This window comes from Haloarcula japonica DSM 6131 (assembly GCF_000336635.1).
GTDB lineage: Archaea > Halobacteriota > Halobacteria > Halobacteriales > Haloarculaceae > Haloarcula > Haloarcula japonica.
The window spans coordinates 115344-172582 of record NZ_AOLY01000037.1 but is presented as its reverse complement, the minus strand read 5'-3'; the positions used below and the strand labels follow the sequence as shown (position 1 = coordinate 172582).

Annotated in this window: 54 protein-coding genes (2 of these 54 cut by a window edge); 27 read left to right on the top strand and 27 right to left on the bottom strand. The window is 60.5% G+C overall.

Features of this window, described 5'->3' with window-relative positions:
- The 4 genes from ligA to C444_RS12035 all read left to right on the top strand — a co-directional run.
- Window positions 1–1577, top strand: partial view of an ATP-dependent DNA ligase LigA gene (gene ligA, locus C444_RS12050; protein WP_004593136.1) — the 3' portion only. It extends 85 nt beyond the left edge of the window; only the last 1577 of its 1662 coding nucleotides appear in the window; its start codon lies beyond the left edge, outside the window; it ends in the stop codon at window positions 1575–1577.
- 62 nt (window positions 1578–1639) lie between these two features.
- A complete protein-coding gene (locus C444_RS12045; RefSeq protein WP_004593135.1) occupies window positions 1640–2386 on the top strand; it encodes an MBL fold metallo-hydrolase in 747 nt (248 codons plus the stop codon).
- A gap of 123 nt (window positions 2387–2509) precedes the next feature.
- On the top strand, window positions 2510–2950 hold the full coding sequence (locus C444_RS12040) for a hypothetical protein (RefSeq protein WP_004593134.1): 441 nt from the start codon (window positions 2510–2512) through the stop codon (window positions 2948–2950).
- Between the two features lie 135 nt (window positions 2951–3085).
- A complete protein-coding gene (locus tag C444_RS12035; protein ID WP_004593133.1) occupies window positions 3086–4369 on the top strand; it encodes an outer membrane protein assembly factor BamB family protein in 1284 nt (427 codons plus the stop codon).
- Between the two features lie 24 nt (window positions 4370–4393).
- Here C444_RS12035 and C444_RS12030 read toward each other — a convergent pair whose 3' ends face one another.
- Together C444_RS12030 and C444_RS12025 are read right to left on the bottom strand one after the other, a co-directional pair.
- Window positions 4394–5500 carry a DNA topoisomerase IV subunit A gene (locus tag C444_RS12030; protein WP_004593132.1) on the bottom strand — a complete coding sequence of 369 codons (1107 nt, stop codon included), beginning with the start codon at window positions 5498–5500 and terminating at the stop codon, window positions 4394–4396.
- Between the two features lies 1 nt (window position 5501).
- Window positions 5502–7892, bottom strand: a complete 2391-nt coding sequence (locus C444_RS12025; protein ID WP_004593131.1) for a DNA topoisomerase VI subunit B — start codon at window positions 7890–7892, stop codon at window positions 5502–5504.
- A 138-nt stretch (window positions 7893–8030) separates the two neighbouring features.
- Here C444_RS12025 and gyrB point away from each other — a divergent pair, with 138 nt between their 5' ends.
- The 3 genes from gyrB to C444_RS12010 all read left to right on the top strand — a co-directional run bounded on the left by gyrB (window position 8031) and on the right by C444_RS12010 (window position 13734).
- Window positions 8031–9959, top strand: coding sequence for a DNA topoisomerase (ATP-hydrolyzing) subunit B (gene gyrB, locus C444_RS12020; RefSeq protein WP_004593130.1), 1929 nt, complete (start codon window positions 8031–8033; stop codon window positions 9957–9959).
- Entirely contained in the window at window positions 9956–12400 is a 2445-nt protein-coding gene (gene gyrA, locus C444_RS12015) for a DNA gyrase subunit A (protein WP_004593129.1), read from the top strand. Before gyrB ends, gyrA begins: the two co-directional genes overlap by 4 nt.
- A gap of 287 nt (window positions 12401–12687) precedes the next feature.
- A complete protein-coding gene (locus tag C444_RS12010; RefSeq protein WP_004593128.1) occupies window positions 12688–13734 on the top strand; it encodes an FAD-binding oxidoreductase in 1047 nt (348 codons plus the stop codon).
- On the opposite strand, the gene rocF is transcribed toward C444_RS12010, so the two are convergent.
- Both rocF and C444_RS12000 read right to left on the bottom strand, forming a co-directional pair.
- A complete protein-coding gene (gene rocF / locus C444_RS12005; RefSeq protein WP_004593127.1) occupies window positions 13735–14649 on the bottom strand; it encodes an arginase in 915 nt (304 codons plus the stop codon).
- A gap of 63 nt (window positions 14650–14712) precedes the next feature.
- Window positions 14713–15630 carry an NAD-dependent epimerase/dehydratase family protein gene (locus tag C444_RS12000; protein WP_004593126.1) on the bottom strand — a complete coding sequence of 306 codons (918 nt, stop codon included), beginning with the start codon at window positions 15628–15630 and terminating at the stop codon, window positions 14713–14715.
- A gap of 110 nt (window positions 15631–15740) precedes the next feature.
- On the opposite strand from C444_RS12000, the gene C444_RS11995 reads away from it, so the two are divergent.
- Both C444_RS11995 and C444_RS11990 read left to right on the top strand, forming a co-directional pair.
- Window positions 15741–16274, top strand: coding sequence for an Rrf2 family transcriptional regulator (locus tag C444_RS11995; RefSeq protein WP_004593125.1), 534 nt, complete (start codon window positions 15741–15743; stop codon window positions 16272–16274).
- Window positions 16275–16529: 255 nt separating this feature from the next.
- A complete protein-coding gene (locus tag C444_RS11990) occupies window positions 16530–17678 on the top strand; it encodes an NAD(P)/FAD-dependent oxidoreductase (RefSeq protein ID WP_455549917.1) in 1149 nt (382 codons plus the stop codon).
- A 236-nt stretch (window positions 17679–17914) separates the two neighbouring features.
- Here the strand turns inward: C444_RS11990 and C444_RS11985 are convergent, their stop codons facing one another.
- The 6 genes from C444_RS11985 to C444_RS22345 all read right to left on the bottom strand — a co-directional run bounded on the left by C444_RS11985 (window position 17915) and on the right by C444_RS22345 (window position 22578).
- Window positions 17915–18739 (bottom strand): nucleoside phosphorylase, encoded by an 825-nt coding sequence (locus C444_RS11985; protein WP_004593123.1) that lies wholly within the window; start codon window positions 18737–18739, stop codon window positions 17915–17917.
- Window positions 18736–19122 (bottom strand): cytidine deaminase, encoded by a 387-nt coding sequence (gene cdd, locus C444_RS11980; protein ID WP_004593122.1) that lies wholly within the window; start codon window positions 19120–19122, stop codon window positions 18736–18738. The genes C444_RS11985 and cdd overlap by 4 nt, the downstream gene beginning before the upstream one ends.
- Window positions 19123–19186: 64 nt before the next feature.
- Window positions 19187–20554, bottom strand: coding sequence for a phosphopentomutase/phosphoglucosamine mutase (locus C444_RS11975; RefSeq protein WP_004593121.1), 1368 nt, complete (start codon window positions 20552–20554; stop codon window positions 19187–19189).
- A gap of 44 nt (window positions 20555–20598) precedes the next feature.
- On the bottom strand, window positions 20599–21399 hold the full coding sequence (locus tag C444_RS11970; protein ID WP_004593120.1) for an FkbM family methyltransferase: 801 nt from the start codon (window positions 21397–21399) through the stop codon (window positions 20599–20601).
- Window positions 21400–21592: 193 nt separating this feature from the next.
- Window positions 21593–22306: an archaeal proteasome endopeptidase complex subunit beta gene (gene psmB / locus C444_RS11965; protein ID WP_008309732.1), complete on the bottom strand. Its 714-nt coding sequence runs from the start codon at window positions 22304–22306 to the stop codon at window positions 21593–21595.
- A gap of 101 nt (window positions 22307–22407) precedes the next feature.
- Window positions 22408–22578 (bottom strand): hypothetical protein, encoded by a 171-nt coding sequence (locus C444_RS22345; protein ID WP_004593118.1) that lies wholly within the window; start codon window positions 22576–22578, stop codon window positions 22408–22410.
- Between the two features lie 273 nt (window positions 22579–22851).
- Between C444_RS22345 and C444_RS11960 the strand changes: the two genes are divergently transcribed.
- The 3 genes from C444_RS11960 (at window position 22852) to C444_RS11950 (ending at window position 24102) form a co-directional block, all read left to right on the top strand.
- Complete coding sequence (locus C444_RS11960) at window positions 22852–23223, top strand: DUF555 domain-containing protein (protein ID WP_004515717.1); 372 nt, start codon at window positions 22852–22854, stop codon at window positions 23221–23223.
- Between the two features lie 70 nt (window positions 23224–23293).
- Entirely contained in the window at window positions 23294–23836 is a 543-nt protein-coding gene (locus C444_RS11955) for a CBS domain-containing protein (protein WP_004593117.1), read from the top strand.
- An 86-nt stretch (window positions 23837–23922) separates the two neighbouring features.
- On the top strand, window positions 23923–24102 hold the full coding sequence (locus C444_RS11950) for a hypothetical protein (RefSeq protein ID WP_004593116.1): 180 nt from the start codon (window positions 23923–23925) through the stop codon (window positions 24100–24102).
- Window positions 24103–24139: 37 nt separating this feature from the next.
- Here C444_RS11950 and purM read toward each other — a convergent pair whose 3' ends face one another.
- The 3 genes from purM to C444_RS11935 are packed head-to-tail and all read right to left on the bottom strand — an operon-like array spanning window position 24140 to window position 27417.
- Window positions 24140–25150, bottom strand: a complete 1011-nt coding sequence (purM, locus tag C444_RS11945; RefSeq protein ID WP_004593115.1) for a phosphoribosylformylglycinamidine cyclo-ligase — start codon at window positions 25148–25150, stop codon at window positions 24140–24142.
- A 60-nt stretch (window positions 25151–25210) separates the two neighbouring features.
- Complete coding sequence (locus C444_RS11940; RefSeq protein WP_004593114.1) at window positions 25211–25885, bottom strand: site-2 protease family protein; 675 nt, start codon at window positions 25883–25885, stop codon at window positions 25211–25213.
- The gene (locus C444_RS11935; protein ID WP_004593113.1) at window positions 25885–27417 is read right to left on the bottom strand and encodes a TraB/GumN family protein; all 1533 of its coding nucleotides are present in this window, start codon (window positions 27415–27417) and stop codon (window positions 25885–25887) included. Before C444_RS11935 ends, C444_RS11940 begins: the two co-directional genes overlap by 1 nt.
- 247 nt (window positions 27418–27664) lie before the next feature.
- Here C444_RS11935 and C444_RS11930 point away from each other — a divergent pair, with 247 nt between their 5' ends.
- The 4 genes from C444_RS11930 (at window position 27665) to C444_RS11915 (ending at window position 29311) form a co-directional block, all read left to right on the top strand.
- Complete coding sequence (locus tag C444_RS11930) at window positions 27665–27940, top strand: PadR family transcriptional regulator (protein ID WP_004515723.1); 276 nt, start codon at window positions 27665–27667, stop codon at window positions 27938–27940.
- A gap of 57 nt (window positions 27941–27997) precedes the next feature.
- The gene (locus C444_RS11925; RefSeq protein ID WP_004593112.1) at window positions 27998–28441 is read left to right on the top strand and encodes an acyl-CoA thioesterase; all 444 of its coding nucleotides are present in this window, start codon (window positions 27998–28000) and stop codon (window positions 28439–28441) included.
- 106 nt (window positions 28442–28547) lie between these two features.
- Window positions 28548–29003, top strand: a complete 456-nt coding sequence (locus C444_RS11920; RefSeq protein WP_004593111.1) for a hypothetical protein — start codon at window positions 28548–28550, stop codon at window positions 29001–29003.
- A 128-nt stretch (window positions 29004–29131) separates the two neighbouring features.
- Window positions 29132–29311, top strand: a complete 180-nt coding sequence (locus C444_RS11915) for an HEWD family protein (protein ID WP_004593110.1) — start codon at window positions 29132–29134, stop codon at window positions 29309–29311.
- Between the two features lie 129 nt (window positions 29312–29440).
- On the opposite strand, the gene C444_RS11910 is transcribed toward C444_RS11915, so the two are convergent.
- Entirely contained in the window at window positions 29441–32263 is a 2823-nt protein-coding gene (locus C444_RS11910; RefSeq protein ID WP_004593109.1) for an oligosaccharyl transferase, archaeosortase A system-associated, read from the bottom strand.
- A 119-nt stretch (window positions 32264–32382) separates the two neighbouring features.
- On the opposite strand from C444_RS11910, the gene aglG reads away from it, so the two are divergent.
- Window positions 32383–33318: a glucosyl-dolichyl phosphate glucuronosyltransferase gene (gene aglG, locus C444_RS11905; protein WP_004593108.1), complete on the top strand. Its 936-nt coding sequence runs from the start codon at window positions 32383–32385 to the stop codon at window positions 33316–33318.
- A gap of 24 nt (window positions 33319–33342) precedes the next feature.
- Here aglG and C444_RS11900 read toward each other — a convergent pair whose 3' ends face one another.
- Genes C444_RS11900 through C444_RS11890 form a run of 3 tightly spaced genes read right to left on the bottom strand, consistent with a single transcriptional unit; the run spans window position 33343 to window position 36528 of the window.
- Window positions 33343–34446 carry a sulfatase-like hydrolase/transferase gene (locus tag C444_RS11900; RefSeq protein WP_004593107.1) on the bottom strand — a complete coding sequence of 368 codons (1104 nt, stop codon included), beginning with the start codon at window positions 34444–34446 and terminating at the stop codon, window positions 33343–33345.
- A 55-nt stretch (window positions 34447–34501) separates the two neighbouring features.
- Window positions 34502–35467, bottom strand: coding sequence for a lysylphosphatidylglycerol synthase transmembrane domain-containing protein (locus tag C444_RS11895; protein ID WP_004593106.1), 966 nt, complete (start codon window positions 35465–35467; stop codon window positions 34502–34504).
- 26 nt (window positions 35468–35493) lie between these two features.
- Window positions 35494–36528: a glycosyltransferase family 2 protein gene (locus C444_RS11890; protein WP_004593105.1), complete on the bottom strand. Its 1035-nt coding sequence runs from the start codon at window positions 36526–36528 to the stop codon at window positions 35494–35496.
- Between the two features lie 239 nt (window positions 36529–36767).
- Here C444_RS11890 and C444_RS11885 point away from each other — a divergent pair, with 239 nt between their 5' ends.
- Both C444_RS11885 and C444_RS22975 read left to right on the top strand, forming a co-directional pair.
- Complete coding sequence (locus tag C444_RS11885) at window positions 36768–38468, top strand: glycosyltransferase family 39 protein (RefSeq protein ID WP_049909456.1); 1701 nt, start codon at window positions 36768–36770, stop codon at window positions 38466–38468.
- Between the two features lie 93 nt (window positions 38469–38561).
- Complete coding sequence (locus C444_RS22975) at window positions 38562–39557, top strand: glycosyltransferase family 4 protein (RefSeq protein ID WP_167320812.1); 996 nt, start codon at window positions 38562–38564, stop codon at window positions 39555–39557.
- Window positions 39558–39690: 133 nt separating this feature from the next.
- Here C444_RS22975 and C444_RS11875 read toward each other — a convergent pair whose 3' ends face one another.
- Complete coding sequence (locus C444_RS11875; protein WP_004593102.1) at window positions 39691–41091, bottom strand: flippase; 1401 nt, start codon at window positions 41089–41091, stop codon at window positions 39691–39693.
- Window positions 41092–41275: 184 nt separating this feature from the next.
- Here C444_RS11875 and C444_RS11870 point away from each other — a divergent pair, with 184 nt between their 5' ends.
- From C444_RS11870 to C444_RS11860, 3 genes are all read left to right on the top strand, one after another.
- Window positions 41276–42223, top strand: coding sequence for an alkaline phosphatase family protein (locus C444_RS11870; protein WP_004593101.1), 948 nt, complete (start codon window positions 41276–41278; stop codon window positions 42221–42223).
- A gap of 89 nt (window positions 42224–42312) precedes the next feature.
- Window positions 42313–43494 (top strand): glycosyltransferase family 4 protein, encoded by a 1182-nt coding sequence (locus C444_RS11865; protein WP_049909455.1) that lies wholly within the window; start codon window positions 42313–42315, stop codon window positions 43492–43494.
- 68 nt (window positions 43495–43562) lie between these two features.
- Window positions 43563–44540 carry an alkaline phosphatase family protein gene (locus C444_RS11860; RefSeq protein ID WP_004593099.1) on the top strand — a complete coding sequence of 326 codons (978 nt, stop codon included), beginning with the start codon at window positions 43563–43565 and terminating at the stop codon, window positions 44538–44540.
- 79 nt (window positions 44541–44619) lie between these two features.
- Here the strand turns inward: C444_RS11860 and C444_RS11855 are convergent, their stop codons facing one another.
- Window positions 44620–45462: a TrmB family transcriptional regulator gene (locus C444_RS11855; RefSeq protein WP_004593097.1), complete on the bottom strand. Its 843-nt coding sequence runs from the start codon at window positions 45460–45462 to the stop codon at window positions 44620–44622.
- 330 nt (window positions 45463–45792) lie between these two features.
- On the opposite strand from C444_RS11855, the gene aglJ reads away from it, so the two are divergent.
- Complete coding sequence (gene aglJ / locus C444_RS11850; protein WP_049909453.1) at window positions 45793–46839, top strand: S-layer glycoprotein N-glycosyltransferase AglJ; 1047 nt, start codon at window positions 45793–45795, stop codon at window positions 46837–46839.
- Between the two features lies 1 nt (window position 46840).
- On the opposite strand, the gene C444_RS11845 is transcribed toward aglJ, so the two are convergent.
- Window positions 46841–47167 carry a DUF5789 family protein gene (locus C444_RS11845; protein WP_004593094.1) on the bottom strand — a complete coding sequence of 109 codons (327 nt, stop codon included), beginning with the start codon at window positions 47165–47167 and terminating at the stop codon, window positions 46841–46843.
- Window positions 47168–47213: 46 nt separating this feature from the next.
- Window positions 47214–47564, bottom strand: a complete 351-nt coding sequence (locus tag C444_RS11840) for a winged helix-turn-helix transcriptional regulator (protein WP_004593093.1) — start codon at window positions 47562–47564, stop codon at window positions 47214–47216.
- Window positions 47565–47700: 136 nt separating this feature from the next.
- On the opposite strand from C444_RS11840, the gene C444_RS11835 reads away from it, so the two are divergent.
- On the top strand, window positions 47701–48120 hold the full coding sequence (locus C444_RS11835; protein ID WP_004593092.1) for a DoxX family protein: 420 nt from the start codon (window positions 47701–47703) through the stop codon (window positions 48118–48120).
- A 105-nt stretch (window positions 48121–48225) separates the two neighbouring features.
- Window positions 48226–49881: a rhomboid family intramembrane serine protease gene (locus C444_RS11830; RefSeq protein WP_004593091.1), complete on the top strand. Its 1656-nt coding sequence runs from the start codon at window positions 48226–48228 to the stop codon at window positions 49879–49881.
- Here the strand turns inward: C444_RS11830 and C444_RS11825 are convergent.
- The 5 genes from C444_RS11825 to C444_RS11805 form a co-directional block, all read right to left on the bottom strand.
- Window positions 49878–50504: an METTL5 family protein gene (locus C444_RS11825; RefSeq protein ID WP_004593090.1), complete on the bottom strand. Its 627-nt coding sequence runs from the start codon at window positions 50502–50504 to the stop codon at window positions 49878–49880. The genes C444_RS11830 and C444_RS11825 overlap by 4 nt on opposite strands.
- A 50-nt stretch (window positions 50505–50554) precedes the next feature.
- Complete coding sequence (locus tag C444_RS11820; protein WP_004593089.1) at window positions 50555–52114, bottom strand: sensor histidine kinase; 1560 nt, start codon at window positions 52112–52114, stop codon at window positions 50555–50557.
- A gap of 96 nt (window positions 52115–52210) precedes the next feature.
- Window positions 52211–53284 (bottom strand): hybrid sensor histidine kinase/response regulator, encoded by a 1074-nt coding sequence (locus C444_RS11815; RefSeq protein WP_004593088.1) that lies wholly within the window; start codon window positions 53282–53284, stop codon window positions 52211–52213.
- 2 nt (window positions 53285–53286) lie between these two features.
- Window positions 53287–53733 (bottom strand): response regulator, encoded by a 447-nt coding sequence (locus C444_RS11810; RefSeq protein WP_004593087.1) that lies wholly within the window; start codon window positions 53731–53733, stop codon window positions 53287–53289.
- Entirely contained in the window at window positions 53726–55657 is a 1932-nt protein-coding gene (locus C444_RS11805; RefSeq protein ID WP_049909450.1) for a PAS domain-containing sensor histidine kinase, read from the bottom strand. Before C444_RS11805 ends, C444_RS11810 begins: the two co-directional genes overlap by 8 nt.
- 219 nt (window positions 55658–55876) lie before the next feature.
- Between C444_RS11805 and C444_RS11800 the strand changes: the two genes are divergently transcribed.
- Both C444_RS11800 and C444_RS11795 read left to right on the top strand, forming a co-directional pair.
- Window positions 55877–56458 (top strand): LemA family protein, encoded by a 582-nt coding sequence (locus C444_RS11800; RefSeq protein ID WP_004593085.1) that lies wholly within the window; start codon window positions 55877–55879, stop codon window positions 56456–56458.
- The gene (locus C444_RS11795; protein WP_004593084.1) at window positions 56458–57219 is read left to right on the top strand and encodes a hypothetical protein; all 762 of its coding nucleotides are present in this window, start codon (window positions 56458–56460) and stop codon (window positions 57217–57219) included. The genes C444_RS11800 and C444_RS11795 overlap by 1 nt, the downstream gene beginning before the upstream one ends.
- A gap of 13 nt (window positions 57220–57232) precedes the next feature.
- On the opposite strand, the gene C444_RS11790 is transcribed toward C444_RS11795, so the two are convergent.
- Window positions 57233–57239 carry the 3' portion of a zinc metalloprotease gene (locus C444_RS11790; RefSeq protein ID WP_004593083.1) on the bottom strand. 863 nt of this gene lie beyond the right edge of the window, so the window shows 7 of its 870 coding nt (coding positions 864–870); the start codon falls outside the window, past its right edge; the stop codon is at window positions 57233–57235.

Genomic DNA, 57239 nt, shown 5'->3' with positions numbered 1-57239 from the left:
TGTTCGCCGCTGCGGGGCCGGACCTCCAGACGCTCGCCCGCTTCGTGCAGGGCCGGGTGTTTCCGGCCTACGAGTCCCGCACGCTCGACATCGGGCCGCGGCTCTGCTACGAGGCGATTGCCCGGGCGGCCGGTCAGAACGTCAGCGCCGACGACGTGGAAGGGCGGCTGGCCGACATGGGCGAAATCGGTACCGTTGCGGCCAGCTACGACCTCGGCGGCCAGCAGGGCCTCGCCGCGTTCGGCGTTGGTGGCGGGAGCGACGCACTGACCGTCGCCGAACTCGACGAGACGCTCCGGGACCTGGCAGCTGTCGAGGGCAGTGGGAGCCAAGGGACGAAGGTGGACATCCTCTTTGGCCTGTTCTCGCGGTGCGCTTCGACGGAAGCCGGCTACCTCGCCCGGCTCGTCCTCTCGGAGATGCGCATCGGCGTCGGCGAGGGGACCGTCCGGGACGCCATCGCGGCCGCCTTCGACGTGCCGGTCGAGGGCGTCGAACGGGCCATTCAGGTGTCCAACGACTACGGTATGGTCGCCGAGGCGGCCCGCGATGAGGGCGAGGCAGGACTGAACACGATCACGCTCGAAATCGGGCGGCCCGTCCAGGCGATGCTGGCCCAGGCGGGCACAGTCGCCGGCGTACTAGAGGACTGGGACCGCGCCGCGGTCGAATGGAAGTACGACGGCGCTCGCGTGCAGGTCCACTTCGACGGCGAGGACGCCCGGCTGTTCTCCCGGAACATGGAGGAAGTCACCGACCCGCTCCCGGAGGTGGTCGACACCGTCGAATCGACGCTGGACGCGCCGGTGATCCTCGACGGCGAGGTGGTCGCGGTCGACGCGGACGGCGATCCGCTCCCGTTCCAGGAGGTGCTGCGCCGATTCCGCCGGAAACACGACGTAGCCGCGGCCCGCGAGGACGTGGCCGTCCGCCTGCACGCCTTCGACTGCCTCCACGCCGACGGCGACGACTTGCTCGACGCCCCGCTGGAGACGCGCCACGACCGCCTCGAATCGCTGTTCCCGGCCGACAGCGACGTCGTCTCGCGGATGTGGTTGTCAGCCAATCCCGACGAAATCGCGGACCTGGAGGGGGACGCCCTCGCCGCCGGGCAGGAGGGCATCATGCTGAAAGACCCGACCGCAGCCTACTCGCCCGGGAAGCGGGGCAAGCACTGGCGCAAGCGAAAGCCGGACGTAGAGACGCTGGACTGCGTCGTGACCGGCGCGGAGTGGGGCGAGGGCCGCCGGGCGAACGTGCTCGGCTCGTTTGAGCTTTCTGTCCGAACCGCCGACGGCTACGTCACCGTCGGTAACGTCGCCACGGGCATCACCGACGCGGAACTGGACGACCTGACCGAACGCTTCGAACCGCACATCCGGCGCGAGGACGGCCGCGACGTGGTGCTTGACCCGGCGGTCGTCTTCGAGGTCGGCTACGAGGAAATTCAGGCCTCCCAGTCCTACGACTCGGGGTATGCGCTGCGGTTCCCGCGATTTCTCTCGGTCCGTGAGGACAAGACCCTGGACGACGCCGACTCGCTGGAGCGCGTCGAGCGGCTGGCCGGGGACGGCTAATCAGGGCGCGTCGTGGCGGTCGGACCGACACGCGTAATGGCCCCCTCCGAGAACGCCTGTACATGACAGTCAGACACGACGGCATCACCGCGGAGTGGCTCGGCTACGCGACGCTGCGGCTGGAAGGCGAAGATACCGTAGTCTACTTCGACCCCGGCCGGTACGGCGTCCTCACGGGCGAGTGGGAACCGCATAAAGACGGTATCGGCCATCCGCCGACACAGGACTACGCCCCGAAAGACGGGGATATCGTCTGCGTGACCCACATCCACCACTACGACCCCGACGGTATCCGCCGTGTCGCAAGCGAGGACGCCACTGTCGTCGCGTTCGAGGGCATCAACGTCCACGCCACGGACCGCGACCTGGACCGCCTGGCCGATCTCGACTACGAGGTCCGCAAAGTGGGGATGGAGGCCGACGTACTGGTCGACGACGTCCCCATCTGGACGATGCCGGCGTACAACCACGAGGACGGCCCGAACGTCAACGACGACGGCAGCCCGATCCATCCGAAAGGCATCGGCTGTGGCTTCCTCGTCGCCCTTGACGACACGCGCGTGTTCTGGCCCGGCGACAGCGACGTACTGGACGGCCACGCCGAACTCGACGTGTCGCTGTTCGTCCCTTCTATCGCCAAGAACTACACGATGGACCGCCACGACGCCGCCGAACTGGCCGAGGAGATGGACCCAGACCTCGTGCTCCCGATGCACTACAACACGTTCGAGGCCCTGGGAGCGGACTCCGGTGCGTTCGCCGAAGATGTCGCGAAACGCGGCGTCCCGGTCGTCTTGGACGAGAACTGACCGCCGAAATAGCCCGAAACGGTGCTCCCGCATCTCATCTAGCAACCAAAATAGTATAGACCCGTTCGTCAAAACACCATCACGATGGACCGCCCGAGTGACCGAGGAGGAGGCGCACGTTCCGTGAGCGAACAAACGCCCTCGATCGGTCATCTACTGCTCGTCTGGCTCCTCGTCGGGCCGTCGATGTGGTCCCTCGGCACCGCGGTGGCCGATGCGATTCAGGCCGAACTGCCGCTGTCGACGATGGGGGTCGGCCTGCTGTTCGGAACGACCGTCGTCGTGTTGTTCTGGACCGCCGGTTTTCAGCCCTCACTCACGGCCAGTTTCGGCTATTTCATCACCGAACAGGCCATCGACCTAATCCTGCTTTTCGGTACCGTCTTTCTTTTCGTTCCGGTGTCCACACCGTGGGCCACAGTTGCACTCCAGTTCTGTTCTATTTGTCTCGCTGTGACGCTGGTGTTTACTCCCGTCGGGAAGCAGATACAGAACGTCCTCCGTCGACACATCCGTTCCGTGCTTAAACTACCGCCCCAGAAGCAGTCGGCTAACAACGATTGATAGGTCGCCACGCAGAATCGGGCGAAACGAAATCGGATTCGCTGCTACTCAGATAGTGGATCGATCATACGCCTACGACTACACTGATTTCACTCGGCAGAAAACACTTACCGAGTGACAGCAGTTAGACTGCCAATGCCCTCCTCTCGTCGGCGATACCTTCGTGGCTGTGCCGCGACCCTCGGACTGGCAACTGCTGGCTGTCTTGGTTCGAACGAGTCAACGGAACCGACACCGGAGAAAACCAGTACAGCGACGGAATCAGAGACTGGGACTGCCACCCCCACACAGACCGGGCAAACCGAACCGTTTGTCGCCTGGCAGCAGTCGCTCGACTCAGTAATTACTGCCCCACCGATTAGCACAGGAAGCCGTCTGTACGTCGGGACTGAGTCGGGAACGATCAAATCACTCGCAACCGTTGATGGGAGCCAGCAGTGGTCGTACGACGCAAACGACCCCATCCGCTCGCAACCGAAGCACGTCAGGAACACCGTATTCGTCATAAGCGGGAAAGAGGGGCTGTACGAGGACCACGTTGTCGTGGCACTCGACGCTGAAACCGGCGCGAAGCAGTGGACGTTCGCTCCCGGAGAGTGGTGGCTTGAGTTGCTTGGCGCGACCGAGGATATGGTGTACGTCGGGACGAACGCCGATACCCCGTCGAAGCAGGGCCAAACGCTCTACGCGCTCGCCGTTTCTGATGGGTCGGTACAATGGTCCGGCGAAGTCGGTGACCAATACGGGGCAGTTTTGGATAACGGGACGATATACGTGGCCTCGCGCGGCCGGTTCTACGCGTACGACACTGAGACCGGTGAGCAACGGTGGGCCACTGACGTTTCGGACTACTACTCCCAGACGATGGTTGCCACCGACGGCACCCTCTGTTACGCCGCTGATGTGGTCGAGACCCACGGTACGCTACTCGGCGTGGCCGCCGACACTGGCGAGACGCTCTGGACCCACGAAGAGGGGTCCATCGCATCGACGACGCTCCACGACGGGACGCTCTACGTTGGTGGGACACACGTCGCCGCGCTCGACCCGACGACTGGCGAGCAACGGTGGCGAACGGACCAGTCCGGGTACGTCAAACAGGCCCCGGTGCAGAACGGGACTCTCTATACGGGTGGCGACGTGGTTCGCGGTCACGACAGTAGTACCGGCGAACTAGACTGGACGTGGAGACCGGAGACGAATATTAAAGGGGTGGTGCCGGCGGCAGTCGTATCAGATACGCTGTACGCGGACTCGTGGTCGGATGGCGACCCACGGAACCGATTCAAGTTCGCGCTCGATACGAACGCTGAGACGAAACGGTGGGCGTTCGATGTCGAACGCGAGCTGACCGACCTGTCCGTCGACGAGAAACGAGCATACGCCGCCGCTGACGATACCGTGTACGCGCTGGAATAAGTGAGAAGGCCGTCGCCGCTGTGCCTACAGCACGCCCATCTCGTCTAGCCGTTCAGGCAGGTACGTCTCCGTCACGAAGTCTAGCCCCCGAGAAGCGAGCGCCTGCTGCTCAGCCTTCTTGTTGATGTCGAGCTGGAGTTCGATCTGTTCCTCCCAGAAGTCAGTCTGGAAGCGCGGGTCCTCCAGTTCGCTCTCCAAGGCGTTGACGTCGGAGTCCGCCAGCGGGTCCGTCGGCAGTTCGTACTCGACGATGTCTTCGGGGCGGATACCGATGAACTGTGCTTCGGGTGTCGCTAAGTACTCCGAGAGGTGTGCGCTCTTGATGGAACCATACGAAACCGACCCGAAAATGCGGTACGACCACGGGTCACCGTCAGTGAACACCGTGACCGGGAGGTCGAGTTCGTCGTGGAGGCGCTTGATGAGCCGCCGGGTCGCCCGCGCTGGCTGACCGCCGAGGTGGACGACCAGCGCGTCGTACTCGTCGTCGAAGCCGTTCTCGACGAGCCGGTCGCGCATGCCACCGGTCTCCACGCAGAGGACGAACTTCGCATCGTTGTCGAGGAACTCGATAGTGTCAGGGTTGTTCGGAATCTGGTAGCCACCCTGACCCACGTCGTCCTGACAGTGGATCTCGCGGTCGCCGCGGTTGGTCTGCTCGCGGAGGAGCAGCGGTCCCATCACCTTCGCGCCGGACTCCTCCGGGCGCATGTGGAAGTCCTCACGCTTGACGTCGGAGACGATCTCAAGGTCCTCGATGAGGTTGTTCGACTCGTCCTGCGTGTTGAACTGGGCCTCGTCGAGGTCCCAGGACTCCGAGAGGTAGTACAGTTCACGCAGGGTCGAAGAGCGGTCCTCCTCCAGTTGCTGGGAGAGGAAATCGATGGTGTAGACGGCCTTCAGTATCTTCTCGGCCCCCGAGACCGTCTTGGCCGACCGCGTGGAGTTGCGGTCGCCGTACACCCAGACCTGCTCGTCCTCGTCGAAAACGATGTTCGATTTGGTCCGGGTTGGGATGGTCATCGTCGGCACCTCGCCGTCGGCGAACTGGTCGTAGAAGTCCGCCGCGAGGTCGATGAGTTGCTCGCGCGCTTCCTCGGTGTCGGGTGTGGTGTCTGAGTCGGTGCTCATATCAGGCGTTCACCGTGAGTTTCTCCTCTTCGATGCCGTCGACCGAGACGGTGAACTCGGCCTCGCCGGCCACGCTGTATTCCAGGACGGCGGTCTCGCCGGCCCCGATGGTCGGCGACCACTTGACGAACCACTCGCCGTCCATCTCGACGACCGTCGCGCCGTTGGTGTCCTGCGGTTCGGCGGTGACGATGTCGGTCAGTTCAACGTCCGCGTTCGTGTCGTCGTTGTTCTCGATGCGGACTCGGACCGTGCCATCCTCGACTTCGCGCTCGACGAGGACGTTGTTCATGATGCGGGCCAGCGAGTCGTCGATATGTAGCTCGTCGTTGTCGGTGACTTCGGTGAGTTTCTCGGCCATCTCCGGCAGGATGGTCGCCAGCTTGTCCTGCTTCTCGCGGCGCTGTTGCATCGAGCGACGCTTATTCAGGTAACTTTTGAGCTCGCGGGCGGCCTCCCGGATGGCGAGTTCGATCTCGTCTTCCATCTCGGGGACGTTGGCGATGGCGTCCTTGGACTCGCTGGTGAAGGGCACGTTCGTCGAGGCGACGTGGACCATGATGACGGCCGGCCCCTTCGGAATGCCGGAGCCGCCGGGCTGGTCGAGGTTGTAGTTGCGCCAGCGGATGGACTTCACCACGTCCGTCGTCGCACAGGCCCCGCGCTGGTACACCAGTGGCACGCGGTTGGCGAACCGCATCACGTCGACGGTCCCCTCGCTTTCGAGTTCGCCGCCGTAGGCGATGCCGGCCTCGACGATGAACGGGTCGCCCCCGTGGACCGACGCGTCCCGCGTCGAGGCGGCGTAAAAGTCCGCATCGAACTCTTTCCGGAGTCCTTCCTCGACCAGTTCCGCGCTGATGGGGGAGAGACAGTCCGTCGGCGGCGCGATGATGTCCGTCTCGCGCATCGCCGACAGCAGTTCGCTCGCAGTATCGCGGTTGTCGGCGATGTCGGAGACCTTCGGCGGCTCTTCCGGGACACCCTCGGCGGCCGTCCAGAGCGCTTCGAGGACGTTTTCGCGGGCCGTCTCACCGAAGGTAGCGTCGTCTTGCTCTTCGGTCATGTCGGCCGCGCGGTCGATGTAGCCTTGGAGTTCGTCGCGGGTCAGCCGGTGGCGACCGCCGTCGTCGAACTTGTCACCCAGTCGGCTCGCCAGTCCCTCGATTGCGGCGTCGTCCTTGCGTTTCGTCGTCACGTCGTCGACGAGAGTGTAGAGGTCGCTCGATAGGGTGTCGCTGACGGCGTTCCAGGCGGCTTCGACGGCGTTCTCACGAACTGTCGCGCCGAACGTCGTGTCGCCGTCCGCTTCGGCGTCTTCTGCCGCGTCGTCGACGATGGATTCGACCTCGTGGTACGCGACCCGGTCGCAGTCATGGATAGCGTCGGAGACGGCGGCCGCAAACGTCGCAGTGGTCTCAGCCCCTTTGTTCGCCACGGCGTCCTCGACAGCCACCTCGATGTCGGCGTCTTCGTTGACCTTCGGCGGCTGCCAGGCCATGCCGCGGCCGTAGTGGCGGTCGTTGAAGTTCGCGATGACGCTGTCGGCGGTCTTCCCGCCGACGCGGGTGAACTCTTCCTGCATGAAGCCGGACACGGAGTACGAATCCGTCGCTTCGAGCATCTTCAGGAGTGTTCCCAGTTCGACGCCGTGCGGGTGTGGGCGGATCTCCTCCGTCTCGTCAGGGAGTTCGGCGCGCTCGGCTCGCTCGAACTTCAGGGACTCGTCCAGCCCCGGCTCGTCGAATTCGATGCGGGCGTGGGGGTTGACGACGGCGGTGTCCTGGATGTAGTCCCGCAACGTCGACCGGGCCCGCATGTTGGCCTCCATCTCCAGTTCGATTCGCGTCCCGTGGGGCCGTTCCCACGTCGTCGTCTCATCGACGCTGATCTCGGGTTCGTTGGTGTCCGTATCGACGATGAGTTCGAAGTACTGGGCCTCGTCCTGCCCCTTCGGCCGGGAGGTGATCTTCGCCGGCTTCCCGGAGGTGAGCTGCGAGTAGAGCACAGCCGCAGAAATCCCGATCCCCTGCTGTCCGCGGTTCTGCTCCCGAGCGTGGAATCGGGAGCCATAGAGGAGCTTCCCGAAGATTTTCGGTGCCTGTTCCTTCGTGATGCCGGGACCGTTGTCTTCGACGACCAGCTTGTAGTAGTCCCCGGACTCCTGGATTTCGACGTAGATATCGGGGAGAATACCGGCCTCCTCACAGGCGTCGAGCGCGTTGTCGACGGCTTCTTTGACGGCCGTGACGAGCGCTCGGGCCTCCGAGTCGAAGCCCAGCATGTGCTTGTTCTTCTCGAAGAACTCGGCGATGGAGATGGCCCGCTGGGATTCGGCCAACTCCTCGGCGATCCCCTCGCCCTCGCCGAGTCGCGACTGATACGAGGTCATTGTCGTGCGGTACGTACCCGCGTCGGGGTTAAAAGGTAATCGCCACCAGAGTGAAAGTGAAAACTATCGCCGAAACCGCGGCCCCGCGCGCGTGCGGGAACTTTATACGTTCCCCTGTATTAGCACGGGTAAGTTCCTATGTCAGGAGAGTCTGATGAGTACGGCGCAAAGTCGATCCAGACCCTCGAAGGGCTGGAAGCCGTCCAAAAGCGACCCGCGATGTATATCGGGTCGACGGACGCTCGCGGCCTCCACCACCTTGTCTACGAGGTGGTCGACAACGCGATCGACGAGGCGCTCGCCGGCCACTGTGACAACATCGACGTAACGATTCACGACGACGGCTCCGTCTCTGTCAGCGACGACGGACGGGGAATCCCCGTCGATACCCACGAAGAGCACGGCCGCCCGGCCGTCGAGGTCGTGATGACGATTCTCCACGCGGGTGGGAAATTCGACAACAAGTCTTACCAGGTCTCCGGGGGTCTCCACGGGGTCGGTGTGAGCGTCGTCAACGCGCTCTCGAAGTGGCTCGAAGTCGAAGTCAGGCGCGACGGCGCGCTCTGGAAGCAGCGCTTCGACCACGGCAAACCGGAGTACGACCTGAAGAAGGTCCGTGACCTCGAACCCGACGAAGAGACGGGGACGACGGTCCGGTTCTGGCCCGACGACGAGATCTTCGAGACCGGCGAGTTCAAGTTCTCGACACTGTCGTCCCGACTGCGTGAACTCGCTTTCCTCAACTCCGGCGTCGCCATCTCTATCCACGATGAGCGCGACGGCGAGACGGAGACGTTCGCCTACGACGGCGGCATCCGCGAGTTCGTCGAGTACCTGAACGAGACGAAGGACCCGCTCCACCGGGATATCATCTACTTCGAGGACGAAGAAGAAATCGCGGAGGGGCCGGTGCAGGTCGAGATTGCCATGCAGGGAACCGACGACCTGCAGGGTTCGATCCATGCCTTCGCCAACAACATCAACACACGCGAGGGCGGGACACACCTCACAGGGTTCAAAACATCGCTCACACGGGTCGTCAACGACTACGCGACCGACAATAATCTGCTGAAAGATCTGGACGACACACTCAAAGGCGACGATATCCGCGAAGGGCTGACGGCCGTCATTTCTGTCAAACATCCCGACCCGCAGTTCGAGGGGCAGACCAAGACAAAACTCGGCAACAGCGAAGTCCGCGGGATCGTCGAATCGGCGATGCACGACGGACTGGCGACCTTCTTCGAAGAGAACCCCGATACGGCCGAGGCCATCGTTGGGAAGGCCGTCGAGGCTGCGAAGGCGCGGAAGGCCGCACAGAAGGCCGAAGAGCTCACCCGCCGGAAGTCGGCGCTTGACTCGACCGCACTGCCCGGAAAGCTGGCCGACTGCCAGACGCGGGACCCCGAGGAAGCCGAACTGTTCATCGCCGAGGGTGACTCCGCGGGCGGCAGCGCCAAACAGGGCCGAAACCCGGATTTCCAGGCTATCCTCCCGATCAAGGGGAAGATTCTGAACGTCGAGAAACACCGGCTGGACCGGATTCTGGAGAACAACGAAATCCGGAATCTCATCACCGCGCTGGGGACCGGTATCGGCGACGAGTTCGATATCGACGACCTGCGGTATGAGAAGATCATCCTGATGACCGACGCCGACGTCGACGGGGCACACATCCGGACGCTCCTGCTGACGCTGTTCTACCGCCACATGAAGCCGCTGCTGGAAGCAGGCTACGTGTACGCCTCCCAACCGCCGCTGTACCGGATCCGCTACCGCGGAAACACGTACGATGCGATGACGGATGCAGAGCGCGACAGAATCATCGAGGAGAAGTGTGACGGAAATCCAACGCAGGTCCAGCGCTTCAAGGGCCTCGGTGAGATGAATCCCGAACAGCTCTGGGAGACGACGATGAACCCCGACAACCGGATTCTCAAACAGATCACCATCGAGGATGCCGCGGCCGCGGACAAGATGTTTAACATCCTGATGGGCGACGCCGTCGAACCGCGCAAGGAATTCATCAAGGAGCACTCGCCTGAAGCGGAGTGGGTCGACATATGAGTTCTGACGCTAACGACTCGAACGCCCCCGCAGAGCGGATCGAGCACGTCCGCATCGAGGACGAGATGGAGCAGTCCTACATCGACTACGCGATGTCGGTCATCGCGGGTCGAGCGCTCCCTGACGTTCGGGATGGCCTCAAACCCGTCCACCGGCGCATCCTCTATGCGATGCACGAGATGGGCGTCTCCTCGAATACCGCCCACCGGAAGTCCTCCTCGATTGTCGGGGACACGATGGGTGATTACCACCCGCACGGCGACTCGGCTATCTACGACACGCTCGTCCGGATGGCACAGGACTTCTCGATGCGGTATCCGCTGATCGACGGGCAGGGGAACTTCGGGTCGATGGACGGCGACCCGGCGGCCGCCATGCGGTACACGGAAGCCCGCATGGCCCCCATCGCCGAGGAACTGCTCGAAGATATCGAGAAAGACACCGTCGACTTCTCCAGTAACTACGACGACCGCCTGCAGGAACCCGACGTACTGCCGTCGAAAGTACCGAACCTCCTGTTGAACGGGTCGTCCGGGATTGCTGTCGGCATGTCGACCAACATCCCGCCGCACAACCTCGGCGAACTGGTCGACGCAACGGTCCACCTGCTCGAAAACCCCGACTGCACGGTCGAGGACCTGATGGAGCACGTCAAGGGACCGGACTTCCCGACCGGCGGCAACATCGTCGGCCGCGACGCCATCTACTCGGCGTACGCGACCGGCCGCGGCCGCCTGCGGGTCCGCGCCGAGTACGAGGTCGACCCGGATGAGGGTCGCATCGTCATCAGCGAACTCCCCTATCAGGAGAACAAGGCCCGCGTCGTCGAGCGTATTGCTGACGACGTAAACGAGGGGAAAATCGAGGGCATCTCGGACCTCCGCGACGAGTCCGACCGCAACGGCGTCCGTATCGTCATCGAACTCAAGCGCGGGGCGAACGTCGACGTGGTCGAGAACCGCCTGCTCGACCACCACCTCGAATCCACGTTCGGCGTCATCAACCTCGCGCTGGTTGATGGCCAGCCAAAGGTCCTCTCGCTGAAAGAGAGCCTCCAGCACTACATCGACCACCGCCGCGAGGTCGTCCGCCGGCGCTCCGAGTACGACCTCGCCGAAGCCGAGGACCGCGCCCACATCCTCGAAGGGCGGCTGAAGGCGCTCGAAAACGTCGAGGACGTGGTCGAACTCATCCGTAACAGCGAGGACCGCGACGCTGCCCGGTCGGGCCTGCAGGAGTCCTTCGAGTTCTCGGAGGATCAGGCCGCCCACATCGTCCGGATGCAGCTCGGCTCGCTCACTTCGATGGAATCGGCCGAAATCGAAGACGAGTACGAGGACGTGCAGAACACAATCGACTACCTCGAATCCGTCCTCAACAGCCGCGAAAAGCTCGACAGCGTCATCGCAGACGAACTCCAGGAAGTCAAAGACGACTACGACGACGACCGCCGGACGAGTATCATCGAGGATGAAGGCCAGGTCACCCATGAGGACCTCATCCCCGAAGAAGACTGCGTCGTTGTCATCACCGAGGACGACTACATCAAGCGGATGCCCGTCGAGAACTTCGATCCCCAGAACCGCGGCGGCAAGGGGATCATCGGGGCCGACCCCAAGGAGAACGACCGGGTTTCGAAGGTGTTCCGGGCCAACAGCCACGACTACCTGCTCTGTTTCACCAATCAGGGGCAGGTCTACCGGCTCAAGACCTACGAAATCCCGGAAATGTCCCGCACCGCACGGGGCAAATCCGCTATCAACCTCATCGACCTCGACGACGGCGAGGAACTGACCGCCGTCGTCTCGACCGACGAGTTCGGCGACGACGAGTGCATCACGATGGTGACCCGGAACGGCTACGTCAAGCGGACCTGCTGTTCGGAGTTCGAGAACATTCTCTCGACGGGGATCATCGCCGCCAAGCTCGAAGACGGCGACGAACTCATCGACGTGGACGTCACCGACGGCACCGGCGACCTCGTCATCGCCACGGAGGCCGGCATGACCATCCGCTTCAGCGAGAGCGAAGTCAGCGAGATGGGCCGTTCCGCACGCGGTGTCAACGGCATCAAACTGCAGGGCGACGACAAGGTTGCAGGGATGGTTGCCACTGACGACGACGACCCCCGGTCGCTGTTGACCGTCACGGAACACGGCTTCGGGAAGCGGACCAAACTCGACGAGTACCGCACGCAGTCCCGCTACGGCAAGGGACTCATAGACATCAAGACCGACGACCGCAACGGTCGCGTGTCGACCGCTAAAGCGGTCACCGACGAAGACCATCTGGTCATCATGTCCGAACAGGGCCAGATCATGCGCATCCGCGCCGGCGACGTGTCACAAGTCGGACGGAACACGAAGGGTGTGACAATCATGGGACTCGAAGATGACGACCGTGTGGCGAGTGTGACTGTTGTGCCGGCACAGACCGAGTAGTAGCCGCGAGCGAAGCGAGCGGCCTTTTTCGCCCACGTTTTTGCCGCGAGTGGTGGCCGCAGGCTACCCGAGCGGGAAAAAGGTGGAAGCGGGATGACCATTATGTGACTCGAAGACGGCGACCGTGTGGCGAGCGTAACGGTCGTGCCAGCGGAAACCGAATAGAACCGCGAGCGAAGCGAGCGGCCTTTTTCGCCCACGTTTTTGCCGCGAGCGGTGGCCTGTGGCCACCCGAGCGGAAAAAGGTGGTGGGCTAGACATACCCGTGTCGGCAACGTAGCCCGCCCATGGACCTGCCCCGGCACCTCTCACAGCACGACCGGGCGGCGCAGTTGCCGCTGGTCACCGAGGACGCGCGGGTGACGCTCGTCGAACCGATGGACCGCAACCGCAACAACGAGGTGTTAGCGGCTGTCCGTGACCTGATCGCACCCGTCGGAGACCGGTCGTGGGTGGCGGCCGTCCGGAACGGGTCGACGATTCGGTGGTCGGCGTTGCTTGACCGCGTTCGTGACGCGGGGGCGTCGGAACGGCGGCTTGCGCGGATCGAGACGCTGGCCGAGCGCTTCGACCGCCCCTATCCCTCGCTGCTGCGACTCCGTGTCAAGCCAGACGTAGATCTGGACTTCGCACCCGGCCAGTACGTCACGCTCAGACTCCGGAACACGCCGCGGGCGTACTCGCTGGCGAACTCCCCCAGTGAGGACGAACTGGAGTTCTGTATCCGACTGGTCCCGGGCGGGAAGCTCACCAGCGGGCTGTTCGAGCGCGTGGACGTAGGCGAGGCGGTCGTCGTTCGCGGGCCGAACGGCGACATGGTACTGGACCCGCCATCGAACCGGGACATGGTCTTTCTAGCCACCGGGACCGGCGTCGCGCCGTTCAAGAGCATGATCGACTACACATTTGAACAGGGGCGAGACGCGGTCGACGGCGAACCACGGGACATCTGGCTGTTCCTCGGCTGTGGCTGGGAGGACGATTTGCCCCACTGCAAGCACTTCCGGCGGCTCGACGCCGAGTACGACCACTTCCATTTCGTTCCGTCGCTCACTCGCGAACCGCTGCTGACCGACTGGGACGGCGCGACCGACTACGTCCAGTCGGTGTTCGTCAACCACGTCGAAACCGACACTCTGGACAGCCCGGACCGACCGGCACGGTTCGATTCTGTTCGGAAGCAGCGTCCACAGTCCGGCATCGACGCCCGCATCGATCCGACAAACGTCGAACTGTACGCCTGTGGCATCAGTGCGATGGTGTCGACGCTGGTCCGGGCCGCGCGAAGCGTCGGGATTCCCGAGTCCGAAATGCAGTACGAGGGGTTCGGGTAGCTACAGGACGCGCTTGCCGAAGGCACTGGCGACGAGTTCACAGGCCAGTTCAGCGGTGCGGTTGTGTTCATCGAGAATCGGGTTCACTTCGACGAGTTCCATCGAACGCAGTTGGTCGTGATGTTCGGCGACGTACTCCATCGCGATGTGGGCTTCGCGGTAGGAGACGCCGCCCCGGACCGGCGTCCCGACGCCGGGGGCTTCCGTCGGGTCAAGCCAGTCGAGGTCGAGCGAGACGTGTATCCCGTCCGTCCCATCAGTCGCGATATCCAGTGCCTCGTCGACGACTGCTGGCGCGCTCCGGGCGTCGATATCCGACATCGTGTACGCCGTGATATCGCTTTCTTCGATCAACCGGCGTTCCCCGTCGTCTACGTCTCGCAGACCGACGATGACGACGTTCTCCTCGTTCACCGCCGGCGTGTGCGCCCACTCGTGGTCGGAGAACGCACCGAGACCGAGGACGGCCGCCAGCGACATCCCGTGGATGTTCCCGCTGGGTGTGGTCTCCGGTGTGTTGAAATCGCCGTGGGCATCGAACCAAATGACGCCCAGTTCCTCGTCCTCGCGGGCCGCGCCGGCGATGGTCCCGATGCCGATAGAGTGGTCACCCCCCAGAACCAGCGGGAACCGCCCTTCCTGAAACGTCGCATCGACCGCTGTCGTCACGTCCTCGCAGACTTCCTTTGTCTCTTTGAAGAACTTTGCGTGGCCGTTCTCTAAGCCCCCAGCGTCGGGGTCGCGTTCTTCTGGCCGCGGCACAGCGATGTCGCCGCCGTCGATGCAGTCGATACCGATATCCGACAACTGGTCGGCGAGGCCGCCGTACCGTATCGCCGATGGTCCCATGTCGACACCGCGCCGGTCGGCACCGAGGTCCATCGGCACGCCGAGCACGCGAACCTGTTGTTGCATACTATCACCTCCACGGGCGGCGAATAAAGACCCAGCGTTGGGCCGACGGCCGTCACTGATGCCCTACGTGTAGGGCGCACAGACCAGTTCGATGCCTTCCTCGAAACTGATCTCCGGTTCCCAGCCCGTCGCCTCGTGTATCTTCGAGAAGTCGGCACAGGTGTCGTGGACGTACACGTCCTCGGGGATCGGGTTCTCGACGTACTCTGGTTCGATGTCCGTTCCCAGTTCGTCGTTCAGCATCTCGACGACGGTGTTGAAGTCGTAGGCCTCGCCGGTGCCGAGGTTGTACACGCCGTTCAGTTCGTGTTCGGCAGCTAGGACGAGTCCACGGACGATGTCGTCGACATGGGTGAAATCGCGAGTCTGCTCACCGTCACCGTACAGTTTCGGCGCGTCGCCGCTGGCTAGGTCGTCGGCGAACTGGGCGATGACGTTGGCGTACTCGCCCTTGTGTTCCTCCGCGCCGCCGTAGCCCTGATACACCGAGAAAAAGCGCATCCCGGCCAACGTGAGGTCGTAGTGGTTCTGGAAGTACTCGGCGTACGTCTCTCGGGCCATCTTCGAGGCCTCGTAGCCAGTGTTAACCGTCACGTCCATGTCCTCCGGCGAGGGGTCGGTCCGGCTGCCGTAGATGGAGGACGTCGAGGCATAGACGATGGTGTCACAGCCGTCGTCCCGGGCCTGCTCGACTGTGTTGACGAACCCCTCGACGTTCACGCGAGCGCCGTGGGTGGGGTTGTCCTCGTGCATCGCGTAGGACGAAAGCGCCGCGAGGTGGAACACGACGTCCACGTCAGTCGGCAGGTCGTCCTCAAGGACGCTCTGCTCGACGTACTCTACGCCTTCTGATACGTTCTCCGGCGTGCCGAGGTAGCCGTCATCCAGGGCGACGACATCGTTGTTCTCGGCCAGTTTGTTCGCGAGGTTTGCCCCGATGAACCCCCCTCCGCCAGTCACCAGAACACGCTGATTTTCCATATCTGTGTCAGGTCAGCACTGGGATAAAATACTAACGTTTTCCGCGATTCTAAGACGTTTCCAGACGGTTTACCGTCGCATTTAAGGACGGCTGTACCGAACAGGACATTATGTCATCTATCGAACTGACACCCAGTCAAAAGAACATTCTGCAGGAACTGGTAAATCTCTATCGGGAAAGTGAAAGCGCTGTCAAAGGCGAGGACATTGCCGAGAAAGTCGACCGGAACCCCGGCACAATTCGAAACCAGATGCAGAGCCTCAAGGCCCTGCAGTTGGTCGAAGGCGTCCCCGGCCCCAAAGGCGGGTACAAGCCCACCGCGAATGCCTACGACGCGCTCCAGATTCAGGATATGGACCAGGCCGCGGAGGTTCCCCTGCGCCACAACGGCGAGCTCGTCGAACACTCGAACGTCGAGGAGATCGACCTGACCAGCGTCCACCACCCTGAGGAGTGTCGTGCGGAGATTCAGCTCCAGGGGACCCTCTCTGAGTTCCATGAGGGCGACTCGGTCACAGTCGGTCCGACGCCGCTGTCGAAGCTCCAGATCATCGGGACCCTCGAAGGCAAGGACGACACGAACAACAAGCTCATCCTCGCTATCGACGATATGCGGGCACCGGCGGGCGAGCCGGAGCACTAGTACGTGTCACTGGTCTTTTGAATTGTTTTTCTGCGGTCATCGGGGCCGCATCGTACCGTCTTTACGATGAGTAGCGCTGGGGAATCGTTCCCCCGCTGAGAGGGATTTCAAAGGGTTTGTATCAGTCGGTTGCGGAGTCACCGGTATGACAGAGAACGTGGTCGTGCTCGGTGCGGGGTATGCTGGCGCAGGGGCAATAAAGAGCTTAGAGGACGAGTTAGACGGTGAGACAGNGTTTCTGAGACGGATTATCATCTGGTCTTGCACGAGTCCCATCGCTGCATCCGGGACCCGAGCGTCCAGGAGAACATCGCCATCCCCGTTCACGAAATCAAGCAGCCCTCGACCGAGTTCATTCAGGACGAGGTCGTCGGCATCGACACCGACGCCCAGGAAGTCAACCTCGCCGATTCCGACACCGTCGAGTACGACTACTTGCTCGTTGGCTTGGGCTCCCAGACGGCCTTCTTCGGTATCGAAGGCCTCGAAGAGTACGCCCTGACGCTCAAGAGCCTCGATGACGCCCTCGACATCCACGACAAGGTTCAGCAAGCGGCCCGCGAAGCCTCCACCAACGACCCGGCACAGGTCGTCATCGGCGGTGCCGGCCTCTCGGGCATCCAGACCGCCGGCGAGGTCGCCGAATTCCGCGACGAACACAACGCGCCCATCGATATCCACCTCGTCGAAGGCCTCGATCAGGTCCTGCCCAACAGCGACCCCGAACTCCAGGGTGCCCTGCGCAAGCGCCTGGAAGCCGCCGACGTGAACATCAAGTGCGGCGAGTTCATCGGCGAAGTCGACGAGGAGACGGTCTACATCGGCGACGAGGACGAACTNGCCCTGCGCAAGCGCCTGGAAGCCGCCGACGTGAACATCAAGTGCGGCGAGTTCATCGGCGAAGTCGACGAGGAGACGGTCTACATCGGCGACGAGGACGAACTGGACTACGACGTGCTTGTCTGGACAGGCGGCATCACCGGCCGCGATTGCATGCAAGACGTTGCACTGGACAAAGACGAGCGCAACCACCGGGTCCACGCTGAGGGGAACTTCCGGACCGACGACGAGCGCGTCTTCGCCATCGGCGACTCGGCGCTGATCGACCAGCCCGGCGACCAGCCCGCACCGCCGACCGCCCAGGCTGCCTGGCAGGCCGCGGAAGTCGCCGGCGAGAACCTGGCTCGGGCGGCACGCGGGCAGCCGCTGAAGACCTGGACCCACAAGGACAAGGGCACAGTCGTTTCGGTCGGGGAGAAAGCCGTCGCCCACGATGTGATGAACATGCCCATCGAAACCTTTGGCGGCATGCCCGCGAAACTGCTGAAAAAAGCCATCGCCGCCCGCTGGATCAACGACGTTACCGGTGTCGGACGGGCCGCCAAGGCCTGGCCCGATATGTAGCGAGTACCTTTTTACGTCACCCCCTCTCCTCGCGCCTCCGGCGCTGCGGGGAGCGGGTTCNAAATCTACGCTAAAAACGACCGTCTCGCTCCCGCTGGTCGCGAGAAGTGAAACCGCTCGCCAGCGGCGAGCGGTATGCTGTTCTGCCGCACTGTACCGCGACTGCACAGCGTCCGGCACCGCACTACTTCTATACTGCAACAGCGGCCGCTCACGGCTATCGGGTGTAGAGAAGCTTAGCGGTCGATAGACAGGCCGGCGTGCCACCCGTCGGCGTCGGCTTCCTCGACAGCCGCGTCCATCTCCGCCAGATACGAGACGGCGAGGCTGGCACACTTGGCCGCTTTGCGCTCCCCTTCAGTGCGGAACTCGCCAGTAACGCGGTTGGCGTACACCGTACAGACAGCGCCGGCCCGCAGGCCGTACAGGTTTGCGAGCGTGAGAATCGTCGCGGCCTCCATCTCGAAGTTGAGGACGCCGGCTTCCTGAAGCGCCGCGATGCGTTCGTCGCTGCCGCTGGCCTCGAAGTCCTCGAATCCGGGGCGTGACTGCCCGGCGTAGAAACTATCGGTCGAACAGGTGACGCCGAGGTGGTAGTCGTAGCCGAGTTCCTCGGCGGCGGCGACGAGCGCCGAAACGATCCGATGGTCGGCGCTGGCGGGGTAATCCTCACGGACGTACTCCTTGCTGGTCCCCTCCTGCCGAACTGCGCCGGTCGTGATGACGAGGTCGCCGATGCTGGCTTCCTCCTGAATTGCGCCACAGGAGCCAACGCGGATAAAGGAGTCAGCGCCGACGCGGGCCAGTTCTTCGAGCGCGATAGCGGCCGACGGGCCGCCGATGCCCGTCGAGGTCACGGAGATGGGCGTCCCGTCGTGGGTACCCGTCGCCGTGCGGTACTCGCGGTGTTCGGCGACGATGTCGTGGTCGTCCCAGTAGTCGACGACCTTCTCGACGCGCTCGGGGTTCCCCGGCAGCAGGACGCTGTCGGCCACGTCGTCCTCGCTCACTTCCAGATGGTACTGTACGTCGTCGTTCGGGTCTTCACTGTCGCTTGTCATTTGTCGAGGTGATCGCTGGTGATTGTCGTCGGCAGGAGCTCCCCGAGCTCGTACACCGTCGGCTCGTCGCCGTCGGTGATGATCTCGAACGACTCGTCACAGAACTCGCTGAACGTCTGGCGGCACATCCCACAGGGGGTGACGCCGTCTCGCTTGCCAGAGGTGACAGCCACGCGTTCGAACGACTGGTGGCCATCGCTGACAGCCGCCCCGATGGCCACTTCTTCGGCGTGCAAACTGTTGCTGTAGTTGGCGTTCTCGATGTTACAGCCGGTGTAGACGCTGCCATCGCTCGTTTCCAGTGCCGCGCCGACGGTGTACTCCGAGTACGGCGCGTACGCCTCGTCGATGGCGTCTCTCGCTGCGTCGAGGAGGTCCTCCATGCACTGGGCGTCGCAGGGCCGTGTAGAAATTCTATCGGTCTCGGTAGCGGTCGGTGCGCGGGCGTCAGGCGTCGGCGGCGCTGACGGCCGCGACAGCGTCGCGGACCGCCTGTGTGGTGTCAGCGACCAGCGCGTCGATGTCATCGCTCTCTGCGTACACCCGGACGTACGGCTCGGTGCCGCTCGGGCGAACGAGTGTCCACGACCCGTCGTCGAAGGAGAGCCGGACGCCGTACTCGGTGGATACGTCGGCCTCGGGGAACGTCTCGGGGAGGCTGGATTCCAGTCGGCCCATCGTCTCGGCTTTGGCGTCGTCGGGGCACTCGACGCTCACCTTCTCGTAGGGCCGCTCGGAGATGACGGCCCGCCTGTCGGCGACGCTCTCCGCGGCGAACAGGCGCGTCAGCACGGCTCCGCTGGCCACGCCGTCGATCCAACCGCCGAAGGCGGTGTGGATATGTTTCCATGGTTCCGCGGCGAAGACGACCTCGGTTTCGTCGGTCGCGTCCGACCGGACGTCCGCGATTCCGACGTGGAGTGAGCCGAGGTGGATGCGTTCGACACGGCCGCCAGCGGCTTCGACCCGTTCGTCGATGCGGCCGGAGGCATTGGGCGTCGTCACGACGACGGGGTCCGAAACGTCCGCGGCACGCGTGTAGTGTTCGGCCAGCATTGCGAGTATCGTATCTTCATGGATGACATCACCGTCGGTATCGACGACGACGATACGGTCAGCGTCGCCGTCGTGGCCGAACCCGAAGTCGGCGTCGGACTCGGCGACGAACTCGCGGAAATCAGCCAGCGTCTCCGGTGTGGGCTTGCTCTCGCGGCCGGGGAAGGTCCCGTCCACGTTTGCCTCCGTCGCGAGTACGTCGGCACCCAGTTCCCGGAGTACCTGCGGCGTCGCCACACTGGCCATCCCGTTCCCGCAGTCGACTGCCACCGTCAGCCCTGCAGGGTCGCCACCAAGCGACTCGGCGTAGTCGGCGACAGCGCCCCGATACTCGTCGAGGAAATCGACCGATTCTGTGTCGCCCCAGTCGCGCCAGGCCGTCGGCGTCGACCCGTCCTCTATCCGCCCTTCGATGCGCGTCTCGTCATCGTCGCCGTACTCGGTGCCGTCGGCGAACACCTTGATGCCGTTGTCCGTCGGCGGGTTGTGGCTCGCGGTAATCATCACGCCGTGGCGGCCCTGCGAGGCGTACGCCAGCGTTGGCGTCGGCACGCGGCCGATTCTGACGACTCGTGCGCCGGCGCTTTGCAGTCCAGCGGCCATCGCATCAGCGAGCGCTGGCGAGGTCACGCGACCGTCGTACCCCAGCACGAACGTCTCGCCGTCCTGCCCAGTCGCCTGTCCAACCCGCAGTGCGAGGTCCGGCGTCACCTTCGATACGACATCACCGCGGATCCCCGCGGTCCCGAACAGTTCCATACCGGCGATGCGGAAGCCGACCGTATAATTCTCTCGCTCGGCGCTTACTTCTTTCCGACGAGGAACGTATCACCCTTGCCGTCGCGAATGACGTGCTTGGTAACCGCAAAGCCGTGTCCCTCCAGTTGACTCCGGATGCCAGCAACAGAGTGGCCGTTGGTCTCGAGTCGGTTTCCGTGGACTTCACAGTACACGAGCCGACACGAGGGTTGGTCGAGCGTCGCCGACAGACCATTGAGAACAGCGCCCTCCGTCCCTTCGACATCGATTTTGATCGCAGTCGGTGTCGGCAGTTGGTTGTCGGCAATGAACTCGTCGCCATGTCGCTTGCTAATTGTGATTGTCTTGTGCTCTGTAGCTGTCGTCACCAGCGAATGCCCGGCTGAACCGATCTTTTCGAGCGTAATGGAGAGTTCGGCCTCACCGTTCTCATCGACTAGCGCGTGTTCGAATAGCGAAATATCGGCGCGGTTGTGCTGCATATTCTGTCGTAACCGCTCGGCGTTGTCGGGATGTGGTTCGAATGCGATGACCCTGTTGTCGGTCACCTGCGATGCCAGACAGGCATACAGACCGATATTAGCCCCGATATCGTAGAACACGTCGTCGGGCCGGAGTTCCTCCAGCAGATCGGTGAGTACCGGCCGTTCGTCTATCTTCCAGAGGTCAGTAAACTCATTGTAGGTTGGTATCAGGAACTCTGTGCTGACATCACCGACTGTGACCGCGTACGTATCGCCAGCAAGGCGGTACGAGACTTCACGATACTGGTTGTAACACCGGTTGAGTAGCGGTTTGAATCCGGTCCGTGATGCAAGCTGAACGACGGCGTCCGAAAATATCATTTGGAAATGTTATTCAGACCAACTATCTATACTTGTCGATTCATGGTCATATTATGCGATTGCGTATATATGTAGCTTAGGCAGAGTGCGCCAGTCGTCGCCTCGCAGTCTCTCAGTGTGGTGGGACAAAACCGACCTCGGCACGAAAAACGTCTGGGCCGAGACCTGACCGTAACGGTTGGTTCGTGTGCTGCTACAGCAGTTCGTCGAAGTCGTAGCCGTTGATGTCGACGCCCTCGGCGGTTACGTCGGCGAGGTAAATACCGTTACCGGAGCCGGTGTCACGCTCGGCGGCGGCGTTGATCGAGGCGGCAGCGACCTCTTTTGCTTCCTCGTTCGTCATGTCCTCCTCGTAGCGGTCCTCAAGGGTCCCGTACGCGACGGTGAGCCCGGAGCCGGTGACAGTGTAGTCGTCCTTCATGACGCCGCCGGCCGGGTCGATGGAGTAGACGTGGTGCCCATCGTCGTCGACGCCGCCGAGGATAGGGTTGATAGCGAAGAAGGGGCCGCCGCGGGCGAAGTTGCCGGCCAGCGTCGAGAGGGCCTTCATACTGATGTCCTCGCCGCGCCGGGCTTCATAGAGGTTGACCTCCGCGCGAAGCGTCCGGATGAACGACTGTGCGCCGCCGACGCTCCCGACGAGAGTTAGCGCCGCTGTGGGGTGGATTTGCTCGACCTTCTGGACGTTCTTGTTCGAGACGAAGCGACCGCCAAGTGAGGCGCGCATATCCGTTGCGATGACGACGCCCTCAGACGTGCTGATGCCGATGGTAGTCGTCCCGGTCTTGTTCACCTTCTCCGAATCCTGTGCGGACTGTTCGGGGAGCTCACCGACTTCGGGCGCATACGGGTCGCTCTGGAACTCGTCAGCAGCCTGGGGTCCAGAAAGCTCCGGCCCCGGAGTCATATCTCGCATTACTGTGCGGTACTAGTCGGGCGCTGATAAAACCTCTTTTCCTGATGAACCTGACCGCTACCGTCCGGCTAGGCGGCTATCGACTGCCCGCGTTATGCGCTCGCTTGGTCGTAGGCCTCGTTGAGTCCCGACACGGCCCGGTCCATCGGCAGTCGGAGACCGAACTGCTCCGTGAGCATCGCCACCGGCAGCAGCATGATGCCCAGCAGCAGGGTGAGTTGATACAGTGCGAACAGCGTTGCGGTGTACAGTCGAGCTACCATCTTCCTCGGTCATTCCAGAGTGAGTCTGGTATATAAGTCTTGTCGCCGAATTTCAGTTACGGACTATCGATTGTGAAGAACCACGGGGCCGCTGTCTTGCGGTTTGCTGAAATGCTTGAGAGAACGGATGACTACCCGAACGACTCCCCGATCAGACATAATGGGAGTGTGTGTCAGATGGCTGGTTCGCATAAGTTATGCAGATAGTAATGGTGACGTGCGCAACAGACGCGAATCAAAACTATCGAATAGTCGGGCCACGAGAGCTAGTGTATGAACTACCTCGTGGCGATGGAAGCAGCCTGGCTGGTTCGTGACGTAGACGACATCGACGATGCTATCGGTGTAGCAGTGAGCGAAGCGGGGAAGCGGCTCAACGAGGCCGAGATGGACTACGTGGAGGTCGAGGTCGGCGCGACCGGCTGCCCGGCCTGTGGCGAACCGTTCGATTCGGCGTTCATCGCGGCCGACACGGCGCTCGTCGGACTGGTACTCGAGATGGACGTGTTCAACGCAGAATCTCCAGAACACGCGCAGCGGATCGCCAAGAGCGAAATCGGCGGCGCACTCCGGGACGTCCCGCTGAAGGTCGTTGAAGTATTCGAGACCGAAGCCGATGAGGACGAAGCCGAAGCCGAAGCATAGTCGACGCCCTACTTGATTCGCCTGCCGCAGTAGCCGTGGGCTTTTTATATTACCCATGGTAATTACAGATATGGACTTACCGACGCCACAGGACCTGCGGGAACGCCGAAACGAACTCGGGCTGACCCAGAGTGAGCTGGCGGAGCGGGCTGACGTCTCTCAGCCCCTTATTGCTCGTATCGAAGGCGGGGACGTGGACCCACGGCTGTCGACACTCCGTCGAATCGTGACTGCTCTCGAAGAGGCCGAAGGCGGCATCATCAAGGCCCGCGATCTGATGAACGCCCCCGTCGTTGGCGTCGCGCCCGACGATTCCGTCCACCAGACGAAAGACGTGATGGACGAAAAGGGGTACTCACAGGTCCCCGTCATTCGGGACGGGGCACCGCAAGGACTCATCGGCAACTCCGACATCCGTCAGCGGCCCGAGGAGAACGTCGGCGACCTCCCGGTGGCAGAGGTGATGAACGAGTCTATCGCAACCGTCGAACCCGATGCACCCATCGACGAAGTCGACGCGTACCTGAACCACAATGCCGCTGTGATGGTCGTCGAAGGGGGGGAAACTATCGGCGTCATAACCGAAGCTGACATCGCGCGTACGGTCAGCTAACTCTCATTCTCAGAAGCGCGAACTGCGATAGTGGTCGCGTACTACCCGTAGGAGGGGCTTACTACCGAAAACAGTGTCAGGGGTATATGTCTATTCTCACCAATGAGAGAGATACGCACATGGCCAATCCCAGCGACCCACTGTACGCCGAACTCGAAAAGGCCCTCGAAACCGCCGAAACCGAAGCGGCCAGATACCACATCCGACAGGCGCTCCAGATACGGATCGCGGAGGAGACCGCCGGCAAAGACATCCTGTCCGCCTGATCCTGCCTGACCGGATTCTGTCAGCTCTCCAAACGGCTTACTCGGTGAGTTCGAGGTCGCGAACCGAGACCGCCGCATCTCCGTCAGCCACTTCGCCAATCACGCGAGCGTCCTCGCTGTCGGCGACGATCTCGTCGGCGTCAGCTTCGGGGACAGCAGCGACGAACCCAGTACCCATGTTAAACGTCCGGTGCATCTCTTCGTCAGTTACGTCACCTTCCTCCTGAACGAACTCAAAGACGGGCTGGGCATCGAAGGGGTCCGTGATCTCGTAGCGGTGGGCCCCCATCCGCGTGAGGTTGGTCCAGCCGCCGCCGGTAACGTGGGCCGCCGCGTGCGTTTCACTGGCTCGGAGCGGTTCCAGCACCTCACTGTAGATCCGCGTCGGCGTCAGCAGTTCCTCCGCGATGGTCCTGTCGGGGGTCGGCGGGAACGGGTCGGTGTACTCGTGGTCTTGCGTGACCGCCTCACGCGCGAGCGTAAGCCCGTTCGAGTGAATCCCGGAGGACGGCCAGCCGACGATAGCGTCACCGGGCTCGGCTTCGCCGGGGAAGACTGCGTCCTTCGGTGCCAGTCCGGCACAGGTACCGGCGATATCCAGCCCCTTGATCACGTCCGGCATCACGGCGGTCTCGCCGCCGACCAGCGCCACGCCGGCCCGCTCGGCTCCCGTCCGGAGTCCCGAGCCGATGTCCTCGCTCGTTTCCTCGTCGGGCGTCTCGACGGCGAGGTAGTCGACGAACGCCACCGGTTCGACGCCGGTCGCGATGAGGTCGTTAGCGTTCATCGCGATGCAGTCGATGCCGATGGTCGAGTAGTCGTCGACGGCCTCGGCAACGAGGAGTTTCGTTCCGACGCCGTCTGTCGCGAGCGCGAGGTACTGGTCGCCGATGTCGACCAGGCCCGCGTAGTCGCCCTCGAACTCGCCGGCTGCGCCGATGAGTGCTTTCGTCGCCGCTTCGCTGGCGTCGATGTCAACACCAGTTTCCGCGTAGGTCAGTCCCTCCTCGGTGTCGGTGTCATCGGCTTCGGACGCATTGTCGGTCATACCCGAGAGCGTGCGTGGCGCGGGCAAAAGAGCGTCGTTCCGCTGGAGCGCTATGGCTGCTCAGAGGACGAACAGCGCGCCGACGCCGAGCAGAATCGACGGCACCGCGACGGCGAGAAACACCGGTGTGCTCCATTCGCGGACCGTTCGACCGTCGAGCGGGCCGAAGGGAAGCATGTTGAAGCCGGCGAGTAGGAGATTGATCTGCAGCCCCATCCGGGCGACTTCCCAGAGGAAGCCACCCGTGCCCGACAGGAGCGCCGCGACGAACGGAACGAGGAACACGACGGCAAGCGCGAGGTTCGTCACCGGTCCGGCGACGGCAATAAGGCCGTGTTGCTTCGCCGTGAGGCGGCCGCGGTGGACGACCGCGCCCGGCGCGGCGAACAGGAAGCCGACGAGGCCGCCGAGAACGGCGAACCCGAGCATCCGGTAGTCGGCCTGGAATGCGGCGATCTGGCCGAAGCGAACGGCGACGACTTTGTGGGCCAGTTCGTGCAGCAGGAAGCCGACGCCGACGGTCAGCAGACTGACCGCAAACGTACTGAGGATCTCGCCTGTTGACAGCCCGCCGAACTGGAGGAAGACGATGCGGCGGAATTCCCGTTCGAGGAAGAATGTAAAGGCCAGCCCGAGCGCGAGCCAGGCGACGAGGAGGTCCCGGAGTTCGCGCTGGCTGAAACTGAGGCCACCGATAGTCCGATCCGCAGTGGTTCGCTGTCGTCGCCCCGCCATCAGAGCACCCCCACGAGTATCTGGGTCCCTTCGCGGACGCCCTGCCAGAGCAGGCGCGAGACACCCTGCATCCCGCCGATGTCCGAGGAGATGTACGGAATCAGCACCGGGAACACGACGTAGGAGGCGATTGCGCTACCGACGTTCGTCAGCGCGACGACGAGGATCAACCGGAACAGCGGTACCGCACGCATCCGGCTGACGAGGTCCATCACCGGTGATTCCTGATCGTTGAGTATCTCGTTGAGTGTCGCGATGTCGCTGATGTTGACGGAGATGTACCGCAGTTCGACGTAGCCTGCGAACCAGCCCGCCGCGAGCAGCGGGAACAGGCTCGTCAGCCAACCAAAGGCCCCGGCGGCGGCCGCACTCGACCAGTGTGCGCCGGCCACCTTCGCCAGCCCGCCGGCCAGCACGGCGTTGACGGCAACCAGCGCGACGAACAACTCAAGCAGCACCGCCTGGCTCGCGCCGCCGAGGATGAGCAGGCCGAAGAAAACGAGAAAGACGACGCCGAAGCCGTAGCCGACGAGTTTGTACAGCGAGACGCGACGCCCGCCCTCGGTTCCGATGAGCGACTCCATCGGCGGGAGCGTCTCCGGGTTGTCGAGATAGTGCTGGATGCCCTCGCGGTGGCCGGCCCCCACAACGGCGAGGACGTGATAGTCGGCCTCGCGGAGCGCGATGAGTCGGTGGGCGATGAACGCGTCGCGTTCGTCGATGAGTGCCTCGGCCCCGCCAGGGGAGAACTGACGGAACTCCTCCATCATCGCACTGACCACGTCGGTATCAGTCAGCTTCTCCATGTCGAACTCCTCGACATCGGCCTCGCCGCGGAACCGGACCAACAGCGAGGCGATGGGAATCCCGATACCAGCCGCGGCAACACAGATGAGCAACAGCGTGTCGAGAAGGCCCTCGACCGTCCCACCGAGGCCGCCCGGCAGAACGCCTGAAAGCGCTCCACTCGGGACGATAAACGGACCACCGAAGGCCCCAGCGACGACCGCAAACAGCCCGCCGAAGACAGCGCCGACGGTCAGCCCGACGGTCAACGGCGGCCCCATCTCGGCTGCGAGACTGCCGACGAGCTTGAGCTTCTCGACGGCCGTCAACCGCGCCCAGAACCGCTGGACAGTCGTCTGGATGTCCCGGTCGACGAGTGCAACGCCGAGGCCGAGCCGTTCGGCGGTGTCGATGCCCGCCTTCATGTCTGCCCCCGGCTCGATATCGAACCGGTCGCCCAGCCGGGTCTGGATGTACGACAGCATCCAGTACGCGAGGAACTGAAAGACGGTGTTTCCGCGCAGGAGGTCGCTCGCATCGAGGTCGTCGGGCGTTTCGCCCTTGATCTGCCGATACCGTCCCTCGTCGAGTTCGACGGCGACGATATCGGGCTCGGACTCTTCGATCGCTGATTCCACTTCCGTGACGCTGTGCTCGGACACGTGAGCGGTTCCGACGACGTCGACGCGCCCCGCTCCTGACGGTTCCGGGAACTCGTCTGCCGCCGACTCCGCGTGTTCGGTCATCACCCGCGTTACACATTCGTTTCCTTTACCCTTGTCGGGTCCGAGTGACTGCCGAGAAACGGCGGCCAAAATCATGTTTGCGGCATTGTATGTTCACGTCACGGGGCGAAGCTATTACGCACTCGCGTGTTAATACAGCCGCAGATGCCGTGGTAACTACTGGACGTTGACGGGGTTTGTAAATACGTAATAGATTTGCTGATTCAAAAGACTGATATGTACAGGGTCAAACTGTATCGGATATACGATGTATGACCTGACTGGATTCCAGCGGGACCTGCTGTACGTCATTGCAGGCCTTGACGAGCCCCACGGGTTAGCAATCAAGGAAGAGCTCGAAAACTACTACGAGAGCGAGGTCAACCACGGCCGACTGTATCCGAACCTCGACACGCTCGTCGAGAAAGCGCTTATCGAGAAGGGCGAACGTGACCGCCGAACGAACTTTTACACGCTGACAAAGCGCGGCCAGCGCGAACTCGACGCCCGGAAGGAGTGGGAAGCGCAGTACGTCTCGGCGTAACCACGTTTTCGCAACCCGTTCGACAGACTCAACCCAAGCGCTGGCCAACCTCGGTCCATGCCAACAGTACTGGAAACCTATATCGAGAACCGCTGGATGGTCCAGCCCAACCACTCGAACCACCTGGGTTCGACCCACGGGGGGAACGTCCTGAAGTGGATGGACGAACTCGGCGCGATGTCGGCGATGCGCTTTGCCGGCGAGACCTGCGTCACCGCACGGATGGACCAGGTGAACTTCAAACGGCCGATACCTGTCGGTGATACGGCCCTCATTGAGGCGTTTGTCTACGACGCTGGCGAAACGAGCGTCAAAGTTCGGCTCCGAGCTGCCCGAGAGAACATCAGAACCGGCGAGACTGAGTCGACCGCTGAGTCGTACTCAGTGTACGTCGCGGTCGACGAGGACAGAAACCCAGTTCGCGTTCCAGACGTGACGACCGACACTGACCGCGGTGAACGACTGCGACAGCACGCTCTCGACGGGGAAGCAGAGCGCTGATACCGGCTGCTGTAATTATCATATTGTCATCTCGGAGCGACGAACACCGCTACGAAGAGACAGCCAACAGTATGAGCTTTATTCGGCTCCGCCGCATACCATGACTATGACACTCGATGTTGAGACGCCGAAGCGGCCGGAGCTGTCTACCGGTGTCGCTGCCGACGAGTACGACGATGCGGACGTACAGGGTGACGAATACCGACGCGACGAGCTCGCCGAGGCTCTCGACGACGGTGCGTGGGCGGATGCCTTCGAAGAATGGGCCGCGGACGCGTCGCTCGATGCCGACCAGTGGAAGATCGTCACGGATTTAGGGCTCATCGCGGAGTTCGATTTCTTCTGGGACTCCTTCGCGGGTCGCGTCGGCTACCACGCCCCGGGCTTGCCCGAGGACTGGCGCGAGCGGGAGATCCACCCGGACATCGATTCCTGGGGCACTGTTTCAGGTATCAACGCCGGACTGACCGAGTTCGGACAGGTCGTCTGTGAGGTGCTGGCCGACGAGTACATCGACTGGGAAGCGGAGGAGGTCGGCGCGGACGACCTCCCGGACTTTTGAGTGTCGCAGCGGTTGCACTCCCCTGTCGCCAGCGTCGGTACAGGACTTCCGGTCGCCGGCGCTGAATCGTTCCGGACAAGCGGTCAGGGACCGGCAGCCTGATAATCACCCACGCGCTTGCACCAGATATGGCTGAAATCGTCACCCCACGCAAACGCGAATGCGAGCGGTGTGGGCGGGTCGACGAATGGGACCCGGACCAACACAGTTGGCGTATCGTCACCGACGACGGCACCAAGCAGTCCGGCGACCCGCACTGTCTCCACGAGTGGGACATCAACGGCACGTTCAATCCGCTGGCCGAGTGAGATCGCCGTCCCGCTGCTATCGACTTTTTGACTGATAGGCACGTCCCTGCTAGAACGCAGTCCGCCGACAGAATCCTGCAAAACGTCTCCGGTAGCCAACAGGCGGCCGCTAGCGATTGCTAGTACTCGCTATGCGCCCGCTTCAGCTGCGCCTTCGGTCATCGGTTCGCGTGATTCACCGCTGGTCTCATTGCCCTGCTGAATCGATATCGGCTCCAGTTCGACGGTTGCGGTAGCATCGTCCTCGCCGATAACCTGTCCTTCGGTGACCTCGGTAGTGCCGGTGAATCCGGTCCGTTCCCCGTTGTTGGTCCCGACTGCGGTGAACTGGTACTGGGTCTCGGCACGGACGCTCACGTTCGTGTAGCCCTCGTCAGTTCCCCAGTCGCCGTACCCAGTAGTCGAGTAGGGAACGGTCATCTCGAAGTTCCCGTTCTGATCTGTCTGGGTCCGCTGGCGGTAGACGAACGTCTTGTTCGTGGCCGGGTTACGCATCTGAACGGCGGCTCGCACTGTCGTGTTCGCCGGCCCGGTCCCTTCGACCGTTGCGCCGGGTACGCGCTCGAATATCTTTGTCCAGGCGGAGTGCTGGTACTGTGGACTGTTCGGGAATGCTTCGGTCTCACTGGAGCCGACTAGGCGGTAGTGCTCCATTGCCGGAACCCGCTCGCTGGGAGCATCGCCGTAGCCACCGAGTTGCGAGGTCGCGTCCTGTTCGACGTACTGACGAGCCTGCTCCATGCTCTGGAACTGACGGACGATCCGTCCCTGTTGCTGGCCCTCCGGTTCTTCTTCGCTGGTCGGCGCCCCGCGGTACTGCGCCCCCTGGCGTGTCTGCTTGTTCTCCCAGTCAACGACGACCGGTTGCGGCTCCGCGGCGCTGCCGTGGAACCGGTACAGTCGTGTCACCGTCGTCTCGTAGTAGGCCTGCTTCTGGAACGTTACCTGACGTACCCCGCTGCCCTGTGACTGGACGTACAGCATACTGTAGTAATCACTGGCCTGTACGCCGTCGACGAATGCCGGTGGTGCGAAGAACTTCCCGCGGTAGGGTTGGTTCCCGTTCGTCTCTGCCATCCGCCAGTCAACGGCAACGTATCGGGTCTTCGCATCGTCCTCGTCCGTGCTGTCGAGGATGTTGTTCGCCTGCGTTTCATTCTGTGCAATCAGGAACGGCGCAGCCGTGTCGGTTCCCTGCTGGAAGGGGTTCGCATTCGGAACGCGTTCGGCTCTGGTGGTAATCCAGTGCCCATAGTCCCACCACGACAGAACGCCGTACTGGCCTTCTTGATAATCGAAGTCTTCCTGTTGCTCATAGGTCCCGTAGTAATCGAGTGTTGCGTCACCACCGGAGCCGTACGCCCCTTCCGCGGGCGTGTTCTCCTCCATCCACTGGAGGCTCTCGTCCCAGCCCTGAATACTCGGACCGGGACCGGTCGAACCGGCTTCGACCGGCGTCGTGCCGAATGCGAACAGTGGGACGACGATGACGAGAAGCACCGTGAGAATTGTCATGACCTGATAATATTCGACCCCGTCGTCGGCGCTGAAATCGAACCAGTGAACGAATCGGCCGACGACCAGCCCAGACAGCACTGCAATCGGCGCAGCCAGATAGTACGCGAATCGCTGCTGGGTAAACGTAGCGAGTAGAATAAACAGTGCCCAGACGACGACGAGTAGCTCTTCAGCGGGCGCATCGTCGGAGAGGAACTGTTTTCCGAGCAAAAAGAGGCCACCGATCGCCGCGACGATGACAGCGAACCCGTGTGCCTCGAACAGGACGCCGGCGTCCCGTAGCGGCGCGGCCTCGCCGACGGTACCAGCCGTTTCACTGATCGTGAACCCGACGACTCTCATGACGTTCCGCGTCAGGAAATTCCACAGGTTCGGAGTCAGCACTGCCATCAGAATGGCCCCGACCGCGAGGATCGCGAACACGGTCGCCGGATATACGTACCGGCCGTATTCGCGCTGCTCCATGAATCTGGCTAGCCACGCCATGAACACGCATCCGAGGCCAACGGCCACTGCCAGTCCCGGCTGTAGCAGGGACTGAGAGGTTGCTGTGATCTCCAGAACGGTGATTCTCGACGCACTCACGACAGCGGTAGTCGCCATCGTGATTGCGCCCGCGATAGCCGTGTGTTCCGGGCTGCTGTCGTGAACATATTCCAGACACAGTCGGATCAGGAAGAAGACGCCGAGTATCCCGAGAAGGAGCACACCGGGCGGCCAGACCCAGAGATACATCGCAATTGCCACACCGGCCAGCATGGACCAGCTGATGGTATCCCGGAGTGCGTCTACATCTCGTTCGATGAACTGCTCGTAGATCGGCTTGTCCCGCGCGGCAACACTGACGGCCACCATGACACCAAGGACGCCGAGTGCTTGGAAGAGGGCCTCTGCGACGTGGTGGTCGGAGAACCCGACGAGGCTTCGTCGCAGGAGCCACCCTGTCGAGAATGCCATCACAGTAACTGCAGTTACGCCACCGAGGCGGCCGCCGAGTCGCCGTCCCATAAGATACGTCGGAATCGCGACGAGCGTCCCGAGCACGGCTGGGGCAAACAGGAGCGTCATTGCAACAGTCTGTTCGCTGGGCGAACCCAGACCGACAATCAGGGCGACCGTTGCGACGATCTGATCGAACAGCGTCCCGAACTGCCCGTTACTGGTCCCGTACGGGAACGCCGTCCAGGGGTCGAACGGCATTGTCGCAGGCCAGTTGTTAACGACGTACTGGGTCGAACGGTAGTGATACCATGCGTCGTTCCCACTGAAGAGTACCTCGCCGTCAACAATGAAGTTCTCCCAACTCTGGACGCGATTCCACAGCATGAACCCGAGCAGTACCAGGAGGACCGGAACGTGGTACCAACGCTCGGCCCACTCCAGGGCGGACTCGAGTTCGGGGTTGTCGTCAAGATAGCCCCGTGATTGACTCATTGCACGGAAAAACTGCCAAGGCGCGCATAAGCCTTTTGACCTCTATGCGAGCGCAGGATGATGACCCATGCAAGCGCAGGATGGAAACGCCTAACAGCACCGGTGGCACACCACCGACCATGCGAGTCTCGGTCGTGCTCTGTACGCACACGATGGACCGATACGACGACTGTCGAGCAGCGGCCGAGAGCGTCTTAGCCCAGACCTACGACGACGTGGAACTGGTGTTAGTCTCAGATGGAAACCAGGATGTGTACGAACAGTACGAATCAGACTTCGGCGACCGGGAGGCAGTCTTGACGCACTGCAACGATTCGAACGTCGGGTTGCTAGAGAGTCGAAACAACGGGGCCGAAGTCGCTACCGGAGACGTTGTCGCATTCATCGACGACGACGCGATCGCTGACGAGGAGTGGGTCGCGGCGCTAGTCGATGCCTACCAACAGCACGACGCGCTTGCGGTCGGCGGCCGGATGACGCCGGCGTGGGTCGCCGGCAAACCCAATTTTCTGCCCGCGGAGTTCTACTGGCTCATCGGTGTCACACATCGTGGATTCGGACCGAACGGCGACCCTGACGAACCCGGCGTCGTTCGCAACACCTTCGGCTCGAACATCTCCTTCGACCGGGACGTGTTCCTCGAACTGGGCGGCTTCGACGACGATATCGGCGGCCGCCAGGGCGAAAAGAACCTGCAGGGTGGTGAGACGGAACTCTGTGCGCGCCTGCGAACGGAATATGGCGAAGGAGTGTACTACACTCCGGACGCCCTCGTCGCACACAAGATATTCGACTACCGAACCGATCCCGGCTGGCTTGTCGACCGCGCGTTCTGGCAGGGGTACTCGAAACGCGGGATGGAAGTGTTCGTTCCCGAGTCGACTGGCGAGGAATCCGATTTCCTCGGCGACCTCCTGTTTCGGTTCCTCCCGTCACGTCTCCGTGGACTCGTCGAATCCCCGTCGTTTGGCGCAGTCCTACAGTTGTTCTTTCTCTTTCTGCTCACCGGCAGCGTCGGCGTCGGATACCTCTACGGAATGTACGTCTGGAGATAATACAGCCACTCTGAAACTCGAATTTCACTCAACGTATCCAAGGTCCTGAAGGCGCTCCTGAACCTCCTCTGCCTGTTTGTTCTTTTCAACATGGATATCAGCACCTGATTCCGTCATAGATACGCGTCCATCGGTGCTGGTAACAGTGTAATCGTCGGTTGCGAGTCGGAGCGAAGCCGTGTTGTGCCATGGCGCAATTGTTAGCGTATACGACCTGGATTCTGATCGAATATCGATACCGTTCCACTCCTCTGGCGGATCTGTCCCCGCCTCACTTGCGATCATCGGTCCGATATCGAGGAGGCTACACCGATCTCCCGTGAGCGAAATATCATTGCTTACAATCGGAACAGTAACCAGCTTATCGGCTGTTCGTCTGCGCTGTGGTTGGTGATAGTAGTAACCCTCTTCCCCGAATTCATCGCCATGATCTGAGGTGAAAATGAAGGTCGGATCTCCATTGAGGCTCATCAAGAGGTCTTCGATAACGGTGTCGACTCTTGAGAGGGCGTCTTTATATGATGATATAATTTCTTCATGTTCCGAATCCTTGAGCGAGGATGGTGAGAACAGGGCTTTCCTATCGAGTGACCTCGAAATAGCGTTATCGCCACGGCCATATGGCCGATGGCTGCCCATTAAATGAACCCACATGAACCGTGGTCCCGTCGCTTCGTTGAACTGCTCGACTGCTTGTTCAACAACTGCTTTATCGGTCGGAAGGTCGGACATTTTCGCATGTGGCGGAAAGAACCGATGGTAGACTTTTCGTAGAAGGTCAAACTGTCCGAGAATCTCCCGTCGGTTGCTTCCACGATTACCTGCGTCAACGAAATTCTCGTACTTATCGAACCCCCGGTTGAAATTGAACACTTCGTCAAGCTGTGGGCTCGGAGCTAGACCAATTGTCGTGTACCCGGCGTTCGACATGACTTCAGGTATCGTTGGTCCGGTCACAGCCGACTTCATCGTTGCTTGGTACTGACTAGATAGGAGACCTGCTAAACTTGGCCTGGTGTAATGACCCACCGTCGTTCCGGATTGTGTCTGATATCCCGAGAGAAATTCCATCTCATCGATGTAATCATATCGAACCGAATCGGCTGTAATCAGTACGATATCGTTCATTCGTTTGGGATTAACAGTCGGGTATTATATCCCTTCTTGAATCAGCTTCCGAAGTTCAGGAGCGGAGAGTATGGACAGCATATACGGCGCCACCGATGATATTGTTTATTACTCGGAGAATGAGCTGCATTACGACCCCGAAAGTCAATGCAACGCCGTCTCCGACTCCAACCGAAGTGAAGAGATACAGATACGCACTCTCGCGTACCCCAAAACCTTGGATAGATATCGGCAAAAAGAGAAAGAGTTCAACTAGTGGAATGAAGACAAAAAAGTATACGAGTGGTATCTCAATTCCCAGCCCTAGGGCAACGACGTAGTTGCTGGCAATCAGTAAGATCCGGAACACGACTGAAAGCAAAAGCGCAACTATCACTGCTCGTTTGGCCTGACGATACTCGTACACTGCAGTGTACAGTTTTTCAGTTCGATTCCCGATGTCGAGCACTTGTACATCAAAAATCGTTGCTTCCAACACCGGCCGCAACAAGTCAGTAAATAACAATATCGGTATCGTAACTAACCCGACTGCACATCCGATGAGTACCAGATCTGCGATCCGAGTCGGAACTAGTTCGTAGCCAAATGCGACCGCAACAAGAACGATGCACAAGATCGAGTAGAGGCCAGCAATCCGCTCAATCACGACAGAAGAAACTGATGCGGAGCCATCGTTCGTATCCGCATAGAGGTAGTACATCCGTGCAGTATCTCCACCGATAATTGATGGAAGGAACGCATTGAAGAACTGACCGATGTAGTAGTAAACCCAAGCGGTGCGAAGGGTAAGTGTTATGTCTTTTACAGCGAGCAGAACTCGCCACTTCCAAGCGCTAAGACCAACACCAAGGACGCTAAGGCCAACAGCGATACCCAACGTGATAGGCTCAAGCGTTTGGAGATTTTCAATGAGTGTGTCGAACCCGACTCTACTGATTACATACCAGAGTAGTATTACACTGATAGAAACACGAAGCAAAGCCGAGAGGACGCTACGGATGTCTGTGTCACTTCTTGACATATTAATAAAGGAGTGTCAAATATGGGTTAATTGTTGTCCGTGCCACCGCCGATAACCACTTCGACACGATAAGGGTCTCTCTCAATGTAGTGTAATTTTGTAATCATTTCGGCCAGGAATCCGAACATAATCAAAATAAGGCCGAATAAAACGAGTGCAACCGTTAGTACAAGTCGGGGAAGATTTGGAAGCAGCGGGACACCCAGTACGTACTTCGAGAACACTGCGTGAATCCCGATTAGCATCCCAGTCCCAAACGAAACCAACCCGAACCCACCGAGGAAGTGTACCGGTCGGGTTGAGTACCGGTTCCAGAATACCTGAAACAGGAGGTCAACAAAGCCCCTTATAAGTCGCTTAGTTCCGTATTTTGAACTCCCCTCAGTTCGAGGGCGATGATTAACTGGAACTTCTGTAATTCTGTAGCCCCGATTGTACAATTTTGCCGGAATATACCGGTGCCCCTCCCCATACAGTTCTATTTCAGCAAGAGCATCTGACCGATATGCCTTCAGAGTACAGCCGAAATCGTGGATGTCTGGTCCGGTCCAGCGTGCCATCCGTGTCTGTATCGCGGATGGTATCGTCTTTGTCAGCGGGTCGTTCCGGTCTCGCCGCCAGCCACTGACGCAATCATAGCTATCGGATTCGCTGTCCCCATTTATCAACATATTGAGGAGGTCGGGAATGTCTTGTGGGTCGTTCTGTCGATCAGCATCGAGAGTTACGATAAATTCGCCAGTTGCTTGTTTGATACCAGCGTTCAAGGCTGCACTTTGTCCAAAGTTGCGGGACAGTAATAATCCGAGAACGTTCTCATTGTCTTCTGCCAAGTCACGGATAACGCCCCTAGTACCATCGGTACTACCATCATCAACGATAACGATATTATATGGCGAAAACGTCGGTTCGGCCTGGAATACTGACTGGATCTCTTCGATTAGCGGCTCGATATTATCCACCTCATTGTACGCTGGCAGTACAACGGAGGTCCGAATCTTGTCACGGTCTTCGCCCGCGAATTCACTTGCGTTATCCCGTACGTCCTCTGTCGTCGCCATTATCTAATGCCGTGACTGGAATTCTTCAAGCAGGTTTATTAACAGTTGTCATTCCCAATACTGCCCACGATAAATAAATCGTGGTTTCGGTAGTTGTTATCGATTGTATCCTGGGGCGTGGATGTTGGCCGCCAATACACAGTAATATCAATATAGAGAACAAGTAGCGGTACCTACGTGCGGAGGGTGCTCTCCCGAAATCGCACAGACTATTACAGTCAGTGGTCAATCACGAGGAAATGCCCTCTAGTCTGTGGAACAGAATACGCAAGTCGGTCCGACGCGAACCGTTTGTGCCGCTCGTTGCGCTTGCTGCGTTCCTGCTGATGTTCTTCGGTACCTGGCGACTACGGCCACATCTGACCTTCCCGGATGAAACCGGCGCTATCGAACTCGCTCTCAGGATGGGATACGAGCAGAATCCATTCATAGATAACTTCCGGAAGGGTGGAAACCTCCACCTCTACCTGCTTGCGCTCTCTTTTGTCCCGGTGACGCTGTACTGGCTTGTGACCGGACAGTTCGGCGATATTATGTCGGGCGCGTCTAGCGTCGGTAGCTCACCCAGTTGGGGCGTCTCTCCTGACCTCCTCACGGCGTTCTACGACGTGCTACTGGCCGGTCGGCTGGTATCTGTCCTGTTTGGTGTTGGCACTGTTGTGGTCCTCTACTACCTCGGCCAGGAACTGCTGGACCGGCGTGCCGGAATCTTCGCATCGGTGTTTCTCACGACTTCTGTCGGGTACGTCCTCACCGGTCATTACGCAACTGAGGACGTCCCGATGACGTTTTTCCTCATGCTCGGCTTCCTTCTGACGGTTCGTGCGTTTCATTCAGGTGATACCAGAACGCTGTTGGCTGCGGCGCTGGTCGCTGGCCTGGCAGCGTCGACGAAGGCGACCGCCGGACTCCTCGTCCTGCCCATCGCCATCGTCATCATTGAGCGCCACTGGGACGAGTCGGGAACCGTTGTTGCGTTCGTCAAGGCAGTCTGGCTGTACCCGACGCTAACGATACTTAGCTACGTCACTACGACGCCATCGATATTCGTCCATCCGGGTTCGTGGGCCGACGAGATATCTCGATACGTCTACCGAAGTACGAGCGATTCCGTCGCGTACAATTGGTCGGACCCTGGGTGGCTCATCCAGCTCGCACACCTCGCAGAAGGGCAGGGGATCGTGCTATTCCTGTTTTCTATACTGTCCGTACTGCTGGTCGTCGCCTTCCTCTTGCGAGGGACGCTCGACAGTGCGGTTTGGCTGTTGCTCGTCTATGCTATCCCGTACTTTATTGTCATCACACAAGGAAATATGACACAGTTCCCTCGGGTAATGCCGCTCTTCCCGATTCTCGCGGTCCTCGCTGGTATCGCTGGCTCGGAGCTGAGTCAGTTCTCTCATCCGGTTCGCTTGGTCGGTATCGGGCTTCTCACAATTGTGATTGTTTTTTCCGGCGTACACACGACTGTTGGTGTCTCCGATATCAACGAATCTCGCCAGGAGGCCACGGCGTGGACACACGCCAACCTAGATAGCTCTGATACTGTTGATGTGTACTCACAGCAAGTGTACCTCCCAGAGTTTCCCGAGGAGACAACTGTGAACCGATATGCAATCCACTCTACTTTTCCCCGAGAAAACTGGCAACCAGGGCTTGAACGATTGGACTGTAATGCGCCTGAGTACGTCGTTCTCTCGAGCTACCACTACTATCGGTTCTTCCAAGACCCGTCAGTATTCCCCGAGGTGACTGACCGCATGTCGGCGTTATTGGCCGAGGAAGACTACGAAATCGTCCGGACATTCGGTCCGCCGGTCGACACCGAACTCAGCGCCGAACGGAAGTTCAAGGACAGTGCTGGGTTTGCGTCGTTCCCCGAGGACGGAAACCCGACTATCGTTGTGCTGAAGCGGATAGACAATGGACCGACCTGTTGATGACAGCTGTGTTCGAAAAAAAAAACCTTCCCTGCCTGGCCCTCTCCGCCCACGAACGGTATACGAGAGCCACCGATTCGACCGTGATGACGAATGAGGTCAGAATCTGTGACTGACGAATCGCTCCCGAGCGTTTGTGTCGTCACTCATCCCCTTGCTGCTGCTGGCGAAAACGCCACGCGGAGCCTGCTCGATACCCTGTCGGCTGTGACGTCGGTCGCGCTCGTGACGGCTGACTTGCCGGCTGATTCCGAGATTCGCGACCGGCATGAACTCGTCGAATTAACGCAGAAAGGCGCGGGTGACTCCGTCGTCACCGCCGCCGTCAGATTCCTGCTGAACCAACTCCGGATGTGCCGCGTCATAGCCGACCGTGACGAAGACGTGATCCTGTTTTTCGGGGCAACGTCGTACCTGTTACCGATTATTGCGGCTCGGTTGCTCGGTAAAACGGTTCTCGTTGAACCCCGCGGCGACGTACCGCTAACGCTCCGGCTGAACTGGGAACAGCAGTTGCCCGATCAGGTGGCCGCGGGGCTCGCCGGCGCGGTCCGTGCACTCGAACGAGCCGGCTTCGCCGCTTCTCACGGCGTCATCACGTATACGCCGGAGATGGCTTGCCAACTGGACCTGCATCCGGAATCACCGAGCGTGTATCCGACGGGGGCGCGCTATGTCCGGACGGACGAGTTTCGCGTTCAGCGACCCTACGGTGATCGCGACCGCGTCGTTGGGTTCCTGGGGCGACTCGACGAGGAGAAGAACATCCGTGAACTCGCTGCTGTCGCCGCCGAGCTACCCGACGACGTGACCTTCCGATTCATCGGCGACGGTGACCTCCGGGCGTGGCTGGAGTCCGAACTCGCATCAGAAATCGAACGCGGCGCAGTCGAACTCACCGGCTGGGTGGATCACGACGACGTACCGGCCCAACTGAACGACCTCTCGCTGCTCGTGTTGCCCTCACAACCGACTGAAGGACTTCCGACAACGATTCTGGAAGCCTTGGCCTGTGGGACACCGGTACTGGCCTCGCCGGTTTCGGGCGTCCCCGACGTCGTTAGAGCTGTCTCTTATACACATCTCTGAGCGGGCTNAGATGTGTATAAGAGACAGGGACAGGATCAGTGAGAATGGCCGTTGTCTGATCGAAAATGAATACAGCTTCGAGGCGGCCTGCGAGCGGTACAGGTCGATACTCGTGGCATGTACCCGGTAGAAACTATATCATCTGTAACACGCGCTCTCTGATTTCGCGGTCCGTCGCCATACCGAGGCCATATGCCACGACGCCAAGTGCGATTAGCCCACCAAGTTTCACGAGCGTCGATGGCGGCAAGACGGTCGTCGCTGCATACACAATTGCGCCCATCGCCAGTGCTGTGACTGTCTGTCTACCGATGGCCCGCCAGTTTGCCGTCACAGTAATGAACCGCCGGAGATAGATGATTTGAATGACGAGTGCAATGCTGACTGTCGTTATTGTCGCCGCTGCTGCCCCAAACGATCCGAGTTCCGGAACCAGTAACAGGTTGAGCACAACGTTTGCAACGAGAGTCAACGCTGCCGTCCGGAACACGAGGTTCGGGTGACCGATCCCCGTGAGTGTCCGCTGGATCAGGATTCTCGGGGCTTGCAACAACTTCTCCGCCATTAGGAGGATGAGAATCAACCCACCCGTATCGAAATCATAGACGAGTTGCATGAATGGGTCGGCGAGTATCGCTACGCCGACCACGGCTGGAATGACGAGCAAGAGGCCGTAAGTGAAGCCTTCACTTAGGGCCGTTTCAATGCGGCCGTATTTATCGTTGGACGCCCACTCGCTAATCGACGGAAACACCGCTTGGCTTAAGGCTTGACTAGCCATTACTGCGACTACGCTGACCTTCCAAGAAGCTTCGTAAACCGCTACAGCGGTCTTTGACGCGAAGTACGCCAACACGAGCGTGTCTGCCCAGTTATACGCCAGCGAACTCACACTATTGAACGACGTGTACTTTGAGAACCTCCAAAGATCTCTGACAGTTTCCCACGTTGGGATAGATGGCGTACTTGATAACGCGAAGTAAAATATAACGAATTTCACGACAACACCAATTAGGACACCATATAGCAGAGCAAATATCTCTAATCCGGCTATGATTAGTACAACACTTGTTACTATACGAATGACTTCACCGAAGAGTTCAATAAGAGAACTAAGCGCCACTCGCCCTTCACCGCGAACGGCTGCTCCAGTAAGCCATCTCCCGGTACTGGATACAATAAAGACAATCAATAAGGGGACGACCGCTACATCGAGATATTCGTCTACATGGCTTTCAAGTATGAACAGTCCGAGAGACATGACTGCAATTGGAACGAGTGTTATGAGATATCCTGCAGTCAGGTACGACCCACGCTGTTGAGTCGTCGTTTCGCTAATGCGCTTTTCTATCCCTGTATCGACACCAAGCCGTGCTCCGGTCATCAATACACTTGTGACCGCATCAAAGGTGAAAAAGATTCCAAGAACGGTACTACCGAGGGTCTGAGCAAAATACGCCGTTCCAACAAAACCAATTAGACTCAGGACGATATTACTGGCATATATAATAACACTAGATCGGTCGATGTCCATCGATATCTGTGGATTTCTCCCATGTGATTATTATTCTGTTCTTGTTAAAACAGCAGGGTGGTCTAACGATGATAGATATTAATACTCGATCTCACTACCCCTATTGTACCGTATTTGCTTATTCGGGTATGGGAAGAGTGGCATTCCAAAACATTCATTCGACCACCAAATCAACACAGGACAGATGAGTTTCTCTGATTGGTTTTTTGATACAGTGGACCGCCTACAATCAGATCCCTCTCTAAAGAATCTCGAGATAGCACTCAGAAAGTTATGGGCCGGCTTGCTTGGGAGATTTGTCCCAGAGCAACAGGAGGAGCAGGTGGTTTGGGATGAAGACTGGGATGTACTAGTCATCTTAGATGGTTGCAGAGCTGATGCCATGGAAGAAATCACACAGGAGGCTTCTTATCACCCCCTCTTTTCTGATAGTAAACTCGAGACACGCTGGTCAGTCGGCGGTACCAGCGCTGAATGGATAGAAAAAACGTTTACTGAAGAATATTCGGCAGAGATCGAAAAAACAGCATATATCACAGGTAATCCATACACAGACCAGATACAATACGATGAGTTTTCAGAATTCACTCATTTCGGGATTGCCAGCACGGAGTATGATATTCGGACGGTTTCGCCTCGGAAACTGACTGATTACGCGATTAATACTTGGAGAAAACGCGACGAGAAGGGCGTTGAGAGAATGATTATCCATTATATGCAACCGCATGCACCCTTTCGGTCGCGACCAGAATGGTTTCGCGAATTCAAAGGCACAAAGAAGTTTGGTAGTAAAGTCTGGTGGCGCCTCTGTGATGGAACCGTTTCGCACGATGACTTCTGGACTGCGTATATCGACAACCTAGAGTGGATACTGGAAGAAGTTAGCATCCTCTCGACGTCTATTGATGGCTCCATCGCTCTAACCGCTGACCACGGCAATGCAAAAGGTGAATGGGGGGTATATGGCCACCCGAAAGGTGTGCCGGTCAGCGCTGTAAGAGAGGTTCCGTGGATGATATTAGACGGGACAGATACTGAGGAATATACTCCGCAATTCAATATCTCTGACAGAAGCGAAGATGATCAAACGCCTGCCCGTGAATCGCAACTTGAGGCCTTAGGTTATAAATGAAGGTCATATCTGAATATACTCTATAGCTATCTGGCCGATAGAGAGACGACAAGAATAACTGTTAATTCCCCCATCTCCCACCATCAGTTATGCCGCGAGTTCTCATCGGACCGACCAAAACAAACATTCACAATAATGAGTACGGTAAGAGTTACAATCTCCTGAATAACCTGTACGACGATAATTTTACCGTCGACATATACACGAGAACAGTTTCTGATACTCTTAGCCCGGAAAACGTTACTGTGTATTCGCTGGGCGGCTCTAACAGGATCTCGTTCTATAGTAAGCTATATTATAGACTTTTTACGGAACTTCGGGAGGGATCTGCTGATATATATCATCACATGAATCTTAGCTACAGGTGGTTCAATCCGATCCTCGTATCAGGGCTTCATGACGATGTTCCTGTCGTCGTTGGACCGTGCCAAACGGGACATGCTATCATGGCTGAGGAATTCAATCGGATGCTTTCTTTCTGGGTGGGGCGAAACCTTCCGAGGCCACTTACCGATCCCCTTCACACAATTGTTGATTCGACTCGCGATGTAATCCTTGATCCACCTCGGATGGATTTGTTCAAGCGGACGCTTGCCGCCGCAGACCGAATTGTAGTTGTCGATCAAGAAGCCTACGAGATGTATGCTGACCTCGTTGATGAATCGAAGCTCCGGACGATACCGCTGGGCGTTGATCCGGATGTCTTCGAGTACAGTGAACCAGACGACTCACGTGAACTCGTGGCCATCGGTAGCCTTCGGGAACGGAAAGGCTACGATATCCTGTTCGAAGCACTCGACCGAATTCAGGAGGAATATCCCGAAGTCCACCTCCACGTCTTTGGTGACGGGCCACTAGAAGACGAATTAGTCGCCCAGGTCAAGCGTCTCAACCTAGACGAAAACGTCACGTTCCACGGGTATGTTGACCAGTCTATCGTTCGAGAACACTTGTCTCGGGCACGTGCCTTCATCCACCCCTCCCGGTCAGAGGGGTTCTCACTGGTCCGTCTGGAAGCGATGTCGAGTGGATGTCCAGTGGTTGTTACTAATGTCTCTGGAGCAAACGAGATGGTTCGGGATGGGAAGGAAGGGTTCGTCGTTCCGATAGAGTCACCGGAGCCAATCGCTGACGCAGTCACAACATTGCTCTCCGATTACGAACTCACGAAACAGATATCAAGGCAGGCGCGAACCCGTGTCGAAGAGAAGTACGACTGGCGGAAGATCGCGGAAGAGTACCTCGACCTGTACCGTTCGCTGTCCACATAACGCTGTGCCGCTGTCTACCACCTGCATCGAAAGGTCTTAAGCCGTCGGCTGAGACGTTCGGGGTAGATATGGTCCTCGTAGTGCTGGGTATCGATGCACTCGACCCGGAACTGGTAGATTCGACAGCACATCCGAACTTGACGCTCGCTAATCACCGCGCTATCGAGACGATCAGGAGTGTCGAGGGCGGACCCAGCACCCACGAACTCTGGCCAACGATCATTACCGGGCTCACGCCGCCGGAGCACGGCATCACGCTCGACGACGGCGTCGCCTGGGAGAACCCCCTTCTCCGGTTCGGAAGCGCTGCCGCTGACTATCTCCTCCCGTCCGGGCTGCAGACGCGTCTCGGCGCGTGGCTCCTGAACAACACCGAACAGGACGCGTTCCGGATTCCGGCGACCTACTACAAGGAGAACGATCTGACGACGGTGTTCGACGGTCGGGAGGCGGCGCCAATCGGCATCCCCAACTATGTGATCGACCCGGACACAGAGGACCGCGAACACAGCCTCCGGCGGAACCTCGGTGACCTCTTCGAGCGCGACCTCGAAGCGAAGGGCGGTCATTCGTCGGCGGACCCGGCGCTGTTCTACGAGCAGTGCCTCGAAATGTCGATGGTTCGCCTTGCCCGCGCACGACGGGCGCTCAGAGGCGGACGACACGAACTGGTGTTTGCATACACGAGCGGACTCGACCTCATCGGCCACGTCGCGTACGAACAGCCCTCGCTGCAGGACCGCGCCTACGAGGAACTCGACGAGTTCGTCGGGGAGGTTCGTGATGACCTCGGCGACAACGACGAGCTACTGCTGGTCAGCGACCACGGCCTGCAGGACGGCGTCCACACCGACGAGGCGATGGTCGCGGGGACCGACCCCGACATGGTCGACGCGATCGAGAGCGTCGTCGATGTCCGTGCGGCTATCGAAGCCGAACTCGACGGGACCGATCACACGTCGACGCCGCAGGTGACGGCGTCGGATGACAGCGGTCGGTCGGGGGCTGAAGTCAAAGAGCACCTCGAAGACCTCGGGTACATGTAGCCATGTCGGACGAGCCAAACGTCCTGCTGGTCATCCTCGACAGCGTTCGGGCACAGAACCTCAGCGCCTACGGCCACAGTTAGCCCAACGTAGAGATACTCTCGTACTCCCAGATCAGATCGAAGTACCGCTTCATCCCAGCGACGAACGAGCCGTTGTCCGTAATCGCGGCTTGACGCATATGGTTTGGAACGTCCGGCTCCTCGACCAGCAGGATCGCTTCGCCGCTGTCGTAGTCCATGCTCGGGTCGACGAGCGTGCCGCGCCAGGGGAGCTTCTCCGTGCTGAACCGCAGGTCGACGGCAGGGTGCTCCGCCGTCAGCCGGTCGACGATATCGGCCTGCACAGCAGCTTTCTCCGCCGGGAGTTCGTCGGGATGCAGGAAGAGGACGCTGACTTCGACTCCGCGGTCGAGTGTCTCGGCCAGTGCGCCCTCGACGCTGTCGAGATAGGCGAAGCTGTTGGTGATCACCCGAAGCGTCTCGTCGGCGTCGTCGTACAGCCGTCTGGTCTCGCGTTCGCTCGGTTCGCCCACGTCGACGACGTGGAACAGTTCGGCCGTCGGCGAGATGTTCTCGCTGGCGCGCTCGAACCGCGGTTCGTACTCGGCGAGGAACGCGTCGCGGTGGGCGTCGACGTCTGCCGCGAACGACTCGTACGACTGCTTGCGATTCTCGACGGCCCGGTCGAGGATCTCCTCGGGTGATTTGGGCTGGTACTCCTTCGGACGACCGGGGATCACCTTGATGAAGCCGCGGTCGGAGAGTGACTCCAACACGCCGTAGACGCGGGCTTTCGGGATGCCGCTGGCCTCCGCGAGATTCGGGGCCGTCGTTCGCCCGAGCGAGAGCAACTGTTCCAGCGCCGTCGCCTCGTATTCGGTCAGCCCGACTAGGTCGAACACGTCCGCGGGGTCGCTCATACACGCCCATGAGCGGCAGGGGATGTAAAACGCGTCGCCCGCCGCCGGAATCTATTAGTGGGTGGCGGCAGGTAGTTACTCGCAGAGTGAGTAACATGACTGCGACATCCCGGACCGAGGAAGACGATCACCTGGCAGACATCGAAGACGGCTGTGGCTGTGCGGAGGTCTGGGAGCACATGAGCGAGCAGCGCGACGACTGACGGGCTGCTGGTGGCCGTTCCCGGCTTTCGACACTTCTTCGCCGACGGCTGGCGGGAGCTAGGTGCAAAAATCACGCGAGGGGCCAGACCCGCATTTATTTGCCTTCGCGTGGATGACGTTGAGTCGATGGCCGACCGAGACGACGTCTGTATACTGTTGCCGACATTCAACGAGGCCGAGACTATCGAATCGGTCGTGTCCGGGTTCCGCGAGCAGGGCTTTGACAACGTCCTCGTCATCGACGGCGGGTCGACCGACGGGACACGGGACCGCGCCGAATTGGCCGGCGCACGGGTCGTCGAGCAGTCCGGCTCGGGGAAGGGACAGGCCGTCAGAGAGGCGGTGACGCGCCACATCGAGCAGCCGTACGTCCTGATGGCCGACGGCGACGCGACCTATCGGCCCGACGAGGCGGACAGGCTACTCGAACCGCTGTTGTCGGGCCAGGCCGCCCACGTCATCGGGAACCGATTTGCGGACATGCAGCCCGGCGCGATGACGAAACTGAACCAGATCGGTAACCGCATCATCAACAGGGCCTTCGAGACGATTCACGGACGCGACCTCACGGACATCCTCTCCGGGTATCGTGCGTTCACGCGGCAGTCCTTCCAGCGGAGTTCCCTGAACGCGACGGGCTTCGGCATCGAGACGGAGCTGGCCGTCGAGTGCGTCAAGCACAACATCTCGACGGCGGTGGTGCCGATCACCTATCAGCCCCGACCGGACGAGTCCGACACGAACCTCCGCCCGTTCCGGGACGGTACGACGATTATCCTGACGCTGTACCAGATGGCAAAGACCAACAATCCACTGTTTTACTTCGGGAGCGTTGGCCTCGGGAGCACTGTGGTCGGGTTCCTGCTTGGCGCGTACGTGGCCTACGACTGGTTCGTCAACGGGATCGCACACGAGGTGATCGCAGTCCTGGGTTCCTTCGCCATTCTGCTGGGGATTCAACTCCTCATGTTCGGCGTTCTCTCAGATATGCTCGTAGCGGTGAACCGCGAGCAGACGCGCCGGCTGGAGGATATTGCCGTCCAGCTCACGCAGGAGAACCGGACGCAGCCGGCGGACGTGTTCGACGACAAGCAGGTTGTCGATGCGGAGGGCACCGAAGATAGCGACACGGAGACAGAGCCGGCGATGTCACCACACCAGCCCGACGAGTAATTTAGAACGGGACCAGCGCGCGAAGTTGGGAGAGAATACTGTTTTTCGTGGCTTCCCGTTTCCGTTCGAATATCGGATGGAGATCGTTGAGTAGCTCTTGCTCGTTGTCGAACTCCGTGGCGTTCGTCTCGTCGAGTGCCTCGGCGACGGTCATCGAGTGCCCCGACGCGTCGAACGGGACCGCGATGTGCCCGGCGGCGTCCCGGACCTCCCTCGTGGTCGCGGGGTACTCGATGTCCACGTCCGAGAGGCGGGCGTCGAGGGCCGCGATACCGAACTCGATGACGTCTGGCTCGTCGCTGTTATCGGCTGGTGGCCGTACTCCCATTGGTAAAGCGATGGGGCCGGGGGATAGAAAAGTCTGTGTTGTCGGTTCAGCTCTCGCAGGCGGCCAACCACTCCTCGGCCCACTCCTCGATCTCGTCGAACACCGGACAGAGCGATTCGCCCTTGGGCGTGAGCTGATAGTAGGTGGCGACGGGGGCGTCCTCTTCGAGCCGCCGGTCGACGAACCCCATCTCTTGGAGGTCATCGAGGACACGTGAGAGGGTGCGCGAACTGGCGTCGGTGGCGCGTTTGAGTTCGTTGAACCGCTGTTCGCCGTTCTGGAGTTCGTGGAGGACGACCAGCCGCCAGCGTGATCCGATCTGTTCCAGCGATTCGATGACGGCACACGGCCCGCTCTCTTCTTCCTCGTCCGCGGCGGTGAATACTTCAGATGACATCGGTGCTACCTGGTATCTCCATTGTCCGGGAACGTACAAATAGGTTCGCATACGAACCAAGTAACGTAATGAAACCACCAATCGCGGTTCGACAGATTCGCAGCGAAACCAGCCGGATTTCGGAGGTGAGCGCCTGATGGCGTTCGAGTCCGCCGGCGCGGGCGAACTGTTCCTGCTGGGCCGGCTCCTGTTCGGTGGCGTCCTCGCCTTCATGGGCCTGAACCACTTCCAGAACGCCGGGCAGATGACTCCGTACGCGGAAGCCAAGGGGCTCCCAGCGCCCGCGGCGTCGGTTTACGGGAGCGGCGGACTACTCCTCGCCAGCGGTGTCCTCGTAATCTTCGGTGCGTACCCCGTCATCGCGGCCGGGGCGCTGACGACGTTCCTCGTCGCGTCCGCCGTCATGATGCACAACTTCTGGGTGGTGCCGGACGAGCAGGTACAGGACGAGATGACGCAGTTCCTCAAGAATATCGCCCTCGCTGGCGGCGCGCTGGTGCTGCTAGCGGTGGCCGGCACGTCGTGGCCGTACAGCGTCGGCATGTCCCTGTTCTGAGGCGGCGACCCTGTCTAGTCCAGTCGCCTGACTGTGGCCCAATCACTGTTCGGGAGTGACACCTGCCGCCATCCATAAGCCGTCCCGTACCTGAACTGTGCGTGAATGATGCAGTCGCTGCCGATGCCGGCCATGCCCGCATGGCTCCCGTGGCAGGAAACGGTCGTCCTCGTCGTGGTGCTTGCCGTCCTCCTTACCGTCCGCCGCTTCGCGGATGTGCGGCTTGGCGACGGCTTACGGCAACGACTACTCCTCGGGGTCCCGTGGGGAACGCTGCTGACGATTACGGGTGTCGCGGCGGTGTACCTGTTCCTGCAGGGCGCGTGGTGGCACCCACGGGACCCGCTTGTTACCCCGTTCCGGACGTGGTCGTACTTCTACCCGTTCGGGATGCTTACGGGGGCGTTCACCCACGGCAGCCAGGGCCACATCACGGGGAACCTCATGGGCACACTGGTGTATGGGACGGTCGCGGAGTACGTCTGGGGACACTACCCTCGCAAGCGGGGCGTCCAGACCTTCACGTCGATTCGGACGAACCCGTTTGCCCGGATTCTGGCCGTTCCCGTCGCCATGTTCGTTGTGGGCGTGTTCTCCGCGGTGTTCGCTATCGGGCCGATTGTGGGCTTTTCCGGCGTGGTGTTCGCCATCGCCGGGTTCGCGCTCGTGACGCGGCCGACGCTGTTTCTCGGTGCGTTTCTCGGGAATCGCGTGCTCGACCTCCTGTACTCGGCGCTCCGCTATCCGGTGTCGACGGCCTCGGGTCAGACCCGCTTTGTGACGCCGTGGTGGTCCAATATTGCCATTCAGGGACACGCTATTGGCATTCTGGCAGGTGTCGTCGTAGCACTCGTGCTCCTGTGGAGTCGTGACGAGCGCCCCGACACGCTGCGGGTGTTCTTTGCGGCGCTCGTGTTCGCCGCCGCCCAGGGGCTCTGGGCGGTGTACATCCCGCTGGGCGGTGGTCGGTTCCGGCTGTTCCGCTGGGTTGGGGCGGCGCTGGTGTTCGTCCTCGCGCTCGTCGTCGCCGCGGCGACCGTCGGGTCCGACCGCGAGTTCCGTCCAGGGTTCGACCGCCGACCGGCGTCACTCGCAGTGGTGGTCCTGCTCGTCGTCCTCGGTGCGCTGAGTCTCGCTGCCGTCCCGACGAACGTCGTCGACCTGCAGGCGGACCAGCTCCCCGAAGATGGTATCGAGGTCAGAGACTACGTGGTGACCTACGACGAGAACGTCCCGAATGCGTACTTCGAGAGTATCTGGGTTCCGACGCAGCAAGCGGGGGCGAGTGTCAACGCCAGCGGCGTCATCGTCGCCAGCGCAGAGCGTGAGGTCTGGATCGCTGCTGTCCAGCCGGGCCGGCTCGCCATCAACGGCGAGGCGCGGGTGACCGTCGGCGGCCCGACCTGGCGCGAGTCGGTATACGCGAGTCGGACGGACTGGTCGGTGCTCGGCAACGACAGCGTCTACCGGGTCCAGCTCAGGCGCGAGGTCGGCCAGCCCCGCACGGCGTACACCTCAGAGCCGTCGAGGGCGGACGTGATACTGGACGGACGGAACGTGACAGTGGCGGCCCGGCAGAACGGGTTCGACGTAGTCGTAACGCAGGGGAACGAAACGGTCGGGCAGGCACCGCTCCCGGCGAACATGACGCGGACACGGGTCGGCGGGCTGACTTTCGAGCGGAACCGCTCGCGGCTGTACGCACGGACCGACGGCACTCGCGTCAAGATCGCGGAGCGTCGCCAGCAAGCGGCGCGCTAGCTCCAGTCGATGCGGTACACTTCCGCAGTAATCGCCTGTCGGTCCGACTCGTGGAAGTCGAACTGTCGCGGCAGGTCGAACTCCGTTTCGAAGGCGTGGGTCACCTCGCCGCCGTTGTCGTCAGTGAAGGACTCGACGAACGATTGGCTCCCCTCGTTGTGAATCGAGTAGGAGACGCCCGCGATGGACGCGGCAGTTTCGAGAAACCGTCGGTCGGCGTGTTCGTTGTCCGACTGCGCACCAAAGGGCGGGTTCATCACGACGGTGGTTTCTTCGGCAGGCGGACACAGCGGGGCTGTGGTAGCATCTGCTCGAACCCACGACACTGGTGTCGTCGACCCGACCTTCCGCTCGTTTTCGCGCGCCGTCGACAGCGGTGCGGGGTCGATATCGAGCCCGACCACCCGCGCCGGCGACCGTAGCGCTGCACCCAGCGCCAGCATCCCGGTGCCACAGCCCAGATCGATGACTGTCTGGCCCTGAATGTCGCCCTGGAGGTCCGCAGTATGGACCAGGTGCGCTGCCAGGTCCGGCGGTGTCCGGTACTGTTCGAGGCTGGCCCGTGGGTTGTCGAACCCGGCGACGACGGCGAGTTGCTGGGCGAGCGCACTCTTTGTCGGCATTACTTGAGATACGTCCGATTCATTCAAAAACGTTTGGAAATGCCCAGTAGTTATTCCGGTGGGAGTGCGACGACGAATTCGCTGCCGCCGAGGTCGCTTTCTTCCACCCAGATGTCGCCGCCGTAGCTGTCGACCATCACCGAGACGAAGTAGAGTCCGAACCCAGTCCCCGTCGACTCGGTTCCACGCTCCCCTTTCTCGAATATCGCCTCGCGCTCTTCGGGCGGTATCCCGGGGCCGTCGTCCGCGATGTGAAGGTGGACCATCGAGCCGACGCGTTCCGTCGTCACCTCGATTGTGGTGCCCGGACCACTGTGCTCGACAGCGTTCGTCAAGATGTTCCCGATAACATCATCGAGGAGGTTGTCAGCCACAACCTCGATCCCGTCAGGGATGTCTGTTTTGAGCGTGCAGTCCTCGTCCATCGAGGCCGCTTTTTTCGTAGCCCCTTCGACGACCGGCCCCAGTGTGATCGTCTCTGCCTCGGTCAGCCCGTCGTCAGACATCGTGCTCAGCACGCTCCGGACCTTCTGTGTGAGGTCGACGATATCCCGACTCCAGTCTAAAATCGTCTCGGCGTAGGTCGCCTGCGTGCCGTCGAGTGTGTCTGCGAGCGTCTCTGCACGCGCTTCGATGACAGTCATCCCGTTGAGGATGTCGTGTCTGAGAATGCTATTGAAAAACTCCATCTGCTCCTCGTGGCGCTTGAGATCGGTAATATCTGTTCCCTCGACGATTATTTTCTCCACGGTCCCGTCGACCGCGACCGGTCGGGCCACGACAGAGGTCGAGATCCGCTGGCCGTCTGCGCCGACATGCTCGGCCTCGAACCTGACCATCTCACCTCCTATCGCCCGCTCGACAGCATCTTGGCAACGGCACGCCACTGTCTCATTGTGGTTCCACCAGGGCGTTTCCCAGAACGGTTCCCCGAATATGGTTTCGTCTTCAACATCGATGAATCCGAGCGCTGTTTCGTTCGCCCTGACGAGGTTCCCGTCGGCGTCGAGGATACCGATGAACGTCTCCGGTGAGTTGAACGTCGCTTCCAACAGCCGCTGGCTCTGCTCGCGTGTGTCGACAGCTAGCTCGCGTTCGATCTCCGCCTCGACCCACTGGGTGAGATGCTCGAACAACGTCTGTTGCCAGTCCGAGAACTCCGAAATCGTCTCGTCGTCGTTGACGAAACACAGCGTTCCGTATTCTGAGCCGTCAGCCCGAAGCGTCGTGCCGACGTACGCCTCCAGACCGGACTTTATGTAGGCAGGGTCAGTCGCCATCGACTCGCTCGCGTTGGTGACGATGTGAATCCCGGATTCGTCGAGGGTGTGCCTGCAGTACGTCTCGGAGAGTGGACGTTCGATGCCCGCCGAAATCGTCGAGGGTAGGCCGCTACTGGCGACGATTGTGTGTTCGTTGCCGGAGACGACTGCAATGTGCCCATTCGGAAACCCTAGATGCTCTCGACCGACATCCAGGACTGGCTCGACGCGCTCCCGAAACGAGGTCCCGCTGGCCGCCATCGCTGCAGTGAGGTCCTGCATAGCTGCTAGATAGCGATCTCGATCCTCCGAGTCGCTACCCTCGGTACCGTCCAGCGGATCATCCATAGCAGGTGACTCGACCTCCCCGGAATTGAAGATTCGGACCCGTTTCTCAGAAGCTGAAATGCGGTTGACCGGTGACAGTATGACAGCAGACCATCACTACAGAGTCGCATGCGGGAGTTCAACATAAAACGCTGCGCCGCCGAAGTCGCTGTCCTCGACCCAGACATCGCCGCCGTAGCTCCGGACCATCGTATCCACGAAGTAGAGGCCGAAGCCAGTGCCGCCGGACTCAGACCCCTTCTCACCACGCTCGAAGATGCGGCGGGTGGCCCTGCTCGGAATCCCGTCTCCGTCGTCTGCTAAACAGACAGTCACGACCCCCTCCTCGACTGTCGTCGTCACGTCGATCGTCACGTCGTCGCCGCCGTGTTCGACCGCGTTGAGAAAGAGGTTCCCGAACACGTCATCGAGTAACTCGTCGGCGACAACAGTGACCGTCTGTGGCTCGATTGTGACGGTACAGTCGTCGCTGACCGACCGGGCACGGTCCGCTGCGTCGGCAAGGACTTCCTGTAGCTCCCTGTGTTCGTGATCCCGTCCGTCCTCGTTAGTGACCGTCTCCAGCACCGACCGGACTTTCTCGGTGAGTTCGATGAGGTCGTCGCTCCACTGGACGACGGTCGACGCGTACTCGCGTTCCTCGCTGTCGAGTGTCTCTTCGAGGAGTTCGCCACGGGCGCGGATGACGTTCATCCCGTTGAGGATGTCGTGTTGCAGGATGCTATTGAAGAAGTCCATCTGGTCGGTCTGGCGCTGAATCGCACGCTGCTGGCGGCTCCTGACGACTGCGTACCGGAGCGCTCTCACGAGCCGGTCGCCGTCCAGATCCGCTTTCGGCAGGTAGTCCTGTGCGCCCCGGTTGATCGCTTCGATAGCCACCTCCCGGTCCTGCATCCCCGTGAGGACGATGATCGGCACTCCCTCTACGATCTCGGTTGCCCGGTCGAGCGTCGCGAGCCCTGTCGACTCGGGGAGTCCGAGGTCTAGCAGTACCACGTCGTAGGCTGCCCCCGAATGCTCGGCGACCGGTGCCAGCGAATCGACGTGGGAAATCGTCACGTCATCGACGAAGTGCGCCACTGCCGGCGAGTTCAGGTGATGTTCGACGAGGCGGGCGTCACCCCGGTTATCTTCGACGAGTAGTACGTCGAGATGTACCGTCTCGGTCATCGTTACTTCGGCGGCCGCTTGACGACCGTGAGGAAGAACTCCTCGACGCTACTCACGATGTCGACGAACCCGTCGAAGTCGACTGGCTTCGTCAGGTAGGCGTTCGCGTGGAGGTCATACGATTCGATGATGTCCTCTTCGGCCTCGGAACTGGTCAACACGACGACCGGAATCCGCCGGAGCGACTCGTCGCCCTTCATCGCTTCGAGGACTTCCTGGCCCCCTTTGCGCGGCATATTAAGATCAAGTAACAGCAGGTCCGGCCGCGGTACGTCGCCGTACTCGCCTTCCTGACGGAGGAACGCTAGCGCCTCGACGCCGTCGTTGACGACGTGAAGGTTGTTCAGCACCTTCCCCTTCTCCAGGGCTTTCTCGGTCAGTTTTACATCGCCGGGATTGTCCTCCGCCAGCAGGATCTCTACCGGCCGCCCCTCGTCGGTGTCAGTCATCGCCGCTCACCTCCGTCACCGCGGGCAGCGTGAACTTGAACGTCGCACCGTCGTCGGCCGGTTCGACCCAGATACGCCCGTCGTGTCGCAGGACGATTCGCTGACAGACGGCCAGCCCGATGCCGGTCCCCTCCGTGTCGTGGCTCCCGGCGCGATGGAAGATGTCGAACACCTCGTCGCGGTCCGCCGCCGGAATCCCCGGCCCGTTGTCCGCGACGGTGAAGGTCACCTCCCCGTCGTCCTCGGTCGCGCTGACCTCGACTCGGGGTTCGATGCCGGCCTCCGTCGCGTACTCGATAGCGTTTTCCAGCAGGTTCTGGAAGACCTGGCCGACCTGATTCGGGTCGGCGTCGACCGGCGGGAGCGACCCCGACGTGATGGTCGCGTCTACCTCCTCTATTCGCATCTGCAAGGCGTCTACCGTCCGGTCGAGCACCGCCTCCGAGTCTGTTTCTTCGAAGTCGCCCGAGTTTGTCTCGACCCGTGAGTACCGGAGCAAGGCGTTGACCATCTCCTGCATTCGGCGAGCCCCGTCGACGGCGAAGGCCATGTACTCGGTGGCCTCGTCGTCGAGGTCATCACCGTATTCGCTGTCCAGCAGGTCGACGTAGCTCGATACCATCCGGAGGGGCTCCTGCAGGTCATGCGACGCGATGTAGGCAAACTGCTGGAGGGCCTCGTTCGAGCGCTCTAGCTCCGCCTGTTTTGATTTGAGCCGCGTCTCCCGCTCGATGCGCTCCAGCGCGGCGGCCGCCGTACTCGTGAGAATCTCCAGCAAGAACCGCTCGTCGCTGTCAAATGACGACACAGTCTCGGACCCGATACACAGCATCCCCTGCTCATCGAGTGGGAGACACAGGAGCGTCCGCATCGGCATCGCCGGTGCTGACGGGTTCGACAGTTCCTGATAGTCCTCAATAACGGTCGGCTCGCTGGCGTGAAAGATACGGTTCTCGTCGCTTTCCGGACCCATCGGTGGCAGGTCTGTCGGCGTCTCCACGCCGGCGAAGTCGGTCGCCGTGTCTGTCGCACCGATTGGATAGAGCGTGTCATCGGCGCTGTCGTAGGACCATATCGCGGCGAGTGGCTGGTCGACAATACGCTGTGCAATCTGTGTGACTGTGTCGGCGGCCGCGGTCTCCGTCCGGCTGTACAGCAGTTCGTTCGTCGCGTCGCTGAGCGCTTCAACGCGCTCCTCACGGCGCTTGAGATCGGTGATATCTCTGGCGACACTGACGACCTGCTTGAGCTGCCCGCTGTCGTCGAACACCGGCCGATACCACGTCTCGAAGACGAGGTCGTCGACTTCCTGGGTCACGCGGACCTCTTCGCCGTCCAGCGCCCGCTCGACAGCGGCGATGATGTCCGGATATTCGCTGTACGTCTCGAAAACCGACCCACCTTCGAGTTCACCGGGCTCCACTCCGAGTCCTTTGAGCCCTTTTCCGGCAGAATACGTGAATACGCCGTCCGGGTCGAGCGTAAACACTACGACAGGGAGATTCCCCATCAGGGTGTGGAGCTGTTCGCTTTGCTCTGCATGTTTTCGTTCCCGCTCACGGATGGCGGTCACATCGTGAATGAACGCCACAACACGAGTCTTGTCGCCGAGAGCGGCTCGCTTGAGCGTTACCTCGACCAGTTGGTCCGTGCCGTCTGGACACTCTGTGGTCCACTCGACCTGTGCCGACCCCGACGTGGCTGCCTCCGTAATCAGGTCGTTTGCGTCCGCCGTGGAGAACCCCGACGGGCTGAACTCGCCGACGTGCATCCCGACGACCTCCGCCGGGGGACGCCCGAGCAACGCGCCCGCTGCCTCGTTAGCTCTGACGACAGTCCCGGTGTCGGCGTCGTGGATCATAATCGGGTCCGGATTCGCCTGGAAAACATCATGGAAAAGAGCAGTGTCCTCCGTAGAAGCCATACGTGTGGTGCGCTGGCAGGCTACAAGACTGTACGCTTTCTGTTATCATATGTGATTTTTATCCCCACTGATTTGATAGATACGCGGGCCGAGGTAGAGTCCATCAAGATTGGGAGTTATATTCCATTCAATGAACACTTTGTTTCGGTTCACCGTACTATTTCTGTCTTCAAATAGATGGGTAAAATTATATGTTGGTGGCAGATGACCTGAAGGAATATGACGCTATATGTATACATCGTTGGGGGGTTCTGTGTCCTCCTCACTGTCTGGTTGATCGGTTCGTACTTTCGACGGGCACACGACAATCTTGTCGAGGCCCGCGAGAGTTGTGACGCTGCCTGGGGGAACGTCGAAGTGCTACTTCAGCGCCGTCACGACCAGGTCGGAAACCTCATCGAAATCGCTGACGAATATATGTCCATGGAGCAGAACGTTCTCGCTGGCATGGTCGAGGCTCGCGAGAGCGCGATTGATGCAAGCACTCCTGCGGAGGCAGCGATGGCCCAAGTTGACGTCCGAGAATCTGTCCGCGAGTTCTACTCGATTGCCGAGGAGACGCCAGAACTGCGAACCGACGAGAAGTTCGACGACGTTCGCGATGCTCTCGAAACCATCGAGCAGCGACTGGAAAACCGTCGGGAGTATTACAACGACACTGTGAGACGGTACAACGCGCTGTTACAACAGATCCCAGAGCGGTATCTCGCGGCCCACAGGGGATACAAGCCTCGTGACTCATTTGAAGCTGACGAGGCTGCAAAAGGGGAATTCTCCGTACGTGACCGTCTTCAAAACTGATGCTGTTTGCCATTCTGCTGTATCTCGGTATTCTGGCACTCTCGGGGTTTGGTGTTCTCTGGGGAATCGGATCAATACTGATGGGATTTGACCGCTACGAGGAAGAGCACGCAATTCGAACGACACCGCTTTCGGAACTCGATTCAGTTGCTGCTGGTCCGACAGCAGTCCAGGGCCGCATCGAACCTGCTGATCGACATATCGGAACGCTGTACGACTGCGAGGCCTGTGTTGCCTACGAACTCAAAATTGAGGACACGGGAGGCGATTCGAGCAGGACACACGTCAACAAGTCGGAAGCGGTACCGTTCGACATTGTGACTGATGAGGGCTCGGTCCGGGTCTGCAACGCGGAGTTCGACTTCCACGTTTCCGAGGACCGTCGCTGGAGCGAGAAGCGCAAGAGCCACACCTCGCCTGACGATCAGTTGGCGCGCTTTGAGCGCGACTGGCAAATCCCGGACCTGCGGGCCGGTGACGACCGACGTTATGAGATGGCGTACATCGAACCCGGCGATACCGTGTATACGTACGGGACTGCTGAACTGGACAACTCGTTGTCCGGGGAGCAATCGAAACCGCTCGTACTGACTGGCCGCGATGGGTTGTTTTTTGTCTCCGACCAGGATCCGGACGAACTGCTCCGGGAGCGACGGTTCGTGCTTGCGAAAAACGGGCTGCTCGGCATCGCCGTTGCAGTCATTTCGCTGGCTGTGTTTCTCTGGCTGACGGGTATCGCACAGATATTTCTCGGCGCGTAGATTACCGGATACTCTAGATA

Bases quoted from the DNA above. Each gene is read 5' to 3' on its own strand.
- C444_RS12045 (WP_004593135.1), top strand. From the start codon at position 1,640: ATGACAGTCAGACACGACGGCATCACCGCGGAGTGGCTCGGCTACGCG.
- C444_RS11830 (WP_004593091.1), top strand. From the start codon at position 48,226: ATGATGCAGTCGCTGCCGATGCCGGCCATGCCCGCATGGCTCCCGTGG.
- C444_RS11930 (WP_004515723.1), top strand. From the start codon at position 27,665: ATGTATGACCTGACTGGATTCCAGCGGGACCTGCTGTACGTCATTGCA.
- C444_RS11835 (WP_004593092.1), top strand. From the start codon at position 47,701: ATGGCGTTCGAGTCCGCCGGCGCGGGCGAACTGTTCCTGCTGGGCCGG.
- C444_RS12035 (WP_004593133.1), top strand. From the start codon at position 3,086: ATGCCCTCCTCTCGTCGGCGATACCTTCGTGGCTGTGCCGCGACCCTC.
- C444_RS11985 (WP_004593123.1), bottom strand. From the start codon at position 18,739: ATGACAAGCGACAGTGAAGACCCGAACGACGACGTACAGTACCATCTG.
- C444_RS11915 (WP_004593110.1), top strand. From the start codon at position 29,132: ATGGCTGAAATCGTCACCCCACGCAAACGCGAATGCGAGCGGTGTGGG.
- C444_RS11925 (WP_004593112.1), top strand. From the start codon at position 27,998: ATGCCAACAGTACTGGAAACCTATATCGAGAACCGCTGGATGGTCCAG.
- C444_RS12030 (WP_004593132.1), bottom strand. From the start codon at position 5,500: ATGAGCACCGACTCAGACACCACACCCGACACCGAGGAAGCGCGCGAG.
- cdd (WP_004593122.1), bottom strand. From the start codon at position 19,122: ATGGAGGACCTCCTCGACGCAGCGAGAGACGCCATCGACGAGGCGTAC.
- gyrB (WP_004593130.1), top strand. From the start codon at position 8,031: ATGTCAGGAGAGTCTGATGAGTACGGCGCAAAGTCGATCCAGACCCTC.
- C444_RS11900 (WP_004593107.1), bottom strand. From the start codon at position 34,446: ATGAACGATATCGTACTGATTACAGCCGATTCGGTTCGATATGATTAC.
- C444_RS12025 (WP_004593131.1), bottom strand. From the start codon at position 7,892: ATGACCTCGTATCAGTCGCGACTCGGCGAGGGCGAGGGGATCGCCGAG.
- C444_RS11935 (WP_004593113.1), bottom strand. From the start codon at position 27,417: ATGACCGAACACGCGGAGTCGGCGGCAGACGAGTTCCCGGAACCGTCA.
- gyrA (WP_004593129.1), top strand. From the start codon at position 9,956: ATGAGTTCTGACGCTAACGACTCGAACGCCCCCGCAGAGCGGATCGAG.
- C444_RS11970 (WP_004593120.1), bottom strand. From the start codon at position 21,399: ATGATATTTTCGGACGCCGTCGTTCAGCTTGCATCACGGACCGGATTC.
- C444_RS11855 (WP_004593097.1), bottom strand. From the start codon at position 45,462: ATGAGCGACCCCGCGGACGTGTTCGACCTAGTCGGGCTGACCGAATAC.
- C444_RS12000 (WP_004593126.1), bottom strand. From the start codon at position 15,630: ATGGAAAATCAGCGTGTTCTGGTGACTGGCGGAGGGGGGTTCATCGGG.
- C444_RS11795 (WP_004593084.1), top strand. From the start codon at position 56,458: ATGCTGTTTGCCATTCTGCTGTATCTCGGTATTCTGGCACTCTCGGGG.
- purM (WP_004593115.1), bottom strand. From the start codon at position 25,150: ATGACCGACAATGCGTCCGAAGCCGATGACACCGACACCGAGGAGGGA.
- aglG (WP_004593108.1), top strand. From the start codon at position 32,383: ATGCGAGTCTCGGTCGTGCTCTGTACGCACACGATGGACCGATACGAC.
- C444_RS11845 (WP_004593094.1), bottom strand. From the start codon at position 47,167: ATGGGAGTACGGCCACCAGCCGATAACAGCGACGAGCCAGACGTCATC.
- C444_RS11890 (WP_004593105.1), bottom strand. From the start codon at position 36,528: ATGGCGACGACAGAGGACGTACGGGATAACGCAAGTGAATTCGCGGGC.
- C444_RS11940 (WP_004593114.1), bottom strand. From the start codon at position 25,885: ATGGCGGGGCGACGACAGCGAACCACTGCGGATCGGACTATCGGTGGC.
- C444_RS11875 (WP_004593102.1), bottom strand. From the start codon at position 41,091: ATGGACATCGACCGATCTAGTGTTATTATATATGCCAGTAATATCGTC.
- rocF (WP_004593127.1), bottom strand. From the start codon at position 14,649: ATGCAACAACAGGTTCGCGTGCTCGGCGTGCCGATGGACCTCGGTGCC.
- C444_RS11995 (WP_004593125.1), top strand. From the start codon at position 15,741: ATGTCATCTATCGAACTGACACCCAGTCAAAAGAACATTCTGCAGGAA.
- psmB (WP_008309732.1), bottom strand. From the start codon at position 22,306: ATGACTCCGGGGCCGGAGCTTTCTGGACCCCAGGCTGCTGACGAGTTC.
- C444_RS11805 (WP_049909450.1), bottom strand. From the start codon at position 55,657: ATGGCTTCTACGGAGGACACTGCTCTTTTCCATGATGTTTTCCAGGCG.
- C444_RS11825 (WP_004593090.1), bottom strand. From the start codon at position 50,504: ATGCCGACAAAGAGTGCGCTCGCCCAGCAACTCGCCGTCGTCGCCGGG.
- C444_RS11920 (WP_004593111.1), top strand. From the start codon at position 28,548: ATGACACTCGATGTTGAGACGCCGAAGCGGCCGGAGCTGTCTACCGGT.
- C444_RS11910 (WP_004593109.1), bottom strand. From the start codon at position 32,263: ATGAGTCAATCACGGGGCTATCTTGACGACAACCCCGAACTCGAGTCC.
- C444_RS11885 (WP_049909456.1), top strand. From the start codon at position 36,768: ATGCCCTCTAGTCTGTGGAACAGAATACGCAAGTCGGTCCGACGCGAA.
- C444_RS12010 (WP_004593128.1), top strand. From the start codon at position 12,688: ATGGACCTGCCCCGGCACCTCTCACAGCACGACCGGGCGGCGCAGTTG.
- C444_RS11815 (WP_004593088.1), bottom strand. From the start codon at position 53,284: ATGACCGAGACGGTACATCTCGACGTACTACTCGTCGAAGATAACCGG.
- C444_RS11960 (WP_004515717.1), top strand. From the start codon at position 22,852: ATGAACTACCTCGTGGCGATGGAAGCAGCCTGGCTGGTTCGTGACGTA.
- C444_RS11975 (WP_004593121.1), bottom strand. From the start codon at position 20,554: ATGGAACTGTTCGGGACCGCGGGGATCCGCGGTGATGTCGTATCGAAG.
- C444_RS11865 (WP_049909455.1), top strand. From the start codon at position 42,313: ATGCCGCGAGTTCTCATCGGACCGACCAAAACAAACATTCACAATAAT.
- C444_RS11895 (WP_004593106.1), bottom strand. From the start codon at position 35,467: ATGTCAAGAAGTGACACAGACATCCGTAGCGTCCTCTCGGCTTTGCTT.
- C444_RS11820 (WP_004593089.1), bottom strand. From the start codon at position 52,114: ATGGATGATCCGCTGGACGGTACCGAGGGTAGCGACTCGGAGGATCGA.
- C444_RS11840 (WP_004593093.1), bottom strand. From the start codon at position 47,564: ATGTCATCTGAAGTATTCACCGCCGCGGACGAGGAAGAAGAGAGCGGG.
- C444_RS11950 (WP_004593116.1), top strand. From the start codon at position 23,923: ATGTCTATTCTCACCAATGAGAGAGATACGCACATGGCCAATCCCAGC.
- C444_RS11810 (WP_004593087.1), bottom strand. From the start codon at position 53,733: ATGACTGACACCGACGAGGGGCGGCCGGTAGAGATCCTGCTGGCGGAG.
- C444_RS22975 (WP_167320812.1), top strand. From the start codon at position 38,562: ATGAGGTCAGAATCTGTGACTGACGAATCGCTCCCGAGCGTTTGTGTC.
- C444_RS11800 (WP_004593085.1), top strand. From the start codon at position 55,877: ATGACGCTATATGTATACATCGTTGGGGGGTTCTGTGTCCTCCTCACT.
- C444_RS11955 (WP_004593117.1), top strand. From the start codon at position 23,294: ATGGACTTACCGACGCCACAGGACCTGCGGGAACGCCGAAACGAACTC.
- aglJ (WP_049909453.1), top strand. From the start codon at position 45,793: ATGGCCGACCGAGACGACGTCTGTATACTGTTGCCGACATTCAACGAG.
- C444_RS11860 (WP_004593099.1), top strand. From the start codon at position 43,563: ATGGTCCTCGTAGTGCTGGGTATCGATGCACTCGACCCGGAACTGGTA.
- C444_RS11870 (WP_004593101.1), top strand. From the start codon at position 41,276: ATGAGTTTCTCTGATTGGTTTTTTGATACAGTGGACCGCCTACAATCA.
- C444_RS22345 (WP_004593118.1), bottom strand. From the start codon at position 22,578: ATGGTAGCTCGACTGTACACCGCAACGCTGTTCGCACTGTATCAACTC.